This is a genomic window from Acinetobacter sp. YH12140 (genome assembly GCF_013418475.1).
In the GTDB taxonomy this organism is placed as follows: Bacteria; Pseudomonadota; Gammaproteobacteria; order Pseudomonadales; family Moraxellaceae; genus Acinetobacter; species Acinetobacter amyesii.
In genome coordinates, this window is the sequence record NZ_VPBZ01000007.1 from 1 (window position 1) to 55,400 (window position 55,400).

General features: G+C 41.8%; 68 protein-coding genes and 4 tRNA genes (1 of these 72 running past the window's edge). 21 read left to right on the forward strand and 51 right to left on the reverse strand.

All coding sequences use genetic code 11. The features are described from left to right. Nucleotides 1–476: 476 nt before the first annotated feature. Genes FTU75_RS10920 through FTU75_RS10930 form a run of 3 tightly spaced genes read right to left on the reverse strand, consistent with a single transcriptional unit; the run spans nt 477 to nt 3,313 of the window. Nucleotides 477–1,553, reverse strand: coding sequence for a DUF6670 family protein (locus tag FTU75_RS10920; RefSeq protein ID WP_180115961.1), 1,077 nt, complete (start codon nt 1,551–1,553; stop codon nt 477–479). A gap of 36 nt (nt 1,554–1,589) precedes the next feature. After that, nucleotides 1,590–2,414: a CDP-diacylglycerol--serine O-phosphatidyltransferase gene (gene pssA / locus FTU75_RS10925; protein ID WP_180115962.1), complete on the reverse strand. Its 825-nt coding sequence runs from the start codon at nt 2,412–2,414 to the stop codon at nt 1,590–1,592. Between the two features lie 41 nt (nt 2,415–2,455). Next, nucleotides 2,456–3,313, reverse strand: a complete 858-nt coding sequence (locus tag FTU75_RS10930; RefSeq protein WP_180106962.1) for a 23S rRNA (adenine(2030)-N(6))-methyltransferase RlmJ — start codon at nt 3,311–3,313, stop codon at nt 2,456–2,458. A 114-nt stretch (nt 3,314–3,427) separates the two neighbouring features. On the opposite strand from FTU75_RS10930, the gene FTU75_RS10935 reads away from it, so the two are divergent. Both FTU75_RS10935 and FTU75_RS10940 read left to right on the forward strand, forming a co-directional pair. Beyond that, nucleotides 3,428–4,030, forward strand: coding sequence for a 2OG-Fe(II) oxygenase (locus tag FTU75_RS10935; RefSeq protein WP_111885952.1), 603 nt, complete (start codon nt 3,428–3,430; stop codon nt 4,028–4,030). Nucleotides 4,031–4,101: 71 nt separating this feature from the next. Continuing rightward, nucleotides 4,102–4,629, forward strand: coding sequence for a hypothetical protein (locus tag FTU75_RS10940; RefSeq protein ID WP_180055998.1), 528 nt, complete (start codon nt 4,102–4,104; stop codon nt 4,627–4,629). Between the two features lie 49 nt (nt 4,630–4,678). On the opposite strand, the gene FTU75_RS10945 is transcribed toward FTU75_RS10940, so the two are convergent. The 5 genes from FTU75_RS10945 to FTU75_RS10965 all read right to left on the reverse strand — a co-directional run bounded on the left by FTU75_RS10945 (nt 4,679) and on the right by FTU75_RS10965 (nt 9,329). Then, the gene (locus FTU75_RS10945) at nt 4,679–4,936 is read right to left on the reverse strand and encodes a DUF2789 family protein (protein ID WP_078189234.1); all 258 of its coding nucleotides are present in this window, start codon (nt 4,934–4,936) and stop codon (nt 4,679–4,681) included. 105 nt (nt 4,937–5,041) lie between these two features. Further along, entirely contained in the window at nt 5,042–5,302 is a 261-nt protein-coding gene (locus FTU75_RS10950; RefSeq protein WP_078189235.1) for a DUF2789 family protein, read from the reverse strand. Nucleotides 5,303–5,490: 188 nt separating this feature from the next. Further along, on the reverse strand, nt 5,491–6,477 hold the full coding sequence (locus tag FTU75_RS10955; protein WP_111885948.1) for a malate dehydrogenase: 987 nt from the start codon (nt 6,475–6,477) through the stop codon (nt 5,491–5,493). A 170-nt stretch (nt 6,478–6,647) separates the two neighbouring features. After that, a complete protein-coding gene (locus FTU75_RS10960) occupies nt 6,648–7,307 on the reverse strand; it encodes a ribonuclease I (RefSeq protein WP_180103029.1) in 660 nt (219 codons plus the stop codon). Nucleotides 7,308–7,352: 45 nt separating this feature from the next. Further along, on the reverse strand, nt 7,353–9,329 hold the full coding sequence (locus tag FTU75_RS10965) for a lytic transglycosylase domain-containing protein (RefSeq protein WP_257223770.1): 1,977 nt from the start codon (nt 9,327–9,329) through the stop codon (nt 7,353–7,355). A 307-nt stretch (nt 9,330–9,636) separates the two neighbouring features. On the opposite strand from FTU75_RS10965, the gene miaB reads away from it, so the two are divergent. From miaB to FTU75_RS10985, 4 genes are all read left to right on the forward strand, one after another. Beyond that, the gene (miaB, locus tag FTU75_RS10970; RefSeq protein WP_078192429.1) at nt 9,637–11,094 is read left to right on the forward strand and encodes a tRNA (N6-isopentenyl adenosine(37)-C2)-methylthiotransferase MiaB; all 1,458 of its coding nucleotides are present in this window, start codon (nt 9,637–9,639) and stop codon (nt 11,092–11,094) included. Between the two features lie 38 nt (nt 11,095–11,132). Then, entirely contained in the window at nt 11,133–12,224 is a 1,092-nt protein-coding gene (locus tag FTU75_RS10975; RefSeq protein WP_111885944.1) for a PhoH family protein, read from the forward strand. 9 nt (nt 12,225–12,233) lie between these two features. Next, nucleotides 12,234–12,716, forward strand: coding sequence for an rRNA maturation RNase YbeY (gene ybeY, locus FTU75_RS10980; RefSeq protein WP_180115963.1), 483 nt, complete (start codon nt 12,234–12,236; stop codon nt 12,714–12,716). 63 nt (nt 12,717–12,779) lie between these two features. Beyond that, nucleotides 12,780–13,070 carry an antibiotic biosynthesis monooxygenase gene (locus FTU75_RS10985; protein ID WP_180115964.1) on the forward strand — a complete coding sequence of 97 codons (291 nt, stop codon included), beginning with the start codon at nt 12,780–12,782 and terminating at the stop codon, nt 13,068–13,070. Here the strand turns inward: FTU75_RS10985 and FTU75_RS10990 are convergent, their stop codons facing one another. After that, the gene (locus FTU75_RS10990; RefSeq protein ID WP_194087884.1) at nt 13,071–13,928 is read right to left on the reverse strand and encodes an energy transducer TonB; all 858 of its coding nucleotides are present in this window, start codon (nt 13,926–13,928) and stop codon (nt 13,071–13,073) included. 258 nt (nt 13,929–14,186) lie between these two features. On the opposite strand from FTU75_RS10990, the gene FTU75_RS10995 reads away from it, so the two are divergent. The 4 genes from FTU75_RS10995 to FTU75_RS11010 all read left to right on the forward strand — a co-directional run bounded on the left by FTU75_RS10995 (nt 14,187) and on the right by FTU75_RS11010 (nt 17,074). Next, complete coding sequence (locus tag FTU75_RS10995; protein ID WP_078192433.1) at nt 14,187–14,870, forward strand: hypothetical protein; 684 nt, start codon at nt 14,187–14,189, stop codon at nt 14,868–14,870. 157 nt (nt 14,871–15,027) lie between these two features. Next, nucleotides 15,028–15,741: a DUF3108 domain-containing protein gene (locus tag FTU75_RS11000; protein WP_078192434.1), complete on the forward strand. Its 714-nt coding sequence runs from the start codon at nt 15,028–15,030 to the stop codon at nt 15,739–15,741. Between the two features lie 90 nt (nt 15,742–15,831). Then, entirely contained in the window at nt 15,832–16,407 is a 576-nt protein-coding gene (locus tag FTU75_RS11005; RefSeq protein ID WP_078189246.1) for a xanthine phosphoribosyltransferase, read from the forward strand. A gap of 268 nt (nt 16,408–16,675) precedes the next feature. Next, nucleotides 16,676–17,074, forward strand: coding sequence for a hypothetical protein (locus FTU75_RS11010; protein WP_180049320.1), 399 nt, complete (start codon nt 16,676–16,678; stop codon nt 17,072–17,074). A gap of 611 nt (nt 17,075–17,685) precedes the next feature. Here FTU75_RS11010 and wrbA read toward each other — a convergent pair. After that, nucleotides 17,686–18,279, reverse strand: a complete 594-nt coding sequence (gene wrbA / locus FTU75_RS11015) for an NAD(P)H:quinone oxidoreductase (protein ID WP_180115965.1) — start codon at nt 18,277–18,279, stop codon at nt 17,686–17,688. Nucleotides 18,280–18,391: 112 nt separating this feature from the next. Between wrbA and FTU75_RS11020 the strand changes: the two genes are divergently transcribed. Further along, nucleotides 18,392–19,639, forward strand: coding sequence for a YihY family inner membrane protein (locus tag FTU75_RS11020; RefSeq protein ID WP_180035679.1), 1,248 nt, complete (start codon nt 18,392–18,394; stop codon nt 19,637–19,639). 52 nt (nt 19,640–19,691) lie between these two features. On the opposite strand, the gene FTU75_RS11025 is transcribed toward FTU75_RS11020, so the two are convergent. Next, nucleotides 19,692–20,621 carry a DMT family transporter gene (locus FTU75_RS11025; protein ID WP_180115966.1) on the reverse strand — a complete coding sequence of 310 codons (930 nt, stop codon included), beginning with the start codon at nt 20,619–20,621 and terminating at the stop codon, nt 19,692–19,694. Nucleotides 20,622–20,724: 103 nt separating this feature from the next. On the opposite strand from FTU75_RS11025, the gene FTU75_RS11030 reads away from it, so the two are divergent. Beyond that, nucleotides 20,725–21,540 carry a helix-turn-helix domain-containing protein gene (locus FTU75_RS11030; protein WP_180115967.1) on the forward strand — a complete coding sequence of 272 codons (816 nt, stop codon included), beginning with the start codon at nt 20,725–20,727 and terminating at the stop codon, nt 21,538–21,540. A gap of 96 nt (nt 21,541–21,636) precedes the next feature. Further along, entirely contained in the window at nt 21,637–22,410 is a 774-nt protein-coding gene (locus FTU75_RS11035; protein WP_180115968.1) for a tetratricopeptide repeat protein, read from the forward strand. A gap of 53 nt (nt 22,411–22,463) precedes the next feature. Here the strand turns inward: FTU75_RS11035 and FTU75_RS11040 are convergent, their stop codons facing one another. Further along, entirely contained in the window at nt 22,464–23,105 is a 642-nt protein-coding gene (locus FTU75_RS11040; protein ID WP_180115969.1) for a fumarylacetoacetate hydrolase family protein, read from the reverse strand. A 32-nt stretch (nt 23,106–23,137) separates the two neighbouring features. Then, nucleotides 23,138–23,635 carry a YcxB family protein gene (locus FTU75_RS11045; RefSeq protein WP_180115970.1) on the reverse strand — a complete coding sequence of 166 codons (498 nt, stop codon included), beginning with the start codon at nt 23,633–23,635 and terminating at the stop codon, nt 23,138–23,140. 163 nt (nt 23,636–23,798) lie between these two features. Between FTU75_RS11045 and FTU75_RS11050 the strand changes: the two genes are divergently transcribed. After that, the gene (locus tag FTU75_RS11050) at nt 23,799–25,103 is read left to right on the forward strand and encodes an SRPBCC family protein (protein ID WP_373685864.1); all 1,305 of its coding nucleotides are present in this window, start codon (nt 23,799–23,801) and stop codon (nt 25,101–25,103) included. A gap of 93 nt (nt 25,104–25,196) precedes the next feature. On the opposite strand, the gene FTU75_RS11055 is transcribed toward FTU75_RS11050, so the two are convergent. From FTU75_RS11055 to FTU75_RS11070, 4 genes are all read right to left on the reverse strand, one after another. Next, nucleotides 25,197–25,273 (reverse strand) — tRNA-Arg (locus FTU75_RS11055). Between the two features lie 483 nt (nt 25,274–25,756). Continuing rightward, nucleotides 25,757–25,833: transfer RNA gene (locus tag FTU75_RS11060), tRNA-Arg, on the reverse strand. Nucleotides 25,834–25,878: 45 nt separating this feature from the next. Next, nucleotides 25,879–25,955: transfer RNA gene (locus FTU75_RS11065), tRNA-Arg, on the reverse strand. 15 nt (nt 25,956–25,970) lie between these two features. Continuing rightward, nucleotides 25,971–26,060 (reverse strand) — tRNA-Ser (locus FTU75_RS11070). A gap of 268 nt (nt 26,061–26,328) precedes the next feature. Between FTU75_RS11070 and rnr the strand changes: the two genes are divergently transcribed. The 6 genes from rnr to FTU75_RS11100 all read left to right on the forward strand — a co-directional run bounded on the left by rnr (nt 26,329) and on the right by FTU75_RS11100 (nt 33,050). Then, nucleotides 26,329–28,746, forward strand: coding sequence for a ribonuclease R (rnr, locus tag FTU75_RS11075; protein ID WP_180115971.1), 2,418 nt, complete (start codon nt 26,329–26,331; stop codon nt 28,744–28,746). 174 nt (nt 28,747–28,920) lie between these two features. Continuing rightward, a complete protein-coding gene (locus FTU75_RS11080) occupies nt 28,921–29,235 on the forward strand; it encodes a PEGA domain-containing protein (RefSeq protein WP_257223771.1) in 315 nt (104 codons plus the stop codon). A gap of 129 nt (nt 29,236–29,364) precedes the next feature. Beyond that, a complete protein-coding gene (locus tag FTU75_RS11085) occupies nt 29,365–31,404 on the forward strand; it encodes a M3 family metallopeptidase (protein ID WP_180115972.1) in 2,040 nt (679 codons plus the stop codon). A gap of 40 nt (nt 31,405–31,444) precedes the next feature. Next, complete coding sequence (locus tag FTU75_RS11090) at nt 31,445–31,654, forward strand: YheV family putative zinc ribbon protein (RefSeq protein WP_180116082.1); 210 nt, start codon at nt 31,445–31,447, stop codon at nt 31,652–31,654. 16 nt (nt 31,655–31,670) lie between these two features. Further along, nucleotides 31,671–32,108 carry a hypothetical protein gene (locus FTU75_RS11095; RefSeq protein ID WP_078192446.1) on the forward strand — a complete coding sequence of 146 codons (438 nt, stop codon included), beginning with the start codon at nt 31,671–31,673 and terminating at the stop codon, nt 32,106–32,108. Nucleotides 32,109–32,174: 66 nt separating this feature from the next. Further along, nucleotides 32,175–33,050 (forward strand): DMT family transporter, encoded by an 876-nt coding sequence (locus tag FTU75_RS11100; RefSeq protein WP_180115973.1) that lies wholly within the window; start codon nt 32,175–32,177, stop codon nt 33,048–33,050. Between the two features lie 87 nt (nt 33,051–33,137). Here FTU75_RS11100 and FTU75_RS11105 read toward each other — a convergent pair whose 3' ends face one another. From FTU75_RS11105 to FTU75_RS11125, 5 genes are all read right to left on the reverse strand, one after another. After that, a complete protein-coding gene (locus FTU75_RS11105; protein ID WP_180115974.1) occupies nt 33,138–35,339 on the reverse strand; it encodes a TRAP transporter large permease subunit in 2,202 nt (733 codons plus the stop codon). Between the two features lie 191 nt (nt 35,340–35,530). Continuing rightward, nucleotides 35,531–36,103, reverse strand: coding sequence for a rhombosortase (gene rrtA, locus FTU75_RS11110; RefSeq protein WP_078192449.1), 573 nt, complete (start codon nt 36,101–36,103; stop codon nt 35,531–35,533). Between the two features lie 41 nt (nt 36,104–36,144). Next, nucleotides 36,145–37,227: a hypothetical protein gene (locus FTU75_RS11115; protein ID WP_180115975.1), complete on the reverse strand. Its 1,083-nt coding sequence runs from the start codon at nt 37,225–37,227 to the stop codon at nt 36,145–36,147. A gap of 519 nt (nt 37,228–37,746) precedes the next feature. Next, nucleotides 37,747–38,133 (reverse strand): hypothetical protein, encoded by a 387-nt coding sequence (locus FTU75_RS11120; RefSeq protein ID WP_111885419.1) that lies wholly within the window; start codon nt 38,131–38,133, stop codon nt 37,747–37,749. Further along, the gene (locus FTU75_RS11125) at nt 38,126–38,383 is read right to left on the reverse strand and encodes a succinate dehydrogenase assembly factor 2 (protein WP_078189264.1); all 258 of its coding nucleotides are present in this window, start codon (nt 38,381–38,383) and stop codon (nt 38,126–38,128) included. The genes FTU75_RS11120 and FTU75_RS11125 overlap by 8 nt, the downstream gene beginning before the upstream one ends. Nucleotides 38,384–38,564: 181 nt before the next feature. Here FTU75_RS11125 and FTU75_RS11130 point away from each other — a divergent pair, with 181 nt between their 5' ends. Next, a complete protein-coding gene (locus tag FTU75_RS11130) occupies nt 38,565–39,737 on the forward strand; it encodes an acyl-CoA dehydrogenase family protein (RefSeq protein ID WP_168379120.1) in 1,173 nt (390 codons plus the stop codon). A 44-nt stretch (nt 39,738–39,781) separates the two neighbouring features. Here FTU75_RS11130 and FTU75_RS11135 read toward each other — a convergent pair whose 3' ends face one another. The 29 genes from FTU75_RS11135 to rplC form a co-directional block, all read right to left on the reverse strand. Then, nucleotides 39,782–40,579, reverse strand: a complete 798-nt coding sequence (locus tag FTU75_RS11135; protein ID WP_373685865.1) for an alpha/beta fold hydrolase — start codon at nt 40,577–40,579, stop codon at nt 39,782–39,784. 132 nt (nt 40,580–40,711) lie between these two features. Further along, nucleotides 40,712–42,202, reverse strand: a complete 1,491-nt coding sequence (locus tag FTU75_RS11140) for an NAD(P)/FAD-dependent oxidoreductase (protein ID WP_180115976.1) — start codon at nt 42,200–42,202, stop codon at nt 40,712–40,714. Between the two features lie 216 nt (nt 42,203–42,418). Next, nucleotides 42,419–42,784, reverse strand: coding sequence for a 50S ribosomal protein L17 (gene rplQ, locus FTU75_RS11145; RefSeq protein WP_005012953.1), 366 nt, complete (start codon nt 42,782–42,784; stop codon nt 42,419–42,421). A gap of 18 nt (nt 42,785–42,802) precedes the next feature. Continuing rightward, a complete protein-coding gene (locus tag FTU75_RS11150) occupies nt 42,803–43,810 on the reverse strand; it encodes a DNA-directed RNA polymerase subunit alpha (RefSeq protein ID WP_004650465.1) in 1,008 nt (335 codons plus the stop codon). A gap of 17 nt (nt 43,811–43,827) precedes the next feature. Then, a complete protein-coding gene (gene rpsD, locus FTU75_RS11155; protein WP_078192454.1) occupies nt 43,828–44,454 on the reverse strand; it encodes a 30S ribosomal protein S4 in 627 nt (208 codons plus the stop codon). Between the two features lie 12 nt (nt 44,455–44,466). Then, the gene (gene rpsK / locus FTU75_RS11160; RefSeq protein ID WP_001040166.1) at nt 44,467–44,853 is read right to left on the reverse strand and encodes a 30S ribosomal protein S11; all 387 of its coding nucleotides are present in this window, start codon (nt 44,851–44,853) and stop codon (nt 44,467–44,469) included. A 19-nt stretch (nt 44,854–44,872) separates the two neighbouring features. Next, a complete protein-coding gene (gene rpsM / locus FTU75_RS11165) occupies nt 44,873–45,229 on the reverse strand; it encodes a 30S ribosomal protein S13 (RefSeq protein ID WP_078189269.1) in 357 nt (118 codons plus the stop codon). Nucleotides 45,230–45,336: 107 nt separating this feature from the next. Beyond that, nucleotides 45,337–45,453: a 50S ribosomal protein L36 gene (rpmJ, locus tag FTU75_RS11170; protein WP_000867907.1), complete on the reverse strand. Its 117-nt coding sequence runs from the start codon at nt 45,451–45,453 to the stop codon at nt 45,337–45,339. A 20-nt stretch (nt 45,454–45,473) separates the two neighbouring features. Continuing rightward, nucleotides 45,474–46,793 carry a preprotein translocase subunit SecY gene (gene secY, locus FTU75_RS11175; RefSeq protein WP_171263746.1) on the reverse strand — a complete coding sequence of 440 codons (1,320 nt, stop codon included), beginning with the start codon at nt 46,791–46,793 and terminating at the stop codon, nt 45,474–45,476. Between the two features lie 45 nt (nt 46,794–46,838). After that, nucleotides 46,839–47,279, reverse strand: coding sequence for a 50S ribosomal protein L15 (gene rplO, locus FTU75_RS11180; protein WP_078189271.1), 441 nt, complete (start codon nt 47,277–47,279; stop codon nt 46,839–46,841). A 3-nt stretch (nt 47,280–47,282) separates the two neighbouring features. Then, nucleotides 47,283–47,459, reverse strand: a complete 177-nt coding sequence (gene rpmD / locus FTU75_RS11185; protein ID WP_005012961.1) for a 50S ribosomal protein L30 — start codon at nt 47,457–47,459, stop codon at nt 47,283–47,285. Between the two features lie 6 nt (nt 47,460–47,465). Then, entirely contained in the window at nt 47,466–47,963 is a 498-nt protein-coding gene (gene rpsE / locus FTU75_RS11190; protein ID WP_067762902.1) for a 30S ribosomal protein S5, read from the reverse strand. Nucleotides 47,964–47,965: 2 nt separating this feature from the next. Next, nucleotides 47,966–48,316 carry a 50S ribosomal protein L18 gene (rplR, locus tag FTU75_RS11195; RefSeq protein WP_067762903.1) on the reverse strand — a complete coding sequence of 117 codons (351 nt, stop codon included), beginning with the start codon at nt 48,314–48,316 and terminating at the stop codon, nt 47,966–47,968. A 14-nt stretch (nt 48,317–48,330) separates the two neighbouring features. Further along, on the reverse strand, nt 48,331–48,864 hold the full coding sequence (rplF, locus tag FTU75_RS11200) for a 50S ribosomal protein L6 (RefSeq protein ID WP_180115977.1): 534 nt from the start codon (nt 48,862–48,864) through the stop codon (nt 48,331–48,333). A 13-nt stretch (nt 48,865–48,877) separates the two neighbouring features. Beyond that, nucleotides 48,878–49,273, reverse strand: a complete 396-nt coding sequence (rpsH, locus tag FTU75_RS11205) for a 30S ribosomal protein S8 (protein WP_078189273.1) — start codon at nt 49,271–49,273, stop codon at nt 48,878–48,880. A 12-nt stretch (nt 49,274–49,285) separates the two neighbouring features. Further along, entirely contained in the window at nt 49,286–49,591 is a 306-nt protein-coding gene (gene rpsN, locus FTU75_RS11210; protein ID WP_067762906.1) for a 30S ribosomal protein S14, read from the reverse strand. A gap of 9 nt (nt 49,592–49,600) precedes the next feature. After that, on the reverse strand, nt 49,601–50,137 hold the full coding sequence (gene rplE / locus FTU75_RS11215) for a 50S ribosomal protein L5 (RefSeq protein WP_067762907.1): 537 nt from the start codon (nt 50,135–50,137) through the stop codon (nt 49,601–49,603). 15 nt (nt 50,138–50,152) lie between these two features. Beyond that, on the reverse strand, nt 50,153–50,470 hold the full coding sequence (gene rplX / locus FTU75_RS11220; protein WP_078189274.1) for a 50S ribosomal protein L24: 318 nt from the start codon (nt 50,468–50,470) through the stop codon (nt 50,153–50,155). 9 nt (nt 50,471–50,479) lie between these two features. Beyond that, entirely contained in the window at nt 50,480–50,848 is a 369-nt protein-coding gene (rplN, locus tag FTU75_RS11225) for a 50S ribosomal protein L14 (RefSeq protein ID WP_005012978.1), read from the reverse strand. Between the two features lie 89 nt (nt 50,849–50,937). Beyond that, entirely contained in the window at nt 50,938–51,195 is a 258-nt protein-coding gene (rpsQ, locus tag FTU75_RS11230) for a 30S ribosomal protein S17 (protein WP_078192456.1), read from the reverse strand. Then, complete coding sequence (rpmC, locus tag FTU75_RS11235; protein WP_005012982.1) at nt 51,192–51,389, reverse strand: 50S ribosomal protein L29; 198 nt, start codon at nt 51,387–51,389, stop codon at nt 51,192–51,194. The genes rpsQ and rpmC overlap by 4 nt, the downstream gene beginning before the upstream one ends. Then, the gene (rplP, locus tag FTU75_RS11240) at nt 51,389–51,802 is read right to left on the reverse strand and encodes a 50S ribosomal protein L16 (RefSeq protein WP_068909575.1); all 414 of its coding nucleotides are present in this window, start codon (nt 51,800–51,802) and stop codon (nt 51,389–51,391) included. Before rplP ends, rpmC begins: the two co-directional genes overlap by 1 nt. A gap of 3 nt (nt 51,803–51,805) precedes the next feature. Next, complete coding sequence (gene rpsC, locus FTU75_RS11245; RefSeq protein WP_078189277.1) at nt 51,806–52,558, reverse strand: 30S ribosomal protein S3; 753 nt, start codon at nt 52,556–52,558, stop codon at nt 51,806–51,808. 1 nt (nt 52,559) lies between these two features. Beyond that, nucleotides 52,560–52,889 (reverse strand): 50S ribosomal protein L22, encoded by a 330-nt coding sequence (rplV, locus tag FTU75_RS11250; protein WP_035265103.1) that lies wholly within the window; start codon nt 52,887–52,889, stop codon nt 52,560–52,562. Between the two features lie 11 nt (nt 52,890–52,900). Continuing rightward, on the reverse strand, nt 52,901–53,176 hold the full coding sequence (gene rpsS, locus FTU75_RS11255) for a 30S ribosomal protein S19 (RefSeq protein WP_004281508.1): 276 nt from the start codon (nt 53,174–53,176) through the stop codon (nt 52,901–52,903). Nucleotides 53,177–53,195: 19 nt separating this feature from the next. Continuing rightward, a complete protein-coding gene (gene rplB, locus FTU75_RS11260; protein WP_078189278.1) occupies nt 53,196–54,020 on the reverse strand; it encodes a 50S ribosomal protein L2 in 825 nt (274 codons plus the stop codon). Between the two features lie 11 nt (nt 54,021–54,031). After that, nucleotides 54,032–54,352 carry a 50S ribosomal protein L23 gene (gene rplW, locus FTU75_RS11265; RefSeq protein WP_005012992.1) on the reverse strand — a complete coding sequence of 107 codons (321 nt, stop codon included), beginning with the start codon at nt 54,350–54,352 and terminating at the stop codon, nt 54,032–54,034. Further along, nucleotides 54,349–54,951: a 50S ribosomal protein L4 gene (gene rplD, locus FTU75_RS11270; RefSeq protein WP_078189279.1), complete on the reverse strand. Its 603-nt coding sequence runs from the start codon at nt 54,949–54,951 to the stop codon at nt 54,349–54,351. The genes rplW and rplD overlap by 4 nt, the downstream gene beginning before the upstream one ends. A gap of 11 nt (nt 54,952–54,962) precedes the next feature. Beyond that, nucleotides 54,963–55,400, reverse strand: partial view of a 50S ribosomal protein L3 gene (gene rplC / locus FTU75_RS11275; RefSeq protein ID WP_078189280.1) — the 3' portion only. 201 nt of this gene lie beyond the right edge of the window; 438 of the gene's 639 nt are visible here — the last part of the coding sequence; its start codon lies beyond the right edge, outside the window — the gene reads right to left on this strand; its stop codon occupies nt 54,963–54,965.

Consider the following 55,400-nt stretch of genomic DNA (forward strand, 5'->3'; position numbering starts at 1 on the left):
CAGCGTTCAATCTGAGCCATGATCAAACTCTTCAGTTTAAAATCAATAGTACATATAGTGTACCAATCTTGGCTCATCAATTACTGACAAAAATTTGCTCAAATAAACTTCGAGTAATTTCTACCATTAATCAATGAAAATAATTTCGATCAATCAACCAGTAAAAATCCACACAAGTTGTTCTTCATAATCTCTTAATGATCTTCTTGTTGGTTCGTCACCAGCAAGCTAGGTCGGCTATATTACTCTTTATTTCTAAAGAGTCAACTGGTAATTCAAATTATTTTTAAACTTATCAAATAAAACCCAACTTAATCAATTCAACCAAGTCATTGTTTTATCAGAAGTTTTAATCTTCATCACCGCCGATGGATGTGCATTCTACAGCATTTCACATCCGTTGCAACACCCTTTTCCATTTATTTTTAATTTTTCATTACGTTTGTTTATTTATTCTACTAAATTAAGTTTTTTTACTATTTTTTGAGCATAAAAGGGACAATATTTCCATATTTGTCCGTTAATTTATCTTTTTCATTCTTTTCTTGCCATTTTAAAGCTCGACAATCTACATATTCACAGTAGCCACCCTCCCCACACTCGATTTCGTCGTTAATTTTAATTTGATAGTTAAAGCTTCCTGCATAGCCAGCGCCGAGTCCAAATTTAAAATCCCCACGGCTCTGCGCTTGTATATGTATTTTTAGTTTGTCATTTTGGTAAATCCATTCAAATTCACGTGGCAAATACATTTTTTGCAAATTGGGGGTTTTAACCACAGGATAAACGCGCATGACTTTAAAGAACACGCCTTGGTCTGCCATAAACACTTGCTGCTGATTTAAATCTCTTAGATATAAACGTGAACTCAAAATATTGTTATAACGGTCTCGCGTTTGCATAAAGATAATTTGACGTTGTCGACTAAGGTTAATCACCTGATGGGTATAAAATGCTAAAGGTAAATATGGGAACTTGCGTATTTGTGCATAGGATAATACCGCCAGCTGATTTACATCATACATCTGGCCCTGAAATTTGATTTGACCTTCACATTGGCACATCACCGACCAATATTCAGCAAGACCTAATCTTAATTTTATTAAACAAGAAGAAATACTGGTAGTTTGCACGGACAAATCTAAACTGAGTTCAGTATCTTCTCGATGGATTTGAAATACCGCTCCATCCCAACCAATCTGCTCTTTATCTCTAAATTTAAAGACGGTATCACTCAGACTACAGTCGTCTTTGATGGAATATGATTGTAATTGCCCAACCATATGACCGCTCACACTGGTCAATACTGTGGCTGTATTGAGTTCGTCTTGTTGAATGGACACAGGATTTTGAAAAGCGGGAATCTGAGGCTGCCCCAGCCAACTCATAAAGTTAAGATAATGTAAGGGCGCAGGAAGATTCGGTAGACAAAGTCCATAATGGACTGAAGGATATGGCGTATTCGGCGCATGTAGATTTATTTTTTTATGTTGTAAATCTGGAGCTTGATTCAGTCGTCTTGATTGATCCAAGAAATCTTGAAATATCTGCATATCAAGCTCCTTTTCATTTTTATTTCATGTTTTAACTCATGCTTCAGCCTTTTTTGCCATTAAGGTTGTGACAAAGCCAGACAATGCATAAATTACTGAAATAATTAAAATACCCATTGGAATATTATACGTTACAGCAGCTAAAATGAAGACTATGATTGGCAAAACCGCAAATGGAACACGGCGACGATCCACAGTTTTAAATGAATAGTATTTTACATTTGAGATCATCAATAGACCCACTGCAATAATCACTACCGCATTAAAAATCTGAATACCTGTTTCGCGTAAGTCGAAGACCGCAGGGATATCCATACCTACCCATACCAATGAAATAATCATAACGGCTGCGAGTGGACTTGCAACACCAATAAAATAACGTTTATCGACAACCCCAATTTGTACGTTAAAACGTGCCAAACGGAAGGCTGCACATGCGGTGTAAACAAAACATGCTGCCAGGCCAATACGGCCTAAGTCATTTAGACTCCAGCTATACATTAAAATGGCAGGTGCAACACCAAATGCTAGCAAGTCTGATAAGGAGTCAAACTGTTCACCAAAAGGACTTTGTGCGCCGATAGCACGTGCGACACGTCCATCCAAACCATCAAATAATGCTGAAAGGAAAATGGCATAAATGGCTTGTTGAAACTCACCATTCATACTGGCAATTATTGAATAAAAGCCGGATAACAACGCTGCAGTTGTAATCAAGTTTGGCCACAGATAGATCCCACGACGTTTCACTTTATGCCCTTCATGGGTATGCTCCTCTTCTTCAACTTCAAATGTAATGCCATCAAATGCATTTTCATCCTTTGAAGAAATTTCCCGCTCAGGTTTATTTGTATTTGTCATTATTCGATCCTAACTGTGACCTTTCTTTTTCAAGTTTAAAATTATTCGCCAACCAACCAACGTACGGCTGCATGACCACCATTTTCATTCATACGAAGATGTGGGAACAACCATTGTAATGCTTCGTCCGCATCTTCAGAGAATTTCCAAGGTGGGTTAATCACCAATAAACCACAACCATTTAGTCCGACTGGAGTGTCATCTGGCCATACACAAATTTCGCAAACCAACTGACGACGAATGCCGGTTTTGTACATTTTCTTTTCAAAACGTTCAATCATCGCGCGGTCTTTAATTGGATACCATACCGCAAAAACGCCTGTCGGCCATTTTTTATAAGCAGCCACCAACAATTCTACAAGCTGTGGAAAATCTTTACGTTCTAATTCGTAAGGCGGGTCAATCATGACCAAACCACGTTTTTCTTTTGGTGGAATTACAGCCAGTAAACCTTCGTAAGCATCACGCTCATGCAAGCCTGCACGTTTATCAAAAATATTGTGGCGCAATTGTTGGAATACATCGCGCTGCATTTCAAAAATCGTTGCCTTATCAGTTTCACGCATGCCTTCAAGTGCGAACCACGGAGAGCCTGGATAAGCGCCTTTGCCAAAGTTTTCACGCATTTTTTCAACAACTTTTAAATATTGTTGAACACCTTCAGGCGCATTGCGTTTAATCGAATCATCGAGCTTAACTAAACGATGAATACCATTTAAAAACTCACCTGATTTCTGTGCTTCAGAGGTCGAAAGATCATATTTACCTGCACCACCATGTGTATCTACATAGCGATAAGGTTTATCTTTTGCATTCAGTCGACTTAATAATTGAAGCAGCAAAACGTGCTTCATCACATCGGCAAAGTTGCCTGCATGGAAATGGTGACGGTAATTCATGTTTCTTTAATTCCTGATATCAACGGACATTTTAGCATGAAAAATAGTTTCATTCCGATGCTATTCTTGCTCTAGAATACGTCACCTTTTTTTCCACAACTTTATGGATCGTATATGGAAACAGCCTTTCTCCCAAAGTCTTGGCCGGTTGATCAAATCCTCGATGATTTAGATCAACACGGGTTTAGCATTATTGATGACGCTTATCCTGCTGAATATATACATGCACTTGTTGAAGAATGTATGTCAAATTTAAATAAATTTAGGGATGCAGCCGTACAAAATGGGGTCATCAGTAAAATTAGAAGTGATCATATTTTATGGATTAACGACACATTAGATGTCGCACAAGAACACGTTCAAGCCTTAGAACATTTATCAGAACAATTTAATCGCGCATTTTTTTCTAACATTCACGAAGTCGAAGCACATTTTGCTTGTTATAACGCAGGTGAGTTTTATGCACTACACAAAGATAATCCTCAAGGCAAAAATGGACGTGTCATTTCAGCGGTTTATTATTTGCATGAATATTGGCAAGCTGACTGGGGCGGTGAATTGCGCTTACAAGATAAGAATGATGTTTGGCATATTTTAGAACCTAAACCGAATCGCATTGCGTTATTCCAAAGTGACCTATTACACGAGGTACTCGAAGCAAAACATCAACGTTTATCGATTACGGCTTGGCTACGTAATGACAACTCGATGTGGTAATTCGAGATTCCTCCTTTAAATCCCTTAAACTATCCTCATATATGAGTCATTCATAGATGAGGATGTACCCGATGCGTCAAAACAGTCATAAAATTATTCAGCGTATTGGCGAAACCGATCAATTATTTCTACAAGGCAACAGCCCTGAACTTGCTCTTGAGCGTGCAGACTTACGCCTGCAATTGGTTAATTTAAGTAAGAACCATCAAGAACAAGTGTATTTTCTGCAAGAAGCCATTGTTCTACTTGAGCAAAGCCGGATTGAATTTGAAGAAATGCCGATTGAGCTATACATCAATTTGTCTGTGCATTTAGCCAAAGCCTATATGGTATTTTTTGAAATCACCAAAGAGCAGCGCTATGCCCTGATTACCCAGCAGATTATGAAACCGATGTCCAAAGCTGAACATGGCGACATCTACTTCTATTTGGCCTATGCCTCTGCAGTAAAACAAGAACCTGCGTTAACCCGCCACTGGTTATATAAATACAGCAAATCTCAAGAATTCAAACTCACCACATTACTTGAGCATCCTGCATTTAATCCTTATCGCCAAGAAACTTGGTTTTTAGAATTACGCCAAAGTAAACTGCACTAAATAAAAAACACCTCCGAAGAGGTGTTTTTTATTTATGGAGAAGTGAAATCTATGCTGGTTGTAGCTTATATGCATCCATATGCAACTGTTGATTCAGCTCATCAATCCAAATGGCCCAATCATCATCTTGTACTAAATGGCTGATTAGAAAGTCGCGCTGTGCTTTATTCCAAAACGGCGCATCATGTAAATTTTCACTTGCGGCAAGCTGATGCGTACGTACGTATAACTCGATCGCAGCTGGACTGCTGGCTAACCCCAATTGAGAAAACAATAAAGCTAAGGATGGTTTATTTTGATTGAGCATCTCGCCCTCCTTATCAACTAATCTGTCATTTATTATTTAATTAACTTATATGATGCTGATAAAAAAACCTAGCGATAAAACTAGGTTTGTTGTTTCAAATTGTATTTAGATTTTGCATGATCCTGAAAGCTTATGTTCTGTATGCAATTGTTCATTTAAAATATCGACCACCATGGCCCAGTCATCATCTTTTTTCCAATGACTGATAATAAAGTCACGCTGTGACTTCGTCCAAAATGGCGCTTCATGCAATGGAACATCCATGGTGATTTGATGCGTTTCGATAAATTGATCGATGCCTTCCGGACTGGCATCCAACCCCAATTGTTCAAAAAATAGTTCCAACGTCGGTTGTTGATCAAACATTGCCGTTCTCCTCAAGCCTATAACATTTCTCTCATCTTTATAGTTATCTGTTTATTTGACTTTGTCAGTTGCAACAGCATCTCAACGTGTTATTTTTTGTTCAAAAATTAAGCGTGGTATTTTTCGCAGGCCATAAAAAAAGCACCCCAAATGGAGTGCCTTTTTATAATTTAATTTAAAAAATTAAATTATTTAACCATGTCAGCAACTGCTGCACGTTCTTCTTCAAGCTCGTTTAGAGTGAAGTTGATACGTTCACGGCTGAATTCGTCGATTTCAAGACCTTGAACGATTTTGTACTCGCCATTTTCACAAGTTACAGGGAAACCGAACATTACGCCTTCAGGAATACCGTAAGAACCGTCAGAAGGAATACCCATAGTTACCCATTCGCCGTTTGTGCCAAGCGCCCAATCACGCATATGGTCGATTGCAGCGTTTGCAGCAGAAGCAGCAGAAGAAAGACCACGTGCTTCGATGATCGCAGCACCACGTTTACCAACAGTTGGAAGGAACACGTCTTTGTTCCAAGCAGCATCGTTGATTTTGTCTTTTAAGCTTTCGCCGTTTACATTTGCAAAACGGTAGTCCGCATACATTGTTGGAGAGTGGTTACCCCAAACAGTCATGTTTTTGATGTCAGAAACTGCAACACCCGCTTTTTGAGCAAGTTGAGTTAACGCACGGTTGTGGTCAAGACGTAACATTGCTGTGAAGTTTTTCGCTGGAAGATCTGGAGCAGATTTCATTGCGATGTAAGCGTTAGTGTTTGCAGGGTTACCTACAACAAGAACTTTAACGTCACGGCTAGCAACTTCGTTAAGTGCTTGGCCTTGACCGATGAAGATTTCACCGTTTACTTTAAGAAGGTCAGCACGTTCCATACCTGGACCACGTGGACGTGAACCTACAAGAAGAGCGTAGTCAGCATCTTTGAATGCAACTTTAGGATCATCAGTACCGATCATACCTTCTAAAAGAGGGAATGCGCAGTCATCAAGTTCCATCATTACGCCTTTAAGCGCTTGTTGAGCTTTCTCAACTGGAATTTCTAATAATTGAAGGATAACTGGTTGGTCTTTACCCAACATTTCACCGCTTGCGATACGGAATAATAAGCTATAACCGATTTGACCAGCTGCGCCAGTAACGGCAACACGAACTGCTTGCTTCATGTAATTATCTCCAATTGAGGAAGGTCATAATGATTAAATAGCTGTTCTATCTAATCTTAATAATCATAAACGGCAAAGATTGTACTCCAATCTTTTGACGCTTGCATGTAAAAGAGAATGCTTTTCAACAAAAGTATGATAGGAAATATAAATAAAATGCCGAAAAAAGCTTAGAAAGAACCTTTAATTATGAAAGTTGCAGGACAATTTCCGACAATAGTCGTAGGGCAACTTTTATACTGCCCATTGTTTTTATAGCAAATTTTAATCTCGGTCAGTAAACTGCCACCACGGGTTTGCATACAGTTAAATTCAATACTTTGGGATACCAATCCGCTGTTCATACGCAACATTTTATTACGTAAGACATTGGCTTGAATGGATTGGGTTTCTTGGCTAGTCAATTCATCTGGAATTTTTAGCTTATCTGCATGATTAATAATGGTTCTGAAATACTGGCTGGCATTCATTGGGACACAGCCGCCGGTAGTGTGCCAAAGCGCCACGCGAGCATTTTCATCAGGCATAATCCGTGCAACCACTTTAGCTTGCAACGGAGAAAGTTTAGCTGAACTATTGGTGGTGCAATCACGGGTAGAAGTTTCTGGATATAGGCCCGTGATATTGAGTGAATACCCTTCCAGACATTTACGTTTTTTACTTTTTAAAGGGTCATAGGCGCAAACAGCTGGCACCATTTGCACATCCATCACATAACCATTAACCACGGGTGCTGCCGAAAGCACAGACACACCAAAGCCTGCACCACTGCCGATGAGCAGTGATGTCAGTATTCGATAAACAGGTCTAATGTTCAATTCGGCATTCATTATTTACCCATATTGCGCCTTAAAACAGGCGCGTTGCTTTAATGCTTATTGCGCATTCCGTAATGGAATCATTTGCATTCGTTTTTCAATCGATTGCGGTCCCTGACCCAATAAAAGGCCGTAATGGGTTGCATTGGTCATCACATGTTTTACATAGTCTCGAGTTTCCGTTAATGGAATCGATTCCGTATATTGGTCCGCTGCAATCGCTTGATACTCAGGCTGCCAGCGTCGAGCACGATTTGGACCCGCATTGTAGCCTGCAGTCGCTAATACTGGACTATTACTCAATTGACGTTGAATCATTGATAAATAGAAAGTGCCATAACGGATATTGGTATTCATATCCGTTAATGCAGCGGGGTTATAACTCTCCCCCATCTGACGAGCCACCAATTTTGCGGTGTCTGGCATAATTTGCATTAAACCACCGGCACCGACATGTGAACGTGCGCTAGTGACAAACCGACTTTCTTGACGCATCAAGCCATAAGCCCATGCAGGGTCAATCCCTGCATTACGACTATGACTCACCACATAATTTTGATGCGGCATAGCATAACGTAAAGCATAATTGTGCTGTTTAGTGGTTCGATCTGCCGCATAAATCGCCCGATCATACCACCCCATATCGGTTGCACGTTTAGCTGCGGCAAGAATCATGCCATCATCATGCTTTAAATAGGCTTGACGCACTGCCCAGTTCCACTCACGGTTAATATAGCTTTCAGATGCATTAATATTGCGCAATGCAAAGGCACGACGGAAGTGAATATCCTGACTGAGACGCTGCGCATCTTGTGACGAAGGCTGCACATTTGACGGAATATTGTTATAAGACTGACCAATTTTGTCACGTGCTAACAAATTATGGTAATCATCGCCAACGGCAAGCTTGCGATAAATTTCTTTAGCCGCACGTTTAGATGAGGCATCCCCACGTTGTTCAGAGGCACGTGCTAACCAATATTGCCAACGGTCTTCCTGCTTTTGCGAAACGCTCATCGCATCAATTGCACGAATGACACTTTCCCATGCGCCAAAACGAATGGCTTGTCGCGCATAAATCTCGGCTTCTTCTGCACTAAAAGGCAGTCCATAACTCAAATCAAGATAATTTAGAACTTCACGGTTGAAATTATTTTTCATTACCGTTGTACCACCGATATACCCGACACTACGGTATAGGGCTTTTTGTACATCGGCTGGTGTGCCTTCTGCTGCACGTTTCACCGAAGAAATCGCGCCATTTAAGTCGCTATCGGCCAAGCGACCCATCGCATAAATCAGGTATGCATGATCTTCAGCTGTGGCTTTGGGTGCAGACCATAAATAATTCAGTGGATTGGCTTGAATGGTGTTGAGTTGCGATAAATTAATATTCACGCCAATGGTTTGCGCAGTCGCAATCGCTTGTCCTGACTGACCCGCTCTTAACTGTCCCCACATCCGTTGATGGCGGTCATCTTGAGTCATTAAAGGACTCGACAGCATCATACGGCCCAAGCCCGTACACGAGTCAGGTTGTGAGTTTGTGGTCAACCATACATCTTTAAATTCTGCGTAAACCAGAGGGTCGCCCGACTTTGCGCGGACTTGAGCCATGGCACATGTTTCAGCACGGTCAGCATTAGTCACATATTGCAAGACAGGCTGTGCTGTAGCGAAATCAGCTTGTTTGACTTTTTCTTCAACATAATCTGCGGCTAATTTTTCTGCCATTGCCGAGTTTGGATAGCGCTGTGCAAAATTAATAATGGCACTTGCTGGCTGTGAAGCCAAATTGTTATTCAGTAACCAATATTCTGGATAATAGCCCAAAACGTCATTTTGCATGGATGATTGGTATTGTTGTAATAAACTAATATTGCCTGCATTCGCAGCACGTAAAGCATCGTTAAACTGCTCATCTGCGGCTTGGGCAAACGCAGAAATTCCGGAGAGCCCGACACTCAAAGCAAGTAATTTAGCGTAATTTTTCTGTTTAAAATTATGTTTTAACATCCACTTGCCTTCTTTCATGTCATTCTGCTCAGTTACAGCACATCGAACTTTGTTTAGGAATTAGTTTAATAATTCTAAACTCTGCATTGTGTTCTGTTATGTAACCTTATGATTAGCCAATATTAATTTTCAAACATTTTTGCTTCATAAATCAATATGGCAGAGTTGTCATTTTAGGCTGTAAGTTTCTAGTAAATTACTGCTAAAATATTGCCCATTCTTAAAATCCCCTTTTTGACCTCCGCAGCTGCACAATTCAATTGATTGAATTGTCTGTCAGCCACGTATGGTTATTGATTTTCATAAAATTCCTTTAGGAGCCTACATGACGGTTCAAACCTTCATCCCCAATAGTGCCCAAGCTGCCCCAGATAACACTGTTACCCAGCCACAGCACACCCCAGCTCAAGATGGAGCAGTGAAAAAACTGTACATCGAAACGCAAGGGTGTCAGATGAATGAGTATGACAGTCAACGTATGGGCGACCTTTTAGGTGATTCTCACGGCTATGTGCTGACAAACGATCCAAAAGAAGCGGATATTCTCCTGATGAATACCTGCTCTATCCGTGAAAAAGCACAAGAAAAAGTATTTTCTGAGTTAGGCCGCTGGCGCAAGCTGAAAGAAAAAAATCCTGACTTGGTGATTGGTGTTGGTGGCTGTGTTGCCTCTCAGGAAGGTGACAACATTCAAAAACGCGCACCTTATGTAGATATGGTGTTTGGTCCACAAACCTTACACCGTTTACCGCAAATGCTTGATCAACATACTGAGCAAGTGGTCAAACCGAAAAAAGAAAAAATTCAGTTGGTGGATATTTCATTCCCTGATATTGAAAAATTCGACTTTTTACCTGAACCGCGTGTAGAAGGGTTTAAAGCCTTTGTTTCTATCATGGAAGGCTGTTCTAAATACTGTTCATTCTGCGTAGTTCCTTATACCCGTGGTGAAGAGGTTTCTCGCCCACTCGATGACGTATTGGCTGAAATTGCCACTTTAGCTGAAAAAGGCGTACGTGAAATTTCATTACTCGGCCAAAACGTGAATGGTTACCGTGGTGAAACTTTTGAAGGCGAAATCTGTACCTTTGCCGACTTATTACGTTTAGTTGCTGAGATTCCAGGGATTGGTCGTATTCGTTACACCACATCGCACCCGCTTGAATTTAATGATGACTTGATTCAATGCTACCGTGACTTACCGCAAATGGTTTCTCACTTGCATCTACCAGTTCAAAGTGGTTCGAATGACGTGCTACAAGCCATGAAACGTAACCACACGATTGATGTATATATCGATAAAATTGCTAAATTACGTCAAGTTCGCCCTGATATGCATTTATCTAGCGACTTTATTATTGGCTTTCCGGGTGAGACTGACGAAAACTTCGAAGAAACTTATCAATTTATCCAAGATATGGACTTCGATCATTCATACAGTTTCATCTACTCAAAACGTCCGGGTACTCCTGCCTCAGAACTTGAAGACACAACCCCTGAAGATGTGAAAAAAGAACGTCTTGCAAAAGTTCAACAATGGATTAAACAATCCAGTATCGATAAAACTGATGCAATGCTAGGGACCATTCAACGTGTCTTGATTGAGTCTGTTTCAGACAAAGATCCGAACTTGCTGATTGGTACTGCAGACAATACACGTTTGGTTAGCTTTATCGGTGATCCTGCATGGGTTGGGCGTTTTGCAGAGATTGAAGTGACAGATATTAAAACTTTGAAGTTTGTTTACGGTGAACTCTTGAATCTTGAGCCTGACGTGGCGTAATGTAAGCTTAATCGTCAGACCAATTTAAAGGAATTCTCTTGACTGCAGCGATTCGACGTACTGTAACTTTTGCTGGTATTCCACTTGACCGTTTACAAAGCATGCTCGGTGCCTATAACGGTCATCTCAAACAAATTGAACAACGTTTAGATGTCAAAATTTCTCATCGTGCAGATGCTTTTTTTGTCGATGGGGAAATCGATGCGGTAGAGAGAGCCGAAAGTCTCCTTCACCGTCTTTATGAAGAGTCCGAAACCAATCCACAGATTAGTGCGGACATTTTACACATGATGATTCAAGGCAGTCAGACTGACCGCGAAATTCAGGAAGATTTTTCTGAAAATGAGCATACCGGTTTAGACAATGTTTATCTACAAACCCGTAAAGGTCGAATCAATCCACGTGGTGCCAATCAAAAACGCTATGTACAGCGTATTTTACAAAGCGATATTTCATTTGGTATCGGCCCAGCGGGTACAGGTAAAACTTATCTCGCGGTCGCCGCTGCTGTAGATATGCTAGAACGTAACGAAATTCAACGCATTTTATTGGTTCGCCCTGCGGTTGAAGCCGGTGAAAAATTGGGTTTTTTACCCGGTGATTTGAGCCAAAAAATTGACCCTTACTTACGTCCGCTATACGACGCTTTGTATGAAATGCTCGGTTTTGAAAAAGTCGCTAAACTAATTGAACGTCAAGTGATTGAAGTTGCACCACTCGCCTACATGCGTGGTCGTACCTTAAATCATTCTTTTGTGATTTTAGATGAAGCACAAAACACCACCCCTGAACAAATGAAAATGTTCCTCACCCGTTTAGGTTTTGGTTCTCGTGCAGTAATCACGGGCGACATTACACAGGTCGATTTACCTCGTGGTCAACAATCTGGTTTGGCACATGCCTTACGTGTGATTGAAAAAATCAAAGAAATTCATATTACTCGCTTCCACTCTCGTGATGTGGTACGTCATCAATTGGTTCAAAAAATTGTTGAAGCCTATGAGGGATGGGACAGCGAACAACATCGCCTTACAGCTGAACAACGTGCAGAACGTAAAGCACGTCAGGAAGCCTTGGTGGCGGACAATGATGCTAAAGCTGATGGGCAGCATCAAGACGAAAACATTTAAGGATTCATTTTGAAACTTAATCTCTCCTTGCAGCAAAATTTTCAGTTACCTGAATTGGTGGTGAAACGTGCGCATATCAAAAAAGTCGTGGAAACAGCTTTACGTCATATCGATACACAAAGTGATTGTGAGATCGGTATTGCATGTGTGGACAATGACGAAAGCCACAAATTGAACTTGGAATATCGTGGTAAAGACAAACCGACTAATGTGTTGTCTTTTCCAAGCGATCTCCCCGATGAAATGGCTGCAGTTTTAGACTCATTTCCGATTGGCGACTTGGTGATTTGTATTCCTGTGGTTCTTCGTGAAGCACAAGAACAAAGCAAAGCACCCCTGACCCACTTTACGCATATGCTGGTACACGGTACGTTGCACCTCATGGGCTACGACCATGAAACCTCTGATGAAGATGCTGAAGAAATGGAAGCATTGGAAATCGAGATTTTAGCCAAATTGGGGTTTGATAACCCTTATCTGGAAAGAGATTAAGAACCCAAAAAGCGAGCTCCGGCTCGCTTTTTTTATCGTCATAAAAAACAAGGAAGGAAAAATATGCAATATATCGTGATTTTTAAAGCACGCATTCGTACGCTTGATGAGCTGTATTTTTCGAATGCACAGCAGCTTAGAGACAAAGCCTTGACACACTTTAACTGTCAACATTTTGAAGCGCTGACAGAAGGTGAGCATGAAATCGCCCTTTCCTACTGGAATACATTAGAAGACATTCGAGCTTGGCAACAAGATGCACAACATCTGGTCGCGCAGCAATTGGGGAAAAACCAATGGTATGCGAGTTTTAGCGTCGAAATCTGCGAAGTTTTGCGACGCAATCACAACTGATTAACGCACCTCAAACTCTGCTTCTGCAGGATCGAAGCGCCAAGTACGCACAATACGAAGTTCTGAGATGTCTTTCATTTTGGCATCAAACAAACCAAAAGGTGCCGCCTTACGCACAGAGGTTTTTGCAGCTTCGTCCAATAAGTTTGAACCTGAACTTTCGATCAAACGAATGGCACGAATCCCGCCATTACTGTTCAAAATAACCATTAAACGTACTTCACCGCGTAGCTGTTGCTGTTTTGCCGCTTCAGGATAATAACGGTTACCGTAAAATTCGACTTTTTCGCGAAATTTTTCCATGTAAGCAGCAGAAACATCTTGCTTGGCTTGAATACCATCAATGGTTTTAATTTTTTGCTGACGGCTAAAGTTTTGCTGACGTTGTAAATATTGAGCTTCGATACTCGCCACCATCGCAGCCTTGGCCTGAAACTGACTATTCAACTCCTCAACGGCTTTTTTACGACTGTTTTCTTCCGCTTGTTTTTGCCAACTCAAGGTTGTCATCAACACTTTGTCTTCAAAGCTCAGCTCTTTCTTTTGTTGCAGTTGTTCTAAAGCTTCACTTTTTTGCTCACCGGCTTTTTGTTCAATCATCGGTGCAGGCATGTCACTCGACATACGATGCGACTCACGGAATGTCCCCGAGCCCTGCTGATCGGCTTGTGCTAAAAAGTCTGCATGTTCAATTTTTTCCGTCGTAGAACGTAAAGAAACTGCAATTTCTTTGGTGTTATAATCCGCCTCTTGGGGCATGGAAAATTGCATGGTTAAAAAAGCCAAATGCAACACAGCAGCAAACACTAATGCAGTTGCAAATATGGGATCTTTCCACCACTCTTTCATCAAGGGCATGAACGTTATTTTTTTCAGCATCACATTAAACCGACAATTTGCCGCATTCCCCAAACTGCTTAAAACAGTATAAAATAAAACTCGTATTCATTTTTTGATGAAAACGAGAAATCCATCAACACATAGATAATGCACAATTAAAATCATGAAAATGGTGCAATTTATTTTGCTAAACTGCAAGATCAAAACCTTGTGTTTTTATAGAAATCGACAAGATAAACATCGTTAAAAAACATAATTTGTCAGGATGCACTTCTTATGCAAACGCTAGTTTCCAATATCGCTAAACGTATACGCCAAGTGTACCAAAAAGCTGAAGGATTTATTGAAGATGAGCGTGAATTCCCAATGTCTCAAGTGTTTTTAAATGCGACATTTCAGCGCTTTGTGACCGATAATGTGAAAATGCTCAAAGACTTGCATGCTGACCTGCATGATGACTGGCTTCGACTGTATGCCACATTGGATTATAACGGGCTGATCATAACACTCTCTGTTGATTTAAAACTGGTACAGATGGAACTCAACAAACAAACCCAATTGATCGTATTTGAACAAATTAGTGATACACAAGTGATTGAAGCGAAGTATCCAAATGTTCTGTATAAGATGGGCGTGCGCATGGCGTTATGGTTCTATCAAAAAGTACTCAACCAAGATCCATTGGGTATGATTTTGGAAAAGCTCAATGTGATCAAAGTTAAAGATGATTTACTGTATTTAGACCTGAATCGTTGGCTCGGTAAAAGTCGATCGATTATCGACACATTGGGCAAAGTCCATGTCAACCATGCTGTTTTACGTGAGGCCGAATTGGTGGTGATTGGTAATGTTAATTTAACCGCATTGTTCACCAAGATGTCGCAAGAACGGATAGAAGACTGGGATGACTCAAATTTAAAAGACGATGAAGTCACGCCAATTAAGCAAAAGGAAAGCTAGACTTATCCTGTACTTAGATATCTTGAGCTTATAAAACGCTACACAACATATACATTAGGCACGGATTTGCGACGAGATTCTCCACAATCCAGCCGCATAATAAACATATCAGGTGGTTTAGCCCACCACACTTCTATTGAATAGGAAAACCATACTTATGGCACATTCAGTTTTGAAAAATTTAGGTCTTGTTGCTGGGGTATCGACTACACTGCTTTTGACTGGTTTCTCAAGTCAGTCATTTGCCATGAGTCCATTCCAAGCCAACTACCAATTTAACTACAACGGCAAAAACTTGGGTTCTGCAACACGTACCCTAAAACAATCTGGGAATAACTGGACGTATGTTTTCGCAGCAAAAGCTGGTGCGATGGCCTCTGCAACTGAAACCAGTCGTTTTAGTTTAAATGGCAGCCAAATTCACTCGAACAGCTTTAGCCGCAGCAGCAAAATTTTGGTGCACAACAACACCATGAATATTAATTTTAATGCTGGCGCAAAAACCATTAATACCAAAAAAGATGATAAAGCGCGTTCATTTGCGTGGAAATCAGGTGTGTTAGATGAACTCAATGCTGAATTGCAAATTCGTGAAGATTTAAAAAATGGTGGTTTGAAATCGAATTACTACATTGCCGATGCCAAAGAGGTTGAAGCTCGTAAGTTCGTGAAACAAGGCACTGAAAAAGTGAAAACCACTTATGGAACTTTTGACACCGTTAAAGTCGTGATGCGTCATGACAAACCAGGCCGTCAAACGACTTTCTGGTTAGCACCAAAACTAGATTACCTACCTGTCAAAGTTTCCCACCAAGACAATAAAACCTCTTACGGTTTATTGTTAACGGGCTATAAAGGTGCAACAAATTAATTGATTTGATCAATTTCGCTTGCATTTTTCACGGTGCTTTTTAAAATACGCTTTTGCTTTAAAAAGCACCTGCCCCTCGAGGATTCTCCCGTGCACGCTCTGGAACAGAAAATCTTAGCTGAAGGTATCGTTCTCTCTGAAGAAGTTCTGAAAGTCGATTCTTTCTTGAACCACCAAATTGACCCTGTAATGATGCAGCAAATTGGTCAAGAATTTGCCCGTCTATTTAAAGATGCTGGCATTACCAAAATCATCACCATTGAAGCTTCAGGTATTGCACCTGCAGTTATGGCGGGTCTTGAACTTGGTGTTCCTGTGATTTTTGCACGTAAATATCAATCTTTGACCTTAAAAGATGATTTGTATCGCTCAAAAGTGTTTTCTTTCACCAAACAAACTGAAAGCACGATCGCGATTTCTAAAAAGCACATCAATGCTGAAGATAAAGTTTTAGTGATTGATGACTTTTTGGCCAATGGTCAAGCGGCTTTAGGTCTTGCAGATCTTATTCATCAAGCAAGTGCTGAAGTATTGGGTATCGGTATCGTGATTGAAAAATCATTCCAACCTGGTCGTGATATTTTACTTGAAAAAGGCTATCGCGTTGAATCATTGGCACGTGTGAAATCACTGGCGAATGGTACAGTTGAATTTGTTCGTGACTAAGTTTGCGTTCAAAAGAAAAAAGAACACATCAGGTGTTCTTTTTTTTGCTAAAAATTTGCCATTAAGGTGACATAAAGCGCACTTTTTAACGCCTTAGTTACAAGCAGACAAAACATCGGTGTGCAAAACTCGATAAAATTCAGGAAAATCGTTGCATTTGATCGAATGGGTCAACTACTCATCTGTCAAATTACATTATGCTGCACCATAAATTCGGCCACTTTATTTTTTAAGGCTATGGAAAGTTATGAATACAGAAGAGCAAAACATGGAAACGACAGTTAAATGTCCAAAATGTGGATCAACCCATATTGAAAAGCGTAACCATGAACAAAACTTACAAAAAATTGGTGGGGTCTTACTCAGTGGTGCAGGAACTGCTGCAGGGACTGTCGGTGGTGCGGCATCTGGCGCATCTATTGGTGCTGCGATTGGGGGCGTGACTGCTGGCCCACTTGGCGTGATTATGGGCGGAACCATCGGGACTTTTGTCGGTGCAATTAGCGTCGGTATTACAGGCGGTTTTCTCGGACACCGTTTTGGTAAAAAAGCCGGCGTGATCGTCGATCAAAATATTTTTCTCGACTACCAATGTTTAGATTGCAAACAGCGCTTTGAAGTTGAGCAACAGCCTGAAGACGCTGCAAAGACTTCGGATCAAGACTAATTTCGATATTAAAAAAGAGCGCATCAGCGCTCTTTTTTAATAGGTTATTGTTTTTCTAATATGTATTTCTAGTCTATTGAAATGCTATTCGAAAACCATGGCGAATCAATTATTTTGAAACATCAGTTAAAGATTTTGAGTCCACTTTAACTTGATCTTGTTTCGCTAAAAATTCTTTTTCTTCGGCTTTTTCTCTTGCGGGAAATCCATAATGTATAAACTGGCATTGCCGTACACAAGGAAGATGCAACCAATATGGAACATAAGAAAGTCATTATAAAATTAATAATAGACATCACACCCCTAAGAAGAAATTTAAATACAAATCATGTAATCAAAAAATAAAAATAACGCGCCCAAAGAGACAGCAAAAATCGATTCAAGGCCATCACTGAGCAGGCTGTATTTAAAAACTTTCAATATATTGTTGATATCATTTATTTTTAATATTTCAGGAATGGTTCGACAGATTTATTTTTATATTTTGGGCGGTATACAACGTCATAAATAAAAAGACGTCACACGTAAATAAAGCAAGAAAAGTGCAATATTTAAACCTTTTCTTGCTCGTTCGCTACAAAGTCTGCGTAACTTCCTAGAACAAGTAAGTATCAAATCAACTTTTTGACCACTTCGCCTAGGCGTTTACCCTGCTCTTCACATAAGTTTCGCTCATCTTGACTCAATGACTGATCATGGCGCGGACCACTGACATGGCTTGCACCATAGGGCGTACCACCCGTTTTGGTATTCGATAATGCAGGATGGGCATTACTTAAACCCATAACCATCATTCCATGATGGAATAAAGGCGGCAGCATGGTCAGCAAAGTACTTTCCTGTCCGCCATGCATTGAACCTGAACTGGTAAACACACAGGCAGGTTTACCATGCAATGCGCCATTGAGCCAAAGCGCTGTGGTTTGATCCCAGAAATATTTCATTTCCGACGCCATATTGCCAAAACGTGTCGGTGAACCAAGGGCTAAACCTGAACAATGCGCTAAGTCATCTAAGCTACAGTAAATATCGCCTTCGGCAGGAATACTGGGCTGTACGTCAGTCACCACGGTGGATAAATTTGGAACGGTACGTATTTTTACCGCTATCCCAGAAGCTTCAATTCCATTGGCAATCAAATGTGCCATCTCACGTGTTGAACCATATTTGCTGTAATACAGCACCAGTACATAAGCTTGCGTCATTTTTATAAATTCAATGAAAAAAGAAAACTATACGGTATTTTTCCTATTTTTTGGTTAAGCTAAGTGATGAAAATTGCATAAACATGACTAAAATAACTCGAGACTTGAAAGCATGATCGAAGCATTTTTAAAAAAACTTCCCTTTTACGACAAGAAATGGTTTCAGTTTGTTTTATTTGTCATTCGACGTTTTGAAGCCGATCGCTGCCGTGAACAAGCAGGATCATTAACCTATACCACCTTGTTTGCAGTGGTACCCATGTTGACCGTATTCTTGGTCATCATCTCCTCAATTAAAGCTTTAGAACCTGCTCGTCAACAGCTTCAACAATTGATTTATAGTAATTTCCTACCGAAAACGACAATTGCTTTTGATAAAGCACTGAATGCATTCACCGATAAATCCAGTAACCTGACTGTTATTGGTGTACTGTTTTTATTCATTACCACAGTTATGATGCTGACCAGCATTGAGACAGTATTTAACCGAATTTGGCGGGTGCGTGAGACACGTGGCGGCATTATTGGCTTTATGCGCTATTGGACTATTATCTCATTAGGCCCAATCTTACTGGGTAGCGCATTTGTTGTGTCATCTACCTTGGCCTCTATGAATGTCCTCAGCAATAATTTTGCCGGCTATGAACTGGATGGGGCTTTTCTGCTGTGGATCTTGTCTTTTTCATTGACCATTTTAGGTTTTTTCATTCTGTATTGGACGATTCCCAACCGCAGTGTGCCGATTAAGGCGGCGCTGATCGCGGGTGTCTTTAGTGCCGTGGTATTTGAATTACTCAAAAACCTCTTTGGTTTTGTCATGTCAAATTTCACCAGTTATCAAATCGTTTATGGTGCATTTGCTGCGGTGCCAATTTTCCTGCTTTGGATATTCCTTTCATGGAATATCGTGCTGATTGGGGTAGAAATTAGTTATGCACTGACAGCTTTCAATTCAGGCAACGACCAAAAACGCCATCCTGTGATTATGTTGATGGATTTGCTTGAATTATTTTATAAAAAGCAAAAACTCGGTCAGAGCGTGACAGAAAAAGAAGCACTTGAGGTTTTAGGGCGTGACGAAATCGGCCGCCTGCCAAGCTATATTTTATTGTTTGAAGAGCAACACCTGATTAAACGTACAGATGATGATCATTATGTTTTAGTTCGTAATTTAACCCAAGTGGACTTTTGGAGTTTTTACAGTAAGCTGCCCTATCCGCTCCCTAAACGGCAAGATTTAGGTCGCGTCGATCCAGATGATTTTTGGATGGAAAAAATTGGGCCGCAATTGGTCGAATCTGATGATTATCTTGCGGCCAAACTCTCGATACCGCTTGCGACTATTTTTGAAGAAAAATAACCGTACATAAAAAAGGAGAGCCATAGCTCTCCTTTTTTATTTATACATAATCTTAGATCGCTGTGCACTGACGTCCCATCAATTTAGCTAACCATCGATGCAAGGTTACCGTCATCACTCCGACCATTACTAAGGCCGTCCCCAAGATAAAATTCAGTTCAACCGTTTCGTTTAAGATCAATACGCCAAAGACCAGTCCAAAGATTGGGGTAAGGAATGAAAAAACGCCCAGACCATTGGCCAGATATTTACTTAACAGCCAAAACCAAAGCATCAGGCTAAAAAATGAAATAATGAGCACATGAAAAATCATACTGCTGATGGACAACACCGTCCAATGTACAGTCATTTGTCCTGTCAGCCACGTCACGGGTAATAAAAATACACAACCACCAACCAACTGATAAAACAAGGTCTGAGTCGGAGGTGCATCAGAGAGTTTGGTGAGTCTTAATGAAATGGTGGTCAAGGCCCACATCACCCCAGCAAGTAATGCCATCGCATCACCCAACAGGGCTTGAGTGTTGACTGTAGTACTACTTTCACGTCCCATAAACGACAGTACTATTCCTGAAAAGGCAATAAAAATACCGCCCCATTGGATCGCTGTAAGCTTTTCTTCAGGCAACTTCCAATGTAAACCTAGTGCCACGAATATCGGTGCGGTATAGAGCAAGACAACGGTATGTGATGCAGAGGTATAGCGCAGGGATTCTGCCACTAAAATAAATTCGGCTGAAAATAAAAACGCCAACCAGATACCCGGCAGCAAGTATTCTCGAGTATATAAATGTGTCCCCGGCTTAAGACGAATCAGTGGAAAGACCAACAGCGCAGCCAAACCCGATCGGATGGCAATTTGCATGATCGGCGCAATATCAACCGCGGCCAATTTCAAAATGACCTGTTGAATCCCTAAAATCATGCACAAAATAATCATCAAACCAGAAGCTTTTGCATCTAGCGCCTTACGCTGTTCCACACTATTTACTCGACAATACGATAAGCAACACTATAGAACTGTCAGAAATAAAATATATACTTCAAAATAGACAAGTGATCTTCTTATTCAGGCAAAATTTTTCATGCGTCATAAAGCTCGTGCAGATCATACGCAGTTGCAACAACTTCCCACCAACGATGAAATTCAAGCAGCACTGTGGATCAGTTTTCGTGACGATCCTGCACTGTCTGTTTATCCCGTTCATGGACATGCTTGGGGCGAGTTTGTCTATGCCTTTAATGGCGTAATGGAAGTGAACATCAATCAGATTGACTATATTACCCCACCGCCTTATGGCATCTGGCTTCCCCCACATTTAGAACATAGTGGTTTAAATCGTACAGCGGTTTCACATGGAACCTTATATGTACATGAATCGCTATGTACTCACTTACCGAAACAACCGGGGATTTTACTCAGCTCACCATTAGTCACCGCGATCTTCAGCCATTTGCGTCTCTTACACCAACAAGCCGACCTCATGGAAAATACGGACGAATATCAACGCTTGCTTCATGTGATCTTAGATCAACTGCATCAAGCCAAATTGGTCAGTAGTTATTTACCGCATTCGGAACACCCTGCCCTCAAACAACTGCTTGATTATTTACATCAACATCCTGCAGATCAGAGCGCGCTTGAGCAATTGGCAAAGCGGATAAATATGACGGAACGTACTCTAGCGCGTTATTGTCAAAAAGAACTTGGGATGTCCCTGCATGAATGGCGACAACGTCTCAAAGTCATGAAAGCCATGTCCATGCTCAACGCAGGCCAAACCGTCGAAAATATTGCCTTAGAACTTGGTTATGCCAATGCCTCGGCGTTTATAAATATGTTTAAAAAATGGATGCTTTGCACCCCAGATCAGTTTAGGAAATCTACCTTAAAGCCCTAAATTTGTTTAAATTTAGCCCACAGTATCTCTATAAAGTGATTCAACAATCCGCTAAGATCAAAAAATCTACGAAAAATGATAATAATTCCATTTCAAATGAATAAAAAAACCATTTTAGCGCTGTATTTATCTGCCGTATTTTTAATGGCTTGTAGTTCCAAAGAACAGCGTGAATTTAAATCTGCACTCAAAACCGCTCAAACGGGCGATGTGACCGCACAAATGAAAGTGGGTGATTTATACCTCAGTGGAACGGGCACAGAACAAAATATCGAACAAAGTGTACATTGGTACAAAGCTGCTGCGGATCAAGGCACTACGGACGCATTCGCATGGTTGATGACTCAAGCCTATCAAGGCAACCCACATGCAGATCAAGTGATTCGAAAGATGCAGCAAGATGGCAATATTTTCCTTGCACACTGGGTGCTAGACCTTGCAAAAAAGACTCATGATCCTGCTGCTGAATATACCGTTGGTTGGATGTACGACACGGGAAAAGGCTTAATTCAAGATAAGCACCAAGCGCAAATTTGGTATGAAAAAGCTGCCAAACAAAAGAATGTCGAAGCGATCAAAGTCTTGGGAAATCAACATTATTTTTCTGAACATCCTTCCTCAACACCCGACAAAGCAGCTGAATATTTAAGCTATGCCGCAGAACAAGGGCAAGATGCTGACGCGGCGATGAAAATGGCACATTATTATCATTATGATATTCGAGATGGTAAAAAAGCGCGACAATGGTATGCCAAAGCAGGTGCATTGGGAGACACCGACTCACAGCATATGGCCGACACCTATGAAACATGGAAAGACACTGGTCCATTACAACCCAATGAGCCACCGCCATCAAGTAGCACTGAATAAATCAATCAAAAAAAGGCTGCATTAAGCAGCCTTTTTTGTATTTCGTTCACAGTTTATTTGACAAAGGTTGTCCAGATATAATCCTGATTTTTTCCTTTTAGGGTCATTTTCAACTGCTCACCTGACTGTAGTGCCGCGACACCTGCAGGCGTACCTGTCATGACCACATCACCCGCTTCAAGACTAAACACTTGGCTAATATCGGCCAGTAATGTACCCACATCAAAAATTAGCAATGCAGTATCACCGTTTTGACGCAGTGCATCATTGACATGCAAGGTGTAATGCACATTTTTCCAATCTTGAACCACCTCTTGGACATCGACCCAATCCGCAAGGATACAAGAACCATCATAAGCTTTGGCACGTTCCCACGGCTGACCTTTTTTCTTTAAGTCATCTTGTAGATCACGCAAAGTCAGATCTAGGCCCAAAGTCACAGCTCCAACTGCTTCTAAGGCTTTGAGAGGATCAGTTTCAGCCGATAAAGGACGATCAATACGTAAACTTAATTCGCATTCATAGTGGCAACTGCCCCATGCAGGATTCCATGAGATGCCTTGGTCTAATGCGGTTAATGCACTTGGCGGCTTCATAAAAAGTACAGGACGGTCAGGAATTGCATTGCCTAATTCTTTGGCATGATCTGCATAACTACGACCGACGCAAACAATTTTAGATGGACGTGACTGCATACTACTCCCTCTTTTGTTATGAATAGATTGTCTTAGTGCTGAAAAGTATTGGTAAAAATCGCTTGGTCCGCAGTATTTTTAAATGCACTTTTCGGAACAACAATCACGGTTTTATTTTTCAGTTCAAGCATATAGGTCAATTTGCCTTCAGCAAAATTTGCCACTTCAGCATAATGGAAGACATTCTTACGACCATTGGCATGAATTTCTGCATAGTCTTGAAATAAATCAATACCTTGTTCACTTTTGCCTAATTGGTATTTTACAAACTGGCGTTTAAACATCATCGGTAAAAACCAATAACGCATGATGCCTTGAAGAAGTAAAAAGAAAGCACCCAGCCCAACATAGTATGCACCGACGCCATCTACACCCAAGTAAAAACCCCAGATGATAATCCCAAGGCTAATGGCTGGCGTTAAAAAACGCGTAAATTGCTTTTTGCCAAAAGTAGCTAGTGCAAAACCATCCTGTGATTCTTCTAGATTTAAAAAATAGCGCAGCGATAATGCAGGTAGATTCTCAGACATAAGCGTATGAATATTTAAAAATGAATTGCGCTAAATACTACACCACAATTCAAACTTGCTTCATGCTTTTTAATGGTCGGTTGTAACACTTCACTACTTCCCTTCCATCTAGAAATACGTTAAAAACAGCAACAAATAAAAGATTGCATACGCAGGATGTGACATGCAGATAACAAAAATAATGATAGTGCTAGTGTTTCTGAGTGGACTGAGCATATCGACCAGTTGGGCCAAATTCGTTCAATGGCAACCCCAGATTCCTAGTAGTTTGGACTTGTTTAATGGCAATGCCAAAGCCTTGGCCAATCTTGCCGGTGATCACATCGTGATTTTTGCGCATCCCTCACAGCAGATTAGTCTGCCCACGATGAAAGCAGGTCAAAAAGTCGTTGGTAAATTTCAAAGTGCCGCTGTGGTTGTCCCAACCAACAGCAAAAATGTGGCCAGATTACTCAGTAATTATCCAAACTACGCCGGCTTATTTCCCACGCTAAAATCTGCTGAGGTTTTGCAACAGCAAGGTTCAACCAGCCAAGTTGAATATCGTATCCATATCCCGACACCGATTCCGGTTTTAAACTTTAAAGAAACCGTGGTGATGCAGCACCAAATTGATCACAACAGCATTAATAGTTTGGTTCTACAAGCACCGGTGCCCTTTGGGGCTGGGAAAATTGAATGGTTTGAGATTGACGCACAACACACCTTGATTAGTGTGACCCAATGGGGCGATTTAAATCAGCCCAAAGGTTTTTTGTTTAGCAAAATATTAAATGCCTTACCCGATGCCAAATTAGGGATTCCTGCGGGAACCAATGGTTTTTTACTCGAATCATTACAGCGCCGATTTAAAGCCTTTAGTAGTGAAACTCTCGCTGCAAATCAATTGCCTGAACACAAATTAAATGCCTCTCAACTCGACAAGGTCACTCAATTAAGTCAAAGCTCGAAAGAACCCGTGTCCTTTATTTTGACAGCGCAGCGCGTTCCCTTTGGGCAAAACTATGAAGTGATGCGCTTTAGCACCAGTTTTCAATATTATGCACAAGAGCCTTCGAGCTTACAGCGCTGGATTAATGTGTCTTCGTTCAAGCACTTATTTCCAAGACAAGTTAAACATATGCAAGTGCAGAAAATTAATCCGCACCTCATGGATGCCGACTATAAAATTTCGGTGGGTTTAGGCGTGATCAATATTCCCTTTGATTTTAAAATGCGTTTTAACTACCCAGACTTACTGCAAAATCAATACACCGCGACAGGTGGGGACTTAAAGTTTGTCCGAGGTGCCATGCATATTCGTCCCTTACAACAAGGGTCGTTATTACAATTGACCAGTGCGATGAAGATTGATGACAAAGCACCGTTTTTACTTCGTGCTATGCGCAGTATGCCGTATCACGACATGTTGCCGGCTTTAGGGGGCAATACCGTCTTTGCACTCAAAGTTAAACAGAAGTTAAGTTAGAACCTCGAGTGATGAGCTGAATTTATTGTTTTTAGCTATATTTCAGACACAAAAAAACCGCAACATGTGCGGTTTTTTCAATCTTGATCAAGTTGGTGCGCTCAGAGAGATTCGAACTCCCGACCCCTTAGTTCGTAGCCAAGTGCTCTATCCAGCTGAGCTATGAGCGCGACGTCTTGATGAGGCTCATTATACGTGATTTTTATTTTTTGTTAAGAGCTTTTTCATATAAATTTAACCAAACGCACAGCAAATAAACAATTACCCTTTAAACACGCTAAAAATCAGCTAGATTTACTTTTTTAATGGCTTTTGCATCACAAGTTTGGAATTTAAACTTAGCAATACTCACGTATAAATGCTCAAGATAGATAACAAATCTATCGCCATCATTGAATCGCGGCTTTAACTCACCCAACTTTTTCTTTATCTAGCTTTAAAAAATGCATCGCCATGAACATCTGAAATGAGGGTTTATCTGCTGAAAAAAGCAAAATCAAATTTACTGATGGGTTGTCTTATGACAAAAGATTTTTTTTATACAATCCAAGCAAAAGACAAAAGACAAAAGACAAAAGACAAAAGACAGCTATATCAAAACGATAAATCACAAGCACAAAAAAACCGCAACATGTGCGGTAATTTGTTCAAGTTGGTGCGCTCAGAGAGATTCGAACTCCCGACCCCTTAGTTCGTAGCCAAGTGCTCTATCCAGCTGAGCTATGAGCGCGTAACTTGTGTCGTCTTAAAAGACTACGTTTTCAGATTTACTTATTGGTGCGCTCAGAGAGATTCGAACTCCCGACCCCTTAGTTCGTAGCCAAGTGCTCTATCCAGCTGAGCTATGAGCGCGACATAAGTAAATCGTGGCGGTGAGAGAGGGATTCGAACCCTCGATACAGTTGCCCGTATGCATCCTTAGCAGGGATGTGGTTTCAGCCACTCACCCATCTCACCGTAACGTGCCGCCATAATACAAAGATCATGATACGACTGCAAGCACAGTCGTTATATTTTTTTCATTTTTTTACTCAATTAGATATTTTTTAAACGATTTTCAAAAAATTAGTGCAAAATTAGTTCAGCGCACACTGCTGTCCCCTACATTTCAGCTTTAAACCTTATAAAATATCGGTATAAAACACTTTATTGCAATCAATTGCGTGCAGTATCTGCTTGCATGACTTATGCTAATCCTAATCTTCTGATTTGAAGCCAAATACATATGAAAAACTGGGTCGACCCTGAAGCAAAAGCTGAAGCCGAACGTTATGACAATCCAATTCCAAGCCGTACTCTAATTCAAGAGACGATTGAACAACTGAAAACTGCAATGTCGCATGCCGATCTTGTAGAACATTTTGAAATTGCCGATCAAAAAAGTATTGATGCACTGAGTCATCGTCTGATTGCGATGGTTCGAGATGGTCAGTTGATGAAAGATGGATTTAAGTTCCAGCTTGCAGCTGAGCAACCGACTCATGAAGCAACGGTCTATATCAACTCTAAAGGTCTGGGTACAGCCAGCATTAGCGGTGAAGATGACTTATTATTGCCTGAGCGCGAGTTACGTCAGGTCTTTAATGGTGACCGCGTCAAGGTACGCCAAACCTCAGTTGACCGTAAAGGTAAAGCTTGGGGCTTTATTACTGAAGTTCTACAGCATCGTGTCAAAGAAATTATTGGTAAAGTGTCTGAGTATGAAGGTGAATATTTTATTCAGCCGGCAAATCCTAATGCACACCAACCGATTACTTTAGAAAAAGAATTAATCGAGCATGCCAAAGTCAAACTCGGCGACTCTGTACGTATTGCGATTGACAGCTACCCAACCAAAGAAGAATTTGCGACAGGTCATATTGTTCAGTCGATGGCAGATAAAGTAGACACTGAAATTATTATTCCACAAACCATTTTAGAGTTTGGTTTACCTTACGAATTCCCTGAAGCGGTACAACAAGAAGCCGACAGCTTTAAAGAACCATCAGAACAAGACCGTGAAGGTCGTGTCGATTTACGTGATTTAGCACTTGTCACCATTGATGGTGAAGATGCACGCGACTTCGATGATGCCGTGTATGCGGAAAAACGTCCGGGTGGTGGTTATCGCGTTGTGGTGGCAATTGCCGATGTCAGCCATTATGTACGTCCGGGTAAACCGCTCGATGACGAAGCTCAAGAGCGCGGTACATCGGTGTACTTCCCTCATTTTGTATTGCCGATGTTGCCTGAAGCGCTGTCGAATGGTTTATGTTCTTTGAACCCACACGTAGACCGTTTATGTATGGTCTGTGATTTAAACTTATCTCGCGCGGGTCGTGTTACTAAGTTTGAATTCTATCCGGGTGTAATGCATTCAAAAGCTCGTTTGACTTATACCCAAGTGGCCGAATATTTTGAGGGTAATAGTCAAGCCATTCCTGACGACCGTGATGTACGTAAATCGGTCAATACCCTATTCCAATTGTATCAAGTGTTGAAAGGCTTACGTGCTGAACGCCACGCGATGGAATTTGAAACCGTTGAAACCTATATGACCTTTGATGAGCTTGGCGGTATTAATGAAATCCTACCGCGTAGCCGTAATGATGCACACAAACTGATTGAAGAATGTATGTTGCTGGCAAACGTCGCAGCGGCAGAATATGCATTAAAAAATGAAATTCCGATGCTGTACCGTGTGCATGAGCCACCTGAGTTCTCACGCATTCAAAAGGTTCGTGATTTTGTGAAGTTATTGGGTCTGCCATTCCCTGAACAGCCAACTCAGGCCGACTATCAAGCCGTGATTGATGCCACCAAAGACCGTATTGATGCTCCAAGCATTCATGCGGTTTTACTCCGCTCAATGATGCAAGCCTATTATGGCGCGAACAATGCAGGTCACTTTGGTTTGGCCTACGAAGCGTATACACATTTCACTTCTCCAATCCGTCGTTATCCAGACTTGTTACTTCACCGTGCCATCAAAGCACAATTGAAGAAAAAACCTTACCCAATTTCTGGCGCTTCGCTGGATGATGCGGGTGAACACTTCTCTGCGACCGAGCGCCGTGCAGATGAAGCTTCTCGTTCTGTCACTACATGGTTGAAGTGCCATTACATGCAGCAGCATTTGGGTGAAGAGTTTGTCGGCACCATCAGTGCGACTGCTGAATTTGGCCTGTTTGTAACGCTCAAAGACTTATATGTTGATGGCATGATCCACGTCAGCCAATTGGGTGATGACTTCTTTGTCTATGACCAACCGAGTCAGAGCTTAATTGGTCAATCTCGAGGTCAAGTTTTCAGTCTCGGCGATGAAGTGAAAATTAAAGTCGCTGGTGTGAATCTAGAAGAGCGCAAAATCGACTTTGAATTGATTCAACAATTGAGCCATGCAGGTCGTGCTATTCGCGCGCGTGCCCCTCGTGTTGCAAAACCTACAGCCAAAGAAGAAGTCTTTTTAGAACGTAAAACCAACGCTGCTGAAGATGGAGAACAGCCCATACGACGCAAAAAATCGAAATCTAAGCCCAGTTCATTCGGTAAAAAGCCTGCTAAAAAATCTGCAAGCAAATCTGAAGCGAAGGCTAAAGATAAAGTGAAGAAAAAATCAAAACCGAAAAAGAAAAAATCCAATGCAAAATCATCTGCGGATTAAGGTTTAAATCAAGAGCGCTTCGGCGCTCTTTTTGATTCTAAAACTAAAATTAAATGTTTGATATTTCAACCAATATTTCTATCTTCTAGCCGTCTTTTAACGGCGGTTATTATGAAAACAATATTTACTGTACTACTAACATGTTCAATTTTATTCAGCACAGGGTGTGCAACCATGTTTAATGGTTCATCTCAAACGGTCAACATTCGTAGTAACGATGCCGATGCAAAACTCTATGTAAATGAAGAGTATATGGGTAAAAACAATGCTGTTTATACTTTTAAAAAGAAAGAAAACTATGTTTTAAAGGCTGAAAAAACAGGCTGTAAAACGATTACAGTCGTTCCTACAAAAACGTTTGACCCTACAACCCTTCTCGGGGTTTTAGTCGACTGGGGAATTATTTCTATTTTAGTGGTTGATGGTGCGGCAACAGGCTCGTGGCAGAAATTCAATCAAACAAATTTTGTGATTGATCCTGATTGTTAATTCATCATTAAGCCTGCATTACATGTAGGCTTTTTATTTCATAATAAAGAATAAAAATATAAACCTTGATTTAACCCGCAACAAACCCTACATCTATAAATAACTCAGGATTTATATGAAGTAGAAAATATGACTTTAGAAAAGGCAACTTTGCCCGTTCCTCAATTTGATCAAATTACCTTAGATCAACTCAAAGAAAAAATTCAAAGCGCCATTCAACAAGGTCAGCAATTTCTCAATGAATTAACAGAAGTCCCTGATTCGATTCAGCAACAACTGAATACCTTAGAACAAGTTGATCGCCTAGAAAATAATATGAGCGAAGCTTGGGGCGTGTTGTCACACTTAAATGCTGTGATGAACAACGCGGAAACCCGTGAGCTGTATCAGGCTTTGTTACCCAGCCTGAGTGAGTACTATACACAGCTAGGTCAACATATAGCGTTGTATCAAACCTATCAGCATGTACATGACAACAGTGTATTTGACACGCTTCCTGCAGCACAACAAAGCGCGATTAAACTTGCGTTACGAGATTTTAAACTTTCAGGCGTAGCCTTAGAAGGTGAAGCGAAAAAACGCTATGCAGAAATCTCTGCACGACTTTCACAGTTATCATCAGACTTTTCCAATCACGTATTGGATGCCACCCAAGCCTACTTCAAACCTTTAACTGAAGCGCAGCTCAAAGGACTACCTCAAGGCAGTATTGAACTTCTGAAACAATATGGTCAGCAACGCGAACTCGAACAGGCTGTAGCCACACTCGACTTCCCGTCTTATATTGCCATTATGACCTATGCAGAAGACCGCGAAGTGCGTGAAGCACTCTATAAAGCCTATACCACACGTGCTTCTGATCAGGCAGACTCTGCTGAATTTGATAATACAGCGGTCATGGAAGAAATCTTGAAACTACGTCAGGAAATGGCTAGCCTGCTTGGTTTTAACAACTACGCCGAATTGTCTTTAGCAAGCAAAATGGCACCCGATGTGGCAACTGTAGATCAGTTCCTGATTGAATTGGCAGAACATGCGCGTGCGCCAGCAGAGAAAGAAATCGCTGAACTGAAAGCCATTGCAGCGCAAGACGGTATCACTGAGTTGCAACCGTGGGATGCCACTTTCTATTCAGAAAAACTCAAAGTTAAACAGTTTAATTTGTCACAAGAAGACCTGAAGCCCTACTTCCCTGCACCTAAAATTATTCAAGGCTTGTTCAGCATTGTAAATCGCCTCTATGGTATCAATGTGATCGAGCGTGAAGCTCCTGTTTGGCATCCCGATGCACGTTACTTTGAACTTGAAGATCAAGGCAGCGTGATTGGCGGTTTCTACTTTGACCTGTATGCACGAAGCGGTAAACGTGGCGGCGCATGGATGAGCGGCTTCCGTTCACGCATGCAAACTGAAAATGGTCTGCAAAAACCAATTTGCTACATGGTCTGCAACTTTACCCCACCTGTCGGTGAGCAAGCTGCTTTACTTACCCATGATGAAGTAACGACGTTGTTCCACGAATTTGGTCATGGCTTACATCACATGCTCACTGAAGTCGATAATATTGCTGTGGCTGGTACACATGGCGTGGCGTGGGATGCAGTAGAGCTACCAAGTCAATTCATGGAATTTTGGACTTGGGATCAAGAAAGTTTAGATTTACTCAGTGAACATATCGAATCAAAACAAACTTTACCAGCCGATCTGCTAAAAGCACTGCAAGATGCACGTTTCTTCCAGTCTGGGATGCAAACTTTACGTCAAATTGAATTTGCCATGTTTGACTTAAATATCCATAAGGTCAACCCTGCTTTGGACGCTGCAGGCATCCAAAAAACCTTAGATGATATTCGTCAAAAATATGCAGTTGCACCCACCACTTCGTACAACCGTTTCCAACATGGTTTCAGTCATATCTTCGCAGGTGGTTACGCTGCTGGCTATTATTCATACAAATGGGCAGAGGTTTTGGCAAGTGATGCCTTCGACCGATTCGAAAATGAAGGAATTTTTAATACTTCGACTGGCAAGTCGTTTAGACAATTTATTCTAGCAGTTGGCGGAAAAGATACGGCACTTGACGCATTTATCAATTTCCGCGGACGCGAGCCAAAAATAGATGCTTTGCTGCGTCATCAAGGTTGGACGAACGCATCTAAAAACGCTTAAACTAGGGACCTTAGTTAGATTCAAGGTAAGTATGATGACCATTAAACGACGCTTCATTGCAGGTGCAAAATGTCCAAAATGCCAAGCGGTGGACCGGGTTGTCATGCTGACCTCTGGCGAAGACGAATGGATCGAATGCATTGATTGTGGTTACAGTGAAAATCGACCGACTCATGTCGATCAACCTGAACAACCCGCCGTGCCAGACGATATCGGTGTGATCCAATTTAAGCCACGTCAGCCTAAATAAAAATTAAGGTCAAGCAATGACAGAAGATCAAAGACATAATCCAAAATTGTTAGTTGGAATCATTGGGGGCTTAACGTTATTGATTGCTATCTTTTTTGCATATCAATGGTTAAGCAGCAGTACAGCAGATAAATCTGCGCTTCAAGAAGAAATGGTCGCTGCACCGGCTAAACCGCCTGTTGCAGTCCCAGTCCAATCTGAAACTGAAGCATCAGTCCCTGTCGCAGAGACTGAAACCCTTAAATTGGTCGAAGAAGACATTTTAGATGCAGCTGTACCTGAAAATGCCTCTTTAGCCAAAGAGGAAATTGCCAAATTAGATGACATTCAACAACAATTGAATGATCAGGAGCAAAGTTTAAAACAGCAGCATTCTGATGCAGATGAGCTGATTAAACTGAAAGAAGAACAAATTAAATTACTCGAAGCACAGTTAGCACAACAAGCAAAATAACCGACTTCTGCTACACCATGCGTACTTATAGGCTAGAATATCATCAGATTTTCTAGCCTTTTTGTTATGTCCACTACTACACCACAAAATATCCCCAAAGCAATTGGCTTTCTCATGCTATCAGCGCTGCTTTTTTCCATCATGGGGGTTTGTATACGCTACGCATCCCACACAGTAGATAATGCCACCATCGTATTTTTTCGCAATGCGGTTGGCTTATTGATCTTTCTACCTTTGATCCTACAAAAGGGCAGCACATTTTTTAGAACTGAAAAATTGTGGATGCATACATGGCGTTCAATTGTAGGCTTGGTGGCAATGTATGGCTTTTTTTATGCCATTGCCCACTTAAAACTCTCCAATGCCATGGTCTTCACCTATTCCTCGCCGATCTTCATCCCCTTAATTGCATGGTTATTTTTAAAAGAAAAAATGACCCTGAGTATGCTCATTGCCGCAGTCATTGGTTTGATTGGCGTCCTCTTCGTCGCAAAGCCCGATGCAGGAATGTTCAATCAGTTATCACTGATCGGACTAACCGCAAGCTTCTTGGCAGCCATGGCATTTGTCACTGTCCGTGCCCTTACTGCAACTGAACCACCTGAACGCATCGTGTTTTATTTCTGCTTTATTGGCACGCTCATATCGATGATCCCGATGCTCTGGCTCTGGCGTCCTTATAGTTTAAAGGAGTTAGCTTTTCTGATTACAGCGGGACTTTTGGCCAATATCAGTCAAATTTTTATGTCCAATGCCTATAAGCTTGCACCCGCAGGTCAAATTGGCCCCGTGAACTATATCGCGATTATTTTTGCGGGTATTTGGGGCTTTGCACTGTGGCAAGAATTGCCAGATATTTACAGCCTATTCGGTTTTGCTTTTATATTTTTAGCGATTTTGCTATGTAGTCCGTTCCTACAAAATAAGTTTAAAAAGTCATAAATATCCATTCATTTACCTTCAAACGCACAGCCCCTTATTCAATAAAAAAAGCACCCGAAGGTGCTTTTTTAATGGCTCACTGCGAACTTATTGGTACCAACCAAACAGTTTCAGAATATAAGGAGCATAAGTCACGATCACCAAAGCTGGGAACAATACAAGGATCGGTAAAATCCAACGTTCATAGCGATAATAGAAATTGGTGTATTGGGCTTTTGCTTCTGCATCTGCTGCCCGTACCTCTTCATCCCCGACGGAGAGTCGTGTCAATAAGTGATTCAGCGCTACAGGTGGCGAAACATAACCGAGCTCAAAGGCAACCAAAACGATCATCCAGAAGTGAATCGGATGGATACCATTTTCATAAGCGACTGGTGCAATCGTTGCTGCAACCAAAATCACTGCCCCGAATGGATCTGTCGTCATACCAATAATCGCCAACAACAATGCGATAAAGGCCAATGAAATATAGATATTGCCCAAATGCGTTGGTAATAATTCAACGATTTCTGTACGTTCAATCAAACCGCCGACACTTGCCGACAAGGCCATTAAGATAATTAATGCGCCAATGTGTCCAACTGTTTCTGAAGAAGCAAACCAAATTGAACTACCGAAACCACGACGGTTAGCCCCATGTCCACCATGTTCACGCATGAACTCAGAACTTTGCTCATGTTGTAAGCTGAGTTGTTCATGTACATCTACAGTTTGCGAAGTAAAACGATCTGCAAACCAACGATCAAACATAATGTAAACAATCAGAATAATCGGTAGAACCACAGGTGCGGTGAACTCATCCATTTGTGTATCTAAACCGTACTTGTAGAAAGCAATGACAAGCAAGGTCAGTACGATATACGGAATCACAGGAATGAACGCTTTCAGCATGCCCGGAATAGCCACTTTCGGCGATGCCACACGGAAACGTGTTTCTGCCAAGAACAGTGAAATTCCCAAGAACAAGAATGCTGTGAGCCAGAACACATAGATACCGTGATCAAATAGCTCATCTGACGTCACATGGCGGCTATCAAGCATCGAGATCAGGATAATCAATAGACATGGACGGATGACCACACCTAAGGAACCTGACATTGCAGATACAGCGAGTGCGAACTGACGACGAGAGCCAGAGTTCCACACTTCTTTATAAATAATTGCACCGGCTGCTACAACGAAGATCCCGGAAGCGCCGGTATAAGCAGTTGGAATAGCCGCGGCAATCAGAATTAACCACGTCAAAGTCTCAGGTGCTAAGTTCCATGGACGTAAAATCCCCAAGAACAAATCCATCACGCGCGTTTGGGTCAATAACATCCCGGCCCAAATAAACAGTGCAAGGTTTAGGAAAATCCCAGAGAATTCGACCAATTGTCCGAGGTAAATCCCCTGACCCATTGGGTAGTCCATAAAGAAGGTAAATGCTACACCCGTAATAATCGCCATAAAGGCATACAACGGTACACTCAATAGCGCAAAACCAATATTCCCTGGACCCGGCTCTTTCGCAGCAGGTGGTTTAAAGAACTGATAAATACTGATGAGCGTGACAATACCAAACAAGGCTAACCACAACCAATATACCGCCAAGGTTTCTGTGGTCGATTTCACCCCAGAATTTAGGACTGAATTAAACTGACTATATACCGAGAAAGTTAATAGACCATTACCAATCGCCATGAATAAAGCATAAACTTTATAATCCAAGCGTGTAGTTGGCGCACGTAGACCAATATGATGGAACTTCACTGAAGCGGTAATGGCAGATACCAAGACCATCAATAAAAGAATCAATACACGGTTTTCAGAACCAAATTTAAAGATGCCAAAGAATGTCGTCTCAATCGCACGATAAGTACGAATACTTGGATGCTCATCTAAATAAGCTTTTGCTTTGTCATAAAATTGGAATTTTTCTTCACATTGCTGTACACCTGCCATGACCGATGCACGTACATCGGATTCAGATGCTGTACCAAAAATGTCAGCAAATTCGTCAGCCGCATTGGCTTTCATTTGCGTTTGCACCATTTTTTCTACATCTGGGTGGCGGTCACAATCTGGCTTGGTCGGTTCTGCACGTAAAAATGAATACTGCATCCCAATGCTTTCATTACCATACAAACGCTCACCAGTACGCAGAAGCTGACCATGAATCATCTCCCCTGTCCCGATAATCAATGTAAGCAGAAGCAAGATCAACACGACTAGAGTCGAAATCCATTCTGTCCAGACATACCTTAACAGCCCGACGATGCCGGATCTGTTTTGTGTATCATTTTGCATGAGTCTTCCTATTTTTTATTTTGGAGCCTAGAGGGGCTAAGCATCCTTTTCCTTATCGGCTCGAGAAGTTCCTTTCCCTGACCTAACTGTTTTATTATTACGTTTAAATTTGCATCAATATTCAAAACATTAAAATGACAATATGTATTTTCTTTTCGGTTTTTTTTGTCAACCCAATCACCTAAAGTGCGTTAGCGATCCCAGAAATAATTACCAATAAGATAAAACACGGCGATGACAATGCCCCAAATCACCCCCAATAAATGGGCTTCGACTAAAACGGGGCTTCCTATTAATTCTGCCGTTCCGGTATTCCCTACGGTATTTTCCCACACCAATTTTGCCAAAATCAGCAAGAGGACAAAGGCTGCAAAATTTCGCTCCCGCTTATACATTAAATGTACGCAAGCGACCGCAACATAGGCGCCATGCAAGACACCAGATAATCCTGCATAGGCTTCAATATCGGGAAGGAAAAAATAGAAACTTAGACTGATTAAAGGGGATAAAATCAATAAGATGGCAACAAAGTGCCATATTGAAACTCTTGGAAAAATAAACGGTAAGCAGATAAAGGCCAACATATTTAAAGCAAAATGAATCCAACCAACATGAACCCAATGGGCCGTCCATAAGCGCCAAAAGTCATGAAATAAATCATCTTGCCAGTAGATAAAATAGTCTTTAAATACCTGTAGCGAGGCACAGATCGAAACGAATACGGCAAGAAAGACAATTTTCGGAATTAAAAATTGTGTTTTCATTTTCGCTCCTCCTGTACCTCACATTTGGACTACATGCTTTATTAATTTGTTGCAGCGCCACTCGTTTCTGTAGCACCACTGCTTTCAGCTTCTCCACTAAACAAATCATCGAGTTCTGAACTATTGGCACTTTCATCCCAGAAATGTTCCATACCATCATCACCGGTACGAACGCCTGTATGTTCAGTCCAATAACGATCTGAAATCCCTTTCACCATGCTTTCAGCCATACTGTCGATAAGCTTAAATTGTGGATTAACAGGTTTTTCATCGCTACGCGCTTGTGCAAAGGTACGTAAGGCATCACGGATTTTCGCATCATCGCCACTGGCTTGTGCAGCAACTGCATATAACGCATGTGACAGTCTTACGCCTTTTTGCTCACCAATTTGCGCGGATTGTTTTAAGGTCTGGTATGGATCAGGTTTTCCATCTCCTGCACCCGGCAATAACGTCCAGATCACAGCGCGGGTTGCATTTGGTGCGCCCCAGAATTTTTCATTATTCAGACACACCATACCGCGTTCAACGATCGCAGCAATGTCTTTTGGAACGTTTACCGCCCCACCCGAGTTAATATCATTGGTCATGGCCTGTAAGCCACTTAACATTCCCAACATATACACTGTTTGGTCAATGTCGCTGTTCATTTTTGGACAGCCTTCACCTAGACTTTTCTTATACTTCTTTTCAAAACGATCTTGAAATAATTGATAGCCGGTATATTGACGCTGTGCCGCAAGTGCCGCCCAACGCTTTTGCTCAACACGGGCATCCTGTGCTTCAGTCACTTGGTTGGCTTTAGATGCACGTAAATAGCGTAACTCTGCATCCAAGGCTTTTTGTTCTGCACAGATCCCTGCTGCTGAATACATCAACACTGCCACACGTGTTGGGTCTGCGCCCATATCTTTAGTGGCCATAATGGCTGGAGTTAATGAATTACCTGAATTACACACCATTTCAGCATCTTCCATGGCTAAAATGGGTGGCACAATATGTTTTTCGGTAAATCCGAGTGCAACATTAGCACCGGTTTTTACAACCTGCGAACAACCCGCGAATAATGTACTTGTTATTGCTACAACTGCCACACCCTGGCATATTTTTTGGACGCTCGACATTTTCCTGTCCTCTATAATTGTGTTTATGTCCATCACGACAAACATATCAGAAGCAAAAAATGAATAAAAGAGTATTTGCTCTAATTTGAACGACACACTGTGCCACGAATCACGCTGAATGCAATTGACTGATTTTTTAGAAAGACTAAATTTTAGGCAAAAAAAAGTAGCATAGCGACGGTTCGGCACATGCTACTTATTAACTGTGAAAGCGTTTGACTGCTTATTTTTGAGTTAACTGTTCCTTCAGCACTGTTCCTAGTCGTCCTATAACAATTGCTAACACAATCGCTATTACCAGAAACATCCAAGTTGGCATCATCATGATGATTTCCTTTAACGGCTGTTGGTAAGGCTAATATATAGGCAGAGAATCAACACACATCTTAAAATTGTCTGACAATTTAAATATTTTGCCAATAAAATCCAATCCTGTCAGACAAGATTATTTTACCTACAAGATAAGATAATGAAATATTTGTATTTTATTGAATTTTAAAAAATAAGACTGTCTAACAATTAGATCATTTTGGCCAATACTTTGAGTGATTTCCACTGTTTCAATGACAATTGATCGCGCCAAATAATCACCGGTTTTGCACGCGCATGCATAAAATACACCACGATATACATTTGATGATCCAAAATATGGCTAATTTGAACGCGTTGCACCGGGCGGTTCAGTCGTTGCAAAGACCAATCAGTTCCATCCAAATATTCTAGACTGGTGACGTGTAAATGCTTACGGAAAAACAGAACATAAACCACTAGCCCGATGAGAAAAAATATCCCCCAAAGCATGGGTGTTAGTAACTGATAAAGCAGCGTCATCAATACCGCAAAAATAAAAAACTGAAACGCATGCGATAAAAAACTGCGTTTCAGTTTGAATTGCCGATTATCCATGAACGTAATGTTTTAATTTTTGAATAAACGTTTTTAATTCAGGACGTGGCGGTTCACTAACTTCCATAAACCAATCCAACAAATCTGGATCTTCTGCAGCAACGAGTTCTGCAAACATGTCTTTTTCAGCTGCATCGGCTTGTAAATAGTAATTTTTGACGTAGGGATCAAAATAAACATCAATCTCTTTTAAACCACGACGTGCACGGTAGATCACTTTACGCTCTTCTAAGCTGATTTCATCAGTCATTGTCTTCCCCAATCGTTGAACCCGTCTAGTGTAACTCATCCACCCCATTGAAGTGGAGTGTTTTCAAAGATTGACCGAATCCTTCATCGCAATTCTTGCTTTTGAATGTTCTGCACATTGTAGTCACACGCTGCATCTTATAAGTTGAGACAAAGCCATAAAAATGAATAGGATATTCAAAATGCAATCTGGAGCGATTCGCCCACTCAACAACATGCTGCCACGTCAATTATTTAATGCAGAACATGATGCATTTCGTGAAACAGTACGAAAATTTTATGAAAAAGAAGTTGTGCCCAATATCGAAAAATATGAAAAACAACAACATGTTGACCGTGACTTATGGAATAAAGCCGGTGCCATGGGCTTGCTTTGCCCGACCATGCCCGAAGCGTATGGCGGCTATGGTGTAGACCGACTCTATAGCATGATTCTGATTGAAGAGCAGGCCTATGCTATGGACTCCTCTACCGGCTTTTCACTGCACTCCGACATCGTGGCCAATTATATTCATAACTTTGGCAATGAAGAACAAAAGTTGCATTGGCTGCCGAAAATGGCATCTGGCGAAACCGTGACTGCCATTGCAATGACCGAACCGGGCACAGGTTCAGACCTACAAGCCGTACGCACAACCGCTACAGAAGATGGTGATGACTATATTATTAATGGGTCAAAAATCTTTATCACCAATGGCTATTTATGTGACATGGCGATTGTGGTCTGTAAGACAGGCAATAGTGAAAAAGGCTCAGCTAATTTATCGCTAATTATCGTCGAGGCAGATCGCGTCGGTTTTAGTAAAGGCAAACCTTTAAACAAAATTGGCATGAAAGGTCAGGATACCTGTGAACTGTTCTTTGATAATGTCCGCGTCCCTAAAAGCAACTTACTCGGCATGCAAGGTATGGGCTTTATGATGCTGATGAAGGAATTGGCTTGGGAGCGCATGTTGGTTGCGATTATTTGCCAAGCAGGTGCAGAAGCAGCCTTTGCGCACACAGTTCAATACACCAAAGAACGTAAGGCATTTGGCAAGACCGTATCAAGTTTCCAAAACACCCGTTTTAAATTGGCAGAACTACGTACTGAGATCGATTTTTGTCGAGCTTATCTAGATCGCTGTATGGAACTACAACTTGAGGAACAGCTCGGTATTGACGCTGCAGCCGCTGCTAAATACAAAATTTCAGAAATGTTTTCCAAAGTCGTGGATGAATGTCTGCAGTTGCATGGTGGATATGGCTATATGCTTGAATATCCAATTGCACGGGCTTATATCGACAATCGAGCCAATCGTATTTATGCAGGTACCAATGAAATTATGAAAGAGCTGATTTCCCGCTCTTTATAACAACAAAGCCCATCATCTGATGGGCTTTTTTCATTCTTTCGATATCAACTTAAATCATTCACAAAATCACAGATCAGTGCAGTGACCAATGCGGGTTGCTCTTTATGCGGCATGTGATGAAGCCCTTCCAAAATCTCTAGTTCAGCATCACCTTGTATACCCGAAAAAAGTTTCTGAGCTTGTGCTGTCGTCCCGTATTCATCCAGTTCTCCATGGATGATCAAGCTTGGACACCGTACTTTTCCAACATATTGCTCGAGGTTCCATTGACGAAAACTCGGTGAGAGCCAAGTTTCAGTCCAAGCATCCAAAACCCATTGGGCTTTATCCCCATGATATTTAGCCAAGCGTTCAAGTTGTCCCAGCTGCGCAAACCCTATTTTGGCTTCACGTATACCCGATAATGTCAGTTCTTCCACTTCATACTGTGCTGCTATGGAGATCAGACCTCGACATTGTTCAGTATATTCACTGGCAATCACGACAGACATTCCCCCACCGACACTATGTCCCATCACGATAAACTGTTGAATGGAATAATGTTGAAGTAGCGCCTTAAAGCCCTGCTGTGCTTCGGCATAGACAAAATCAGTACTTAATACATCAGGATTTGCTGACGAACGACCAAAACCCAACCGATCATAAGCAATGACCTTTCTGCCAGACGCAGAAGCCAATTGCGCAGGAAAATCACGCCACAAATCCACACTCCCCAGTGAATCATGCATCAATATAATCGGAGCCAAAGTTACATCTTTATCTGCTGTTTCAGGCTGCCAAGCTTGGGTATATAGCTCATAATCATTTAATTTTATAAATTCTGAATGTTGTTGAATATTCACATTAACCCTGTGTGCTTTTCCTTATTTCAACATGATATATTTTTCGACAAATAATACGCATCAAATAAAACCCTAAAGTCACTCATTTAAAGCAAAAAAAGGAGCATCATGCTCCTTTTTTATGTAATAGACTTAAGAAACTAATCTGGGTTTAGCAGCCACTTGATCAGACTTTTTTTCAAATTTCAGCACTCCATCTTCAAATGAAGCATGCTTTAATTCTTTACGATCTGCCAAATAGTTATTGCTGACTTTCCACGGTGCATGTTTACCCTGTTTTGGCATCACATCTGCTGCACGTGCAATATAGCCTGAAGTCAAACTTCCCATTACGGTATCTTCTAACAACTCGGTCGCATCGCCTTGTGGAATCACTTGGTTATAACCATTTTGATCCATATAGTTAATCAATTTACAGATGTATTCAGAAGCAATATCGACTTTTAATGTCCATGAAGCATTAATATAGCCAATAATCATCGCCATATTGGGTACATCACTGACCATCACGCCATGGTACAACATATGTTTAGAGGTATTTAATGGCTGTCCATCGATTGTGGCTCTAATCCCGCCTAAAATTTGAATATTTAGACCTGTAGCTGAAATTACTACGTCCGCATCAAGATGCTTGCCTGATTTCAATTGAATGCCATTTTCAGTAAAACTTTCAATTTGATCGGTTTCAACAGATGCACGGCCTTCGCGTAAAATTTTAAACAAATCACCATCTGGCACCACACAAAGGCGCTGATCCCAAGGATTGTAATCTGGGGAAAAGTGCTTCATATCCACTTTACCTTTCAACTGCAACTCAATTGATTTTAATAAAAATTTACGGAGTAATTTAGGTTGCTTTTGTGCAACAGCATAAACAGCCCGTTGGACACCGATATTTCGTGCACGGGTCAGTTTATAAGCAACATCTTCAGGCAATACTTTACGCATCTTGTCATAAATGATGTCAATAGAAGGTACTGAGGCAATATAGGTTGGAGAACGCTGTAGCATGGTCACATGCCCTGCACCGCCTTTTGCCATAGCTGGTACCAATGTAATCGCTGTTGCTCCACTGCCAATAATCACCACTTTTTTGCCTGCATAATTAAAATTTTCAGGCCAATGTTGTGGATGAATGAAGGTACCTTTAAAGTTTTCCTGCCCTTTAAACTCAGGTTGGAACCCTTGGTCATAATTATAATAACCCGTACAGCCAAAGACGAAATTTGCAACCCAGGTTTGTTGTTTCTTCTTCGCATCTTCAATAACAACAGACCATTTACGAGTTTGTGAATCGTAGTTCGCACTCACCACACGATGTTGAAAATGAATTTTTTCTTTAATCTTATATTCGTCAATTACTTCAGAAAGATAGCCTTTGATCGAAGGCCCGTCTGCAAGCACACTAGATTTTTTCCACGGCTTAAAATTAAAGCCAAAAGTTGACATGTCCGAATCTGAACGAATACCCGGATATTTAAAAAGGTCCCATGTACCACCAAAACTTTCACGACGTTCAATAATTTCAAATGAACGATTAGGACAATTTTTTGAAAGATGAGCAGCCAAACCTACACCGGAGATCCCTGCACCTACAATGAGAATATCAACTTGTTTTTCCATGTTGTTCTTTTAACCTATCTTAGATTTATATTTATTAAATCACATTTTTGACAATGCACAATGTCAAGTTTAAGCAAAAGGCGATTTATTTTTATCTTTTAAGGACAAATTGAATTATTGTCTAACAATATACAGCCAACACAAAACTGCAGGCATTAAAAAAGGTCGGTTAAAAACCGACCTTTTTTAGAACAACGTACGCTGCTCTTCACGAAATTAGTTAACTTCGCGATCTACTAGCTCAACGTAAGCCATCGGTGCAGCATCACCTGCACGGAAGCCCGCTTTAAGAACACGTAGATAACCGCCGTTACGTTCTTTGTAACGAGGGCCAAGAACGGTAAATAATTTACCAACAGTTGCAGCTGAACGAGTACGAGCAAACGCTAAACGACGGTTTGCTACAGAATCGACTTTAGCTAAAGTGATTAAAGGCTCAGCAACACGACGTAATTCTTTTGCTTTAGGAACAGTAGTTTTAATTAACTCGTGTTCGAACAAAGAATTAGCCATGTTTTGGAACATCGCTTTACGATGACTGCTTGTACGGCCTAATTTCACACCACTATTACGATGACGCATGGTGATAGTCCTACTTAATTAACGGCTACGATAAGCAAAGCGATCGTCCATGCGGAGGCTAGCCGGTGGCCAGTTCTCTAAACGCATGCCCAATTGCAAGCCTTTCGATGCCAGAACATCTTTAATCTCAGTCAACGATTTTTTACCTAGGTTAGGAGTTTTAAGCAACTCAACTTCAGTACGTTGAACAAGATCGCCAATGTAGTAAATATTTTCTGCTTTCAAACAGTTAGCAGAACGAACAGTAAGCTCTAGATCATCTACTGGACGAAGCAAAATCGGATCAACTTCTTCACGAGGCTCTTGAGCAACTGGTGCTTGATCTTTCTGAAGATCAACAAAAATTGCAATTTGTTGTTGCAAGATTGTTGCCGCTTTGCGGATAGCTTCTTCAGGATCAACAGTACCGTTGGTTTCAAGATCAATGATCAATTTATCAAGGTCAGTACGTTGTTCTACACGAGCGTTTTCCACTGTGTAAGACACACGTTTGATTGGGCTGTAAGAAGCATCTAATTGCAAACGACCCACTGGGCGAGTTTCGCCCTCAGGGAAGCGTGAATCAGAAGTCTCATAACCACGACCTTGAGAAACTTTCAGGCGCATTTTTAATGAGCCAGAAGCACTTAAAGTACCGATCAAATGTTCAGGGTTAACCACTTCAACATTGTGTGGTAAACGAAGGTCAGCGGCTGTAACGTCGCCAGGACCTTGTTTTTCCAATGTCAGATAAGCTTCATTTTGATCGAACAGCTTAATAGACAATCCTTTTAGGTTCAGCAAGAGCTCGACGATGTCCTGCTGCAAGCCTTCCAAAGTACTGTACTCGTGCTCGACACCTTCAATCTCTACTTCAACCACGGCTGCGCCAGGTAAAGAAGACAAAAGGATACGACGTAAAGCATTACCAAGAGTATGACCAAAGCCACGCTCTAATGGTTCTAGAATAACTTTTGCCGAGGTCCCGCTTGCCGCTTCGACCTTAATCGCTTGCGGAGTTAGAAACTCATTTGCAGTACGCGTCATTATTGCTACCTCAAGGATTATTTAGAATACAATTCTACAATCAAGCTTTCGTTGATTTCAGCAGGTAAATCAGAGCGATCTGGTGCAGCTTTGAATGTACCTTCCAATTTAGAATGATCAATTTCAATCCAAGATGGAATGCCACGTTGAGTCGCTAACTCAACTGCGTTTTTAATACGCAATTGTTGTTTAGCACCTTCGTGAACCGCAACAACGTCACCAGCTTTAACTTGGATAGAAGCGATGTTAACACGACGACCATTTAAAGTGATTGAACGGTGAGATACAAGCTGACGAGCTTCTGCACGTGTAGAACCAAAACCCATGCGATAAACAACGTTATCTAGACGGCTTTCAAGAAGTTTCAACAAGTTTTCACCTGTTGCGCCTTTAACACGAGCAGCTTCTTTGTAGTAGTTACTAAATTGACGCTCTAAAACACCGTACATACGACGTACTTTTTGTTTTTCACGTAATTGTAGTGAGTACTCAGATTGTTTGCCGCCACGAGCGCCACCATGTTGGCCAGGTGCTTTAGCAGCTTTTTTTGTTTTGACGTCAAATGGTTTAACGCCAGATTTTAATTGCAGGTCTGTCCCTTCGCGGCGAGAGAGTTTGCATTTTGGACCAATATAACGAGCCATGAATGTTTCTCCTTACACGCGACGTTTTTTAGGTGGACGGCAACCGTTGTGCGGGATTGGCGTCACATCGGTAATGCTGTTAATTTTATAACCCACTGCACCTAAAGCACGAACCGCAGATTCACGACCTGGACCAGGACCTTTTACAAGGACATCCAAGTTTTTCAAACCGTAATCTAAAGCAGCTTTACCAGCAACTTCAGCAGCTACCTGAGCAGCAAACGGAGTTGATTTACGTGATCCACGGAAGCCTTGTCCACCAGAGGTAGCCCAAGCCAGTGCATTACCTTGACGATCGGTAATAGTCACAATGGTGTTATTAAAAGAAGCGTGAATGTGTGCAACACCTTCAGAGACGGTACGAGTGACCTTCTTGCGTGTGCGAGTATCTTTAGCCATCTTTTAGCTTCCAGAAATCTTATTTCTTAATAGGTTTGCGCGGACCTTTACGGGTACGTGCGTTAGTTTTGGTGCGTTGACCACGGACAGGCAAGCTGCGACGATGACGAAGACCGCGGTAGCAGCCTAAATCCATTAAACGTTTAATGTTCATGGAAATTTCGCGACGTAAATCACCTTCGGTAGGAACCTTAGTAACTTCTGCACGAATCGCATCAAGCTGAGCGTCATCTAATTCACGAATTTTAGTTGTTGGTGCAATACCAGCAGCAGCTAAGATAGCTTTTGCAGTGTGGCGACCAATACCAAAAATGTACGTTAGAGAGATAACAGCATGCTTGTTATCCGGAATGTTTACACCGGCAATACGAGCCATTCAATTTTCTCCAAAAAGGCAGTTAAGATAATCAACCGCCCGACAAAATCTTTGAGGGGCGGATAATAACCTAATTAGCCTACTGAAATCAACAGGTCTTGATCAGATTAACCTTGACGCTGCTTATGACGAGGTTCTGCGCTGCAAATTACGCGAATAACCCCATTACGACGGATAACTTTACAGCTACCACAAATTTTCTTTACAGAAGCTTGAACTTTCATAATGAAACCTCTAAGTGCGCTTATCCTTTCGGATGAGCAGTCGTTTTACGCATTAACGATTGATTGTCATATTGATGCGATGTGAGATGAGCTTGAAGCTGAGCCATAAAGTCCATCACCACCACCACTACGATCAGTAAAGACGTACCACCTAAGCTAAATGGAATACCAAATGAACTTTGTAGAATCATCGGCATTAAACAGATGATTGTGATATAAACCGCGCCAATAAAAGTCAAACGATTCAAAATATGATCTAAATAGCGTGCAGTTTGCTCACCAGGACGAATACCCGGTACATAAGCACCACTACGTTTTAAATTCTCTGACACTTCTTTCGGGCTAAATACTAGCGCAGTATAGAAGTAACAGAAGAAGATAATTAATGCGCCAAATAGCACCAAATACATCGGTTGACCCGGCGACAATACGAGTGCCAAATCTTGTAGGCCACGTTTAATCACGCCAGCATTTGGATCTGCGCTGCCTACCCATTGCCCTAAGCTCGCTGGGAACAATAGCAATGAACTAGCAAAAATTGCAGGAATCACACCCGCCATATTAATTTTTAATGGCAAATGTGTTTGCTGGGCAGTAAATACACGACGACCTTGTTGTTTTTGAGCATAGTTTACCGGAATACGACGCTGCGCCTTCTCAATAAACACAATTGCTGCTAACACTGCAACAGACAGCAATGCAAAAATTGCAAGACCAATTAAACTTGATTGGCCATTATCTACTGAGGTTAAAGATTGCAGAACCAAGTTCGGCAAACCAGCAACAATACCAGCGAAGATGATCATGGAAATACCATTCCCTACTCCACGCTCTGTAATTTGCTCACCTAACCACATCAGGAACATTGTACCTGCAACTAAAGAAGTTACAGCAGGAACGTAAAAAGCAAGTCCACTAGTCAAAGTAATATTTTGACTAATCAGACCTGCACACATCCCAACAGCTTGCACAAGTGCAAGAAACAATGTGCCTTGTCGCGTATATTGATTGATCTTACGCTTACCTTGTTCGCCTTCTTTCTTTAAAGCTTCCAGCGAAGGAACAACCGTAGACATTAACTGCACAATAATCGATGCAGAGATATACGGCATAATCCCAAGAGCAAGAATTGACATACGCTCTAATGCACCACCTGAGAACATGTTAAACAAACCAAGGATCGTACCTTGGTTTGCATTAAACAGATTCTCTAGTGCGGCATTGTTAATGCCCGGTACTGGAATATGTGCTCCCAGTCGAAAAACCAACAACGCCCCGATGAGGAACATCATACGGCGGATAATTTCACGATATTTCACATGAAAAGGCTGGCCTTTCATCATGTTAACATGACCTGTCGAACTAGGAGTCATAGACACTGGGGATTACTCCTCGACTTTACCGCCAGCAGCTTCAACAGCAGCTTTAGCGCCTTTAGTCAATGCAACACCTTGAACAGTGAACGCACGAGTAATTTCACCAGAAAGTACGATACGTGCACGTAACATATCTTTACGCACAACGTTAGCAGCTTTTAAAGTTTCAAGAGACACGATGTCGCCTTCAACTTTAGCGAGTTCTGATAAACGTACTTCAGCAGTTTTCAAAGCCATTTGGCTAGTGAAACCGAATTTAGGTAAACGACGATATAACGCAGTTTGACCACCTTCGAAACCAGGACGTGTACCACCGCTCTTACGTGAGTTTTGACCTTTGACACCACGGCCACCAGTCTTACCAACGCCAGAACCGATACCACGGCCTAAACGTAGGTTGTCACGCTTAGCACCTTCTGCAGGTGCAATTGTATTTAAACGCAGAGTCATGGCTTATTCCTCTACACTAACCATATAGTAAACTTGGTTGATCATACCACGGTTAGAAGGCGTATCTTGCACTTCAACTGTATGACCAATACGACGCAGACCTAAACCTTTAAGGCTAAGCTTGTGATTTTTCAAGCGATGCGATGAAGATTTAGTCTGGGTAACTTTAATCGTTTTCATGATTGATTACCCTTGAATTTGTGCTACTGATAAACCACGTTTCGCAGCAACTTTCTCAGGAGAAGTCATATCACGCAAACCGTTAAAAGTTGCGTTTACTACGTTAGCAGCGTTAGTAGAACCATAACACTTAGTTAATACGTTACGTACACCTACAGCTTCTAAAACTGCACGCATAGCGCCACCAGCAATTACACCAGTACCTTCAGAAGCAGGTTGCATGTAAACGCGGCTTGCACCGTGACGAGCATTGATAGGGTGCTGAACAGTACCGTCAACAAGGTCAACAGTAATCATGTTGCGACGAGCAGCTTCAAGTGCTTTAGAAATAGCAGCTGGAACTTCACGTGCTTTACCACGACCAAAACCTACGCGACCATTACCATCACCCACAACAGTTAATGCTGTGAAAGAGAAGATACGACCACCCTTAACAACTTTGGCTACACGATCAACGGCAACCAGCTTTTCAACAAGACCTTCGTTTTGTTCAACTTTAGCCATGATTAGAACTCCAAGCCGTTTTCACGAGCAGCATCAGCCAAGGCTTTGATACGACCATGATATTTGAAACCAGAACGGTCAAATGCAACTTTAGTTACACCAGCCGCTTTAGCACGTTCTGCAATTAAAGCACCAACTTTCTGAGCCGATTCAACGTTACCAGTAGTACCAGCACGTAGAGTAGCGTCTAAAGTAGAAGCTTGCGCTAATACTTTGCCACCATCTGCAGAGATAACTTGAGCATAGATGTGACGCGGAGTGCGGTTTACACACAAACGAGTCGCACCCAATGCACGGATGTGCAAGCGTGTGCTTTTCGCACGACGCAAACGGGATTGTTTCTTTTCGTTCATAAGAACCTCGCGCCTTATTTCTTCTTAGCTTCTTTACGAAGTACAACTTCGTCAGAATAACGAACACCTTTACCTTTATAAGGCTCTGGCGGACGGTAACCACGGATTTCTGCAGCAACTTGACCTAATTTAGCTTTATCAGCTGATTTAAGTACAATTTCAGTTGCAGTAGGAGTTTCTGCAGTTACACCTTCAGGAAGGTTGTAGTCGATCGGGTGAGAGAAACCAAGGTTAAGGTTAACAATGTTACCTTTAACCGCAGCTTTATAACCAACACCAATCAGTTGTAACTTACGTTCGAAACCTTCGTTAACACCTTTTACAAGGTTGTTAAGCACAGCGCGAGCAGTACCAGCCTGCATCCAAGCTTCTTTAGATTCAGCTTTAGGAGCAATAACTAGAGTACCGTCTTCCTGTTTTAGCTCGACCAGCGCATGCAGGTTGAAAGACAATGTACCTTTGCTGCCTTTCACTTCGACCTGCCGGCCGTTCTGAGTAACTGTAACACCGTTAGGTACAGTTACTGGGGCTTTAGCCACACGAGACATGAGGAATCACCTATTAAGAAACAAAAGCAATAACTTCACCACCGATACCTGCAGCACGTGCAGCGCGATCAGTCATGATGCCTTTGCTTGTAGAAACAATTGCAATACCTAAACCTTGCTTAACGCTAGGAAGTGCATCTTTACCGCGATATTGACGTAGACCAGGACGGCTTACGCGTTTCACAGTATCGATAACTGGTTTGCCTTCGAAATATTTTAAAGTAATCGTTAAAGTCGCTTTGCCTTCATTATCAGCAACAGCAACATCAGCGATATAACCTTCTTGCTGAAGTACGTTAGCAATCGCAACTTTCAACTTTGAGTTTGGCATAGAAACAGTTTGTTTCTTTGCCATTTGTGCGTTACGAACACGTGTTAGCATGTCGGCAACGGTATCTTGCATACTCATTTATAGTGCTCCTTACCAGCTTGCCTTAACAACGCCCGGTACATCACCTTGCATTACTGTTTCACGTAATTTGTTACGGCTTAAACCGAACTTACGGAAGTAACCATGAGGACGACCAGTTAAACCACAACGGTTACGTAGACGTACTGGAGACGCATTACGTGGTAATGCTTGAAATTTCATCATCGCTTCGAAACGTTCTTCGTCTGATGCATTTACGTTTGCGATAATTGCTTTTAATTCAGCACGTTTCGCAGCGTATTTAGCAACAGTAGCTTCGCGTTTCAATTCGCGATTAATCATACCTTTCTTAGCCATATCGACCTCTTATTTGAACGGGAAGCCGAATGCACGCATAAGCGCACGGCCTTCGTCATCGGTGCGAGCAGTCGTAGTGATGGTAATGTCCATACCACGAATACGATCAATCTTATCAAAATCGATTTCAGGGAACATGATTTGTTCCTTAAGACCCATTGAGTAGTTACCACGACCATCAAATGATTTCGCAGAGAAACCACGGAAGTCACGGATACGAGGGATCGCGATAGAGATCAAACGGTCTAAGAATTCGTACATACGTTCGCCACGTAAAGTAACTTTACAGCCGATCGGCCAACCATCACGGATTTTGAAACCAGCGATAGATTTACGAGCTAAAGTAAGTACTGGTTTTTGACCAGCAATTGCTTGCATATCAGAAAGAGCGCCATCTAACAATTTCTTGTCAGCTGATGCAGCACCAACACCCATGTTGATGGTAATTTTTGTAATGCGAGGGATATCCATCACATTCTTAACGCCCAATGTTTCTTTTAATTGAGCCTTAAGTTCGTCGTTGTAACGCGTTTTAAGTCTGGCCATTGCCTAGTCAACCTATTACTTCGCTACCGCCACTGATTCACCATTAGATTTGAATACGCGGGTTTTCACGCCTTCAATCACTTGGTAACCAACACGGTCAGCCTTTTGGGTTGTAGCATTAAAAATTGCCACGTTAGAGATATGAAGCTCAGCTTCTTGAGTTACGATGCCGCCTTCAGCGCCAGTAGCTCGGTTAGGCTTTTGATGCTTCGTTACCAAGTTAAGGCCTTCAACCTTAACACGGTCATTTGAAACAGACAAAACAGTACCTTGTTTGCCTTTTTCTTTACCTGCGATCACAATTACTTGATCGCCCTTTTTAATCTTAGCCATGAGTGCCTCTTATAGAACTTCAGGAGCCAATGAAATAATTTTCATGAACTGTTCAGTACGAAGTTCACGAGTCACTGGTCCGAAAATACGAGTTGCAATCGGCGCTTTGTTGTTGTTCAAAATAACAGCTGCGTTATCGTCGAAACGAATAACTGAACCATCTGCACGACGGATGCCGAATTTTGTACGTACAACTACAGCATTCATCACGTCACCTTTTTTAACACGTGCGCGTGGAATAGCTTCTTTTACAGTAACTTTAATAATGTCGCCAACAGAAGCATAACGACGATGTGAACCACCAAGTACTTTAATACATTGTACGCGGCGAGCACCACTGTTGTCTGCTACGTCGAGCATACTTTCGGTTTGAATCATTGCCCTACTCCAAAACCGAGCATCACCGGTCGCAATTTCGAAAGGCTCAAAGAGTACTCGAAATTGACCGATGATGCAAGAACGTTTAATTACTCAGCAGCAGCTTCAACAACTTCAACTAAAGTCCAAGACTTAGTTTTAGACATTGGGCGGCTTTCTTTGATGCTTACTACGTCGCCAACTTTAGCAACATTGTTTTCATCATGAGCGTGTAATTTAGTTGAACGGCGGATTAATTTGCCATACAACGGGTGTTGAACGCGGCGTTCGATAAGAACAACGATAGACTTGTCCATCTTGTCGCTAACTACTTTACCGGTTAACGTGCGAACTGTTTGTTCACTCATTGTCCGTTCCCCTGTTTTTCGGTAAGGAGGGTCTTAATACGAGCAATTGTCTTACGAGTAAGCGCAACTTCGTGCGATTTACCCAATTGACCAGTTGCTTTCGCCATACGAAGACGGAATTGGTTAAGCTGTTGCTCATCAAGCAAAGCTGTCAACTCTTCTACCGACTTTTCACGTAGATCATTAGTTTTCATTACATTACCGTCCGAGTCACGATAGTGGTTTTAAACGGAAGTTTTGCAGCAGCAAGCGTAAACGCTTCGCGAGCAAGTTCTTCGTTAACACCATCAATTTCGTACAAGACTTTACCTGGTTTGATTTGGCAAACCCAGTATTCCACAGAACCTTTACCTTTACCCATACGAACTTCTAATGGTTTTTCAGTAATTGGTTTGTCTGGGAAAACACGGATAAAGATCTTACCACCACGTTTAATACGACGGCTGATTGTACGACGCGCTGCTTCAATTTGACGTGCTGTCATTTGACCACGTTCAACTGATTTAAGCGCAATAGTACCAAAAGATACTGAGCTACCGCGATGTGCTAGACCAGTGTTACGGCCTTTTTGCACTTTACGGAATTTAGTACGTTTAGGTTGTAACATGGATTATTCTCCTTTTTCAGCAGAACGATCATTGCGACGACCACGACGCTCTTGACCTTCACCACGACCACGGCCACGTTTAGCTGGACGTTCTTCAGCTGGAGCTGGGTTCATGACTTGTTTCATGCCGCCCAAGATCTCACCACGGAAGATCCATACTTTAACGCCGATCGTACCGTAAGTAGTCTCAGCACGCATAGTAGCATAGTCGATGTCAGCACGAAGAGTATGAAGAGGTACACGACCTTCACGATACCATTCAGTACGAGCAATCTCAGCACCACCTAGACGGCCTGAAACTTCAACTTTGATACCTTTAGCACCAGCACGCATAGAGTTTTGAACCGCACGCTTCATAGCACGACGGAACATTACACGTTTTTCTAATTGAGAAGCGATTGCCTCAGCAACTAAACGAGCGTCTAAATCTGGGCGATCGATTTCGTTGATACTTACTTGCGCAGGAACACCCATAATGGCTGTTAATTCGCGTTGTAATTTCTCAATGTCTTCGCCTTTTTTACCGATCACGATACCAGGACGTGCAGTGCTAATAGTTACTTTAGCTGCGCCTGTAGGGCGTTCGATAAGAATATTGCTCACCATCGCATTCTTAAGTTTTTTAGTTAAAAACTCACGAACTTGAAGATCTTTTAGCAAATATTCAGCATATTGTTTCGGATTCGCATACCAGTTAGCGTTATGACGTTTCACAACACCTAGGCGGATACCGATTGGATGAACCTTCTGACCCATATCAAACCCCTACCTTAACGGTAATGTGACAAGTACGCTTAGTAATACGATCTGCACGGCCTTTAGCACGTGGCAAAATACGTTTCAGGCTCATGCCTTCATCAACGTAGATCGTAGAAACTTTAAGGTCGTCTACATCTAAACTGTTATTGTGTTCAGCGTTTGCAATCGCAGATTCCAATGCTTTTTTAACTAAAACTGCAGCTTTTTTGTTGCTGAAGTTTAAGATATTTAAAGCATGCGCAACAGATTTGCCGCGAATTAGGTCTGCAACCAAACGTGCTTTTTGTGCCGAGATAGCGGCACCGCGTAATTTAGCAGTTACTTCCATCATAGCACCTATTAACGTTTAGACTTCTTGTCAACACCGTGACCACGATAGGTACGAGTTGGCGCGAATTCACCTAATTTATGACCAACCATATGCTCAGATACAATCACTGGAACATGGTTACGGCCATTGTGTACAGAAATTGTTAGACCAACAAAATCCGGTAAGATCATCGAACGACGCGACCAAGTTTTGATCGGCTTACGGTTATTAGCCGCGATAGCCGCTTCAACCTTAGCGAACAAGTGCGCATCGACGAATGGGCCTTTTTTCAGAGAACGAGGCATTGTCAGATTCCTTTACTTGTTACTTAACGCGACGGTCGCGAATGATCATCTTAGTCGTACGCTTGTTGGTACGTGTTTTGTACCCTTTAGCTTTTTGACCCCATGGACTTACAGGTTGAATACCTTTGTTACGTCCTTCACCACCACCATGTGGATGGTCTACTGGGTTCATCGCCATACCACGTACGGTAGGACGAACGCCACGCCAGCGTGATGCACCTGCTTTACCAAGTGAACGAAGGTTGCTTTCTGAGTTAGAAACTTCACCTAACACAGCACGGCATTCAACGTGTACTTTACGCATTTCGCCTGAACGAAGACGAATGATAGCGTAAGAACCGTCACGACCCAACAATTGAGCAGATGTACCAGCAGAACGTACTAATTGTGCGCCTTTACCGATTTTAAGCTCGATGTTGTGAAGAGTAGAACCGATAGGCATGTTGCGAAGTGGTAAGCAGTTACCTGGACGGATTGGAGCATCGTTACCAGATTGAACTTGATCACCAGCGCGAAGGCCTTTAGGTGCAATAATATAGCGACGTTCACCGTCAGCATATTTCAATAAAGCAATATGAGCTGTACGGTTTGGATCGTATTCAATACGCTCAACTACAGCAGGGATGCTGTCTTTGTTACGTTTGAAGTCTACGATACGGTAGTGCTGTTTATGACCACCACCAACGTGACGAGTTGTAATGTGACCGTTGTTATTACGACCGCCAGTACGTTTTTTAGCTTCAACCAACGGAGCATATGGCGCGCCTTTGTGAAGGTGGTTATGAACCACTTTCTCTACAAAGCGACGTCCTGGAGACGTTGGCTTACATTTTTGAATCGGCATAATTTTCGTCCTTATTCCGCTGCGTTTTCAGCGGTATCGCCCAAGTCAGCCATTTCAACATCTTGGCCAGCTTTCAGGGTGACGTATGCTTTTTTAACATCAGAACGACGTCCTAATGTTTTACCAAAGCGTTTAGTCTTACCTTTAGTGATCGTTGTGTTAACTTTAACAACTTGAACACCAAATAGTTGCTCAACAGCTTTTTTGATTTCAAGTTTGTTTGCATCTAGTGCAACTTTGAACACTTGAACACCAGCAGTTTCGCCTAAAACTTGTGCTTTTTCTGAGAATACAGGTCCTTGTAGGACTTGATAGATACGTTCGTTGTTCATCCGAGTTCTACCTCAATTTTCTTAGCAGCAGCAACAGACATAACAACTTTATCGAACGCGATCAAGCTAACAGGATCGATTGCAGCAGCATCAACCACATCAACGTGTGGAATGTTGCGAGCAGCAAGATACAAGTTCTCATCAACAGCATCTGTAACGATTAATGCACGAGGTGCATTCAAGTCGTTAAGTTTTGCAAGCAATTCTTTAGTTTTTGGAGCTGCAACAGCAATCTCTTCAACTAAAACAAGGCGATCTTGACGAACAAGCTCAGCCAGGATGCATTGCATAGCACCGCGATACATTTTACGGTTTACTTTTTGAGACCAGTCTTGTGGACGAGCAGCAAAAGTTTTACCACCGCCAACCCAGATTGGGCTACGAATAGAACCAGCACGAGCGCGGCCAGTACCTTTTTGACGGAAAGGTTTTTTACCACCGCCAGAAACGTCAGCACGTGATTTTTGCGCTTTAGAACCTTGACGACCACCAGCTAAGTAAGCTGTAACAACTTGGTGTACAAGAGCTTCGTTAAAATCACGACCAAACGCAACTTCAGATAACTCAACAGCAGAGCCGGAAACAGTATTTAAATTCACGTTATTTCCCCTCAGGCCTTGATAGTAGGACGAACAGTAACGTCGCCACCAGTAGCACCAGGAACCGCGCCTTTAACAACTAGAACTGAACGTTCTGCGTCGATAGCAACGATTTCAAGACCCTGTGTAGTTACACGTTCAGCACCTAAGTGACCAGGCATTTTTTTGCCTTTGAACACGCGACCAGGAGTCTGGTTTTGACCTGTAGAACCGATAACACGGTGAGATACAGAGTTACCATGTGTAGCGTCTTGAGTACGGAAGTTCCAACGTTTAACACCACCTTGGAAACCTTTACCTTTAGATGTACCAGTAACGTCAACAATTTGACCCACTGTGAACACATCCACACCGATAGTTCCGCCAACTTCACGACCTTCAAGATCAGCTTCTGTAGCGCGAAATTCTTGAACTAGACGACCAGCAGCAACACCAGCTTTCGCAAAGTG

What these genes read in the sequence shown, in the direction of transcription:
- FTU75_RS11030 (WP_180115967.1), top strand. Translation starts at nt 20,725, where the DNA reads ATGCGTCATAAAGCTCGTGCAGATCATACGCAGTTGCAACAACTTCCC.
- FTU75_RS10960 (WP_180103029.1), bottom strand. Translation starts at nt 7,307, where the DNA reads ATGAATGCCGAATTGAACATTAGACCTGTTTATCGAATACTGACATCA.
- FTU75_RS11095 (WP_078192446.1), top strand. Translation starts at nt 31,671, where the DNA reads ATGACAGAAGATCAAAGACATAATCCAAAATTGTTAGTTGGAATCATT.
- FTU75_RS10935 (WP_111885952.1), top strand. Translation starts at nt 3,428, where the DNA reads ATGGAAACAGCCTTTCTCCCAAAGTCTTGGCCGGTTGATCAAATCCTC.
- rplV (WP_035265103.1), bottom strand. Translation starts at nt 52,889, where the DNA reads ATGGAAGTAACTGCTAAATTACGCGGTGCCGCTATCTCGGCACAAAAA.
- FTU75_RS11000 (WP_078192434.1), top strand. Translation starts at nt 15,028, where the DNA reads ATGGCACATTCAGTTTTGAAAAATTTAGGTCTTGTTGCTGGGGTATCG.
- rpsD (WP_078192454.1), bottom strand. Translation starts at nt 44,454, where the DNA reads ATGGCTCGTTATATTGGTCCAAAATGCAAACTCTCTCGCCGCGAAGGG.
- FTU75_RS11150 (WP_004650465.1), bottom strand. Translation starts at nt 43,810, where the DNA reads ATGACGCGTACTGCAAATGAGTTTCTAACTCCGCAAGCGATTAAGGTC.
- FTU75_RS11125 (WP_078189264.1), bottom strand. Translation starts at nt 38,383, where the DNA reads ATGACTGATGAAATCAGCTTAGAAGAGCGTAAAGTGATCTACCGTGCA.
- FTU75_RS10985 (WP_180115964.1), top strand. Translation starts at nt 12,780, where the DNA reads ATGCAATATATCGTGATTTTTAAAGCACGCATTCGTACGCTTGATGAG.
- FTU75_RS11040 (WP_180115969.1), bottom strand. Translation starts at nt 23,105, where the DNA reads ATGCAGTCACGTCCATCTAAAATTGTTTGCGTCGGTCGTAGTTATGCA.
- FTU75_RS11080 (WP_257223771.1), top strand. Translation starts at nt 28,921, where the DNA reads ATGTTTAATGGTTCATCTCAAACGGTCAACATTCGTAGTAACGATGCC.
- rplQ (WP_005012953.1), bottom strand. Translation starts at nt 42,784, where the DNA reads ATGCGTCATCGTAATAGTGGTGTGAAATTAGGCCGTACAAGCAGTCAT.
- FTU75_RS11050 (WP_373685864.1), top strand. Translation starts at nt 23,799, where the DNA reads ATGCAGATAACAAAAATAATGATAGTGCTAGTGTTTCTGAGTGGACTG.
- FTU75_RS10940 (WP_180055998.1), top strand. Translation starts at nt 4,102, where the DNA reads ATGCGTCAAAACAGTCATAAAATTATTCAGCGTATTGGCGAAACCGAT.
- rplB (WP_078189278.1), bottom strand. Translation starts at nt 54,020, where the DNA reads ATGCCGATTCAAAAATGTAAGCCAACGTCTCCAGGACGTCGCTTTGTA.
- FTU75_RS10995 (WP_078192433.1), top strand. Translation starts at nt 14,187, where the DNA reads ATGCAAACGCTAGTTTCCAATATCGCTAAACGTATACGCCAAGTGTAC.
- rplN (WP_005012978.1), bottom strand. Translation starts at nt 50,848, where the DNA reads ATGATTCAAACCGAAAGTATGCTCGACGTAGCAGACAACAGTGGTGCT.
- rplF (WP_180115977.1), bottom strand. Translation starts at nt 48,864, where the DNA reads ATGTCTCGTGTGGCTAAAGCCCCAGTAACTGTACCTAACGGTGTTACA.
- FTU75_RS11130 (WP_168379120.1), top strand. Translation starts at nt 38,565, where the DNA reads ATGCAATCTGGAGCGATTCGCCCACTCAACAACATGCTGCCACGTCAA.
- miaB (WP_078192429.1), top strand. Translation starts at nt 9,637, where the DNA reads ATGACGGTTCAAACCTTCATCCCCAATAGTGCCCAAGCTGCCCCAGAT.
- rpsC (WP_078189277.1), bottom strand. Translation starts at nt 52,558, where the DNA reads ATGGGTCAGAAGGTTCATCCAATCGGTATCCGCCTAGGTGTTGTGAAA.
- FTU75_RS11115 (WP_180115975.1), bottom strand. Translation starts at nt 37,227, where the DNA reads ATGTCGAGCGTCCAAAAAATATGCCAGGGTGTGGCAGTTGTAGCAATA.
- rplE (WP_067762907.1), bottom strand. Translation starts at nt 50,137, where the DNA reads ATGGCCAGACTTAAAACGCGTTACAACGACGAACTTAAGGCTCAATTA.
- rpsK (WP_001040166.1), bottom strand. Translation starts at nt 44,853, where the DNA reads ATGGCTAAAGATACTCGCACACGCAAGAAGGTCACTCGTACCGTCTCT.
- FTU75_RS10945 (WP_078189234.1), bottom strand. Translation starts at nt 4,936, where the DNA reads ATGCTCAATCAAAATAAACCATCCTTAGCTTTATTGTTTTCTCAATTG.
- FTU75_RS10920 (WP_180115961.1), bottom strand. Translation starts at nt 1,553, where the DNA reads ATGCAGATATTTCAAGATTTCTTGGATCAATCAAGACGACTGAATCAA.
- FTU75_RS10955 (WP_111885948.1), bottom strand. Translation starts at nt 6,477, where the DNA reads ATGAAGCAAGCAGTTCGTGTTGCCGTTACTGGCGCAGCTGGTCAAATC.
- FTU75_RS11010 (WP_180049320.1), top strand. Translation starts at nt 16,676, where the DNA reads ATGGAAACGACAGTTAAATGTCCAAAATGTGGATCAACCCATATTGAA.
- rpsS (WP_004281508.1), bottom strand. Translation starts at nt 53,176, where the DNA reads ATGCCTCGTTCTCTGAAAAAAGGCCCATTCGTCGATGCGCACTTGTTC.
- FTU75_RS10950 (WP_078189235.1), bottom strand. Translation starts at nt 5,302, where the DNA reads ATGTTTGATCAACAACCGACGTTGGAACTATTTTTTGAACAATTGGGG.
- FTU75_RS11045 (WP_180115970.1), bottom strand. Translation starts at nt 23,635, where the DNA reads ATGTCTGAGAATCTACCTGCATTATCGCTGCGCTATTTTTTAAATCTA.
- FTU75_RS11100 (WP_180115973.1), top strand. Translation starts at nt 32,175, where the DNA reads ATGTCCACTACTACACCACAAAATATCCCCAAAGCAATTGGCTTTCTC.
- FTU75_RS11105 (WP_180115974.1), bottom strand. Translation starts at nt 35,339, where the DNA reads ATGCAAAATGATACACAAAACAGATCCGGCATCGTCGGGCTGTTAAGG.
- rplO (WP_078189271.1), bottom strand. Translation starts at nt 47,279, where the DNA reads ATGACTCTGCGTTTAAATACAATTGCACCTGCAGAAGGTGCTAAGCGT.
- rrtA (WP_078192449.1), bottom strand. Translation starts at nt 36,103, where the DNA reads ATGAAAACACAATTTTTAATTCCGAAAATTGTCTTTCTTGCCGTATTC.
- rnr (WP_180115971.1), top strand. Translation starts at nt 26,329, where the DNA reads ATGAAAAACTGGGTCGACCCTGAAGCAAAAGCTGAAGCCGAACGTTAT.
- secY (WP_171263746.1), bottom strand. Translation starts at nt 46,793, where the DNA reads ATGAAAGGCCAGCCTTTTCATGTGAAATATCGTGAAATTATCCGCCGT.
- FTU75_RS10965 (WP_257223770.1), bottom strand. Translation starts at nt 9,329, where the DNA reads ATGAAAGAAGGCAAGTGGATGTTAAAACATAATTTTAAACAGAAAAAT.
- rpsE (WP_067762902.1), bottom strand. Translation starts at nt 47,963, where the DNA reads ATGGCTAAAGTTGAACAAAACGAAGGTCTTGTTGAAAAGCTGGTTGCC.
- rpmJ (WP_000867907.1), bottom strand. Translation starts at nt 45,453, where the DNA reads ATGAAAGTTCAAGCTTCTGTAAAGAAAATTTGTGGTAGCTGTAAAGTT.
- rpsM (WP_078189269.1), bottom strand. Translation starts at nt 45,229, where the DNA reads ATGGCTCGTATTGCCGGTGTAAACATTCCGGATAACAAGCATGCTGTT.
- FTU75_RS10930 (WP_180106962.1), bottom strand. Translation starts at nt 3,313, where the DNA reads ATGAATTACCGTCACCATTTCCATGCAGGCAACTTTGCCGATGTGATG.
- FTU75_RS11020 (WP_180035679.1), top strand. Translation starts at nt 18,392, where the DNA reads ATGATCGAAGCATTTTTAAAAAAACTTCCCTTTTACGACAAGAAATGG.
- FTU75_RS11085 (WP_180115972.1), top strand. Translation starts at nt 29,365, where the DNA reads ATGACTTTAGAAAAGGCAACTTTGCCCGTTCCTCAATTTGATCAAATT.
- FTU75_RS11140 (WP_180115976.1), bottom strand. Translation starts at nt 42,202, where the DNA reads ATGGAAAAACAAGTTGATATTCTCATTGTAGGTGCAGGGATCTCCGGT.
- wrbA (WP_180115965.1), bottom strand. Translation starts at nt 18,279, where the DNA reads ATGACGCAAGCTTATGTACTGGTGCTGTATTACAGCAAATATGGTTCA.
- FTU75_RS10990 (WP_194087884.1), bottom strand. Translation starts at nt 13,928, where the DNA reads ATGCCCTTGATGAAAGAGTGGTGGAAAGATCCCATATTTGCAACTGCA.
- rpmD (WP_005012961.1), bottom strand. Translation starts at nt 47,459, where the DNA reads ATGAAAACGATTAAAGTTACCCAGACTAAATCTTCATCGCATCGCTTG.
- rplX (WP_078189274.1), bottom strand. Translation starts at nt 50,470, where the DNA reads ATGGCTAAGATTAAAAAGGGCGATCAAGTAATTGTGATCGCAGGTAAA.
- FTU75_RS11120 (WP_111885419.1), bottom strand. Translation starts at nt 38,133, where the DNA reads ATGGATAATCGGCAATTCAAACTGAAACGCAGTTTTTTATCGCATGCG.
- rpsH (WP_078189273.1), bottom strand. Translation starts at nt 49,273, where the DNA reads ATGAGTATGCAAGATACCGTTGCCGACATGCTAACACGTGTTCGTAAC.
- rpmC (WP_005012982.1), bottom strand. Translation starts at nt 51,389, where the DNA reads ATGAAAACTAATGATCTACGTGAAAAGTCGGTAGAAGAGTTGACAGCT.
- pssA (WP_180115962.1), bottom strand. Translation starts at nt 2,414, where the DNA reads ATGACAAATACAAATAAACCTGAGCGGGAAATTTCTTCAAAGGATGAA.
- rplR (WP_067762903.1), bottom strand. Translation starts at nt 48,316, where the DNA reads ATGAACGAAAAGAAACAATCCCGTTTGCGTCGTGCGAAAAGCACACGC.
- rplW (WP_005012992.1), bottom strand. Translation starts at nt 54,352, where the DNA reads ATGAACAACGAACGTATCTATCAAGTCCTACAAGGACCTGTATTCTCA.
- rpsN (WP_067762906.1), bottom strand. Translation starts at nt 49,591, where the DNA reads ATGGCTAAGAAAGGTATGATTAATCGCGAATTGAAACGCGAAGCTACT.
- FTU75_RS11035 (WP_180115968.1), top strand. Translation starts at nt 21,637, where the DNA reads ATGAATAAAAAAACCATTTTAGCGCTGTATTTATCTGCCGTATTTTTA.
- rpsQ (WP_078192456.1), bottom strand. Translation starts at nt 51,195, where the DNA reads ATGAGTGAACAAACAGTTCGCACGTTAACCGGTAAAGTAGTTAGCGAC.
- rplP (WP_068909575.1), bottom strand. Translation starts at nt 51,802, where the DNA reads ATGTTACAACCTAAACGTACTAAATTCCGTAAAGTGCAAAAAGGCCGT.